Source organism: Streptomyces sp. NBC_00203 (genome assembly GCF_045206325.1).
Lineage (GTDB): Bacteria > Actinomycetota > Actinomycetes > Streptomycetales > Streptomycetaceae > Streptomyces > Streptomyces lutosisoli.
The window spans coordinates 971,420-1,027,095 of the sequence record NZ_CP108126.1; the positions used below are offsets into that span (position 1 = coordinate 971,420).

Sequence of the window (55,676 nt, forward strand, 5' to 3'; positions counted from 1 at the left end):
CTGAAACCACGGGCCCCATCACGAAGTCGCCGCCCGGGTCGCCCACGGTGATCCGGGACGCGGTCTCCCGGGCGATGACCATGGCCTCTGCCATACGGGCGCTGGGCACCAGCATGCGCGACGGCGCGCTGCACGTCTGTCCGGAGTTGCCCATCATGGTGGCCACGCCCTTGCCGACGTTCTCGGCGAAGGCCGCGTCGTCGAGGACGATGTTCGGGCTCTTGCCGCCCAGCTCCTGTGTCACGCGCTTGACGGTGGGCGCGGCGTTCCTCGCGATCTCGATGCCCGCGCGCGTCGAACCGGTGAAGGAGACCATGTCGACCCCGGGATGACGGGAGAGCGGCACCCCCACGCCCAGGCCGTCGCCCTGAACGAGGTTGAACACACCGGCGGGAACACCCGCGGCATCCAGGATCTCGGCGAAGATCTGCCCGGTGAAGGGCGACTGCTCCGACGGCTTGAGCACCACGGTGCACCCCGTCGCCAGCGCGGGGAAGACCTTCACGGCGATCTGGTTCATGGGCCAGTTCCACGGGGTGATCAGTCCGCAGACGCCGATCGGCTCCTTGACGACGAGCGTGGCCCCACGCCGTTCCTCGAAGACGAAGTCCTTGAGCACCGCGATCGCCGTCATCAGATGCCCGGCCCCGAGCCCCACTTGGAAGCCGTGGGCGAGCGCGGTCGGCGCGCCCATCTCCTCGGTCAGCGCCGCGGCGAGGTCGCCGGCCCGCTTCTGGTACACGTCGAGGATGTTCTGGAGCACCTCGACCCGCTCCGTGCCTGTGGTCGTCGACCAGTCGGGAAAGGCCCGCCGCGCCGCCGCGACCGCCCGGTCCACATCGGCGGCCGAGCCGGCCGCCACCTTGCCGCAGACCTCCTCGGTGGCGGGATTCACGACCTCCGAGGTCCGCGGCTCCGCCGGATGCGTCCACTGGCCGCCGATGTAGAACTTCAGGTATTCCCGCATGATCACTGCGTCCCTTCCGCGTACCAGGTCCGGAACTCGTCGTAGCTCGGCATTTCTTCGGAGTTCGCCTTCGGGTCGACCGCCACGTGGATGACTCCTGGTTTCCCGCTGGCGTACGCACGCTTGATGGCGGGGGCGATGTCCTCGTCCCGTTCGACGTACTCGCCGTGGCAGCCGAACCCTTCGGCGACCTTGTCCAGCCGCGTGTTCCGGCTCCAGTGCACGCCGGTCTCCAGCGACCCCTGCCCGAAGGTGCGCTTGTAGACGCCCACTTCGAGGCCCCAGGCGTAGTCGACGCCCACGACACAGACGAGAGGCAGGTTCAGGCGCGCGGCCGTCTCCAGTTCCGCGATGTGGAACTGGAAGGACGAGTCCCCGGTGATCAGCATCAGGGGACGTTTTCCGCCTTCCGCCACCGAGGCGCCCACGGCGTAGGGAAGTCCCGTGCCCAGGTGGCCGAAGTTCTGGTTCCACATCACGTCGTGGGGCTTCGCCTGGGAATAGGTCCAGCCGAAAATGGTGGTGGCGCCGCCGTCGCGGACCATGATGCCGTCCTTCGGGAAGATCTTGGTCGCTTCGACGATCAGGCGTGCGGGATGTACGGGAGACATGCCGGAGGGGGCCGTTTCCGCGAGCTCCGCCAATTGGGCCGCGTCCTGTGCGATCCAGCCCGCGAGTTCCGGTGACGCGGTGCGTGGTGAATCCTTGAGGGCGTCGACGAGTTGCGGAACGATCGCGCGCAGGTCACCCACCAGCGGCACGTCGACCGGACGGTTCACGCCGATCGCCTCGGGATCCTGCTCGACGAGAATCCATGTGCGGTGGGCTTCGTTCGCGACCCAGTGACGCCCGCGTCCGTAGTGGACGGGTTCACCGAGTTCCGTACCGATGGCAAGACACAGGTCGGACCGCACCACCGCGTCGATCGCGGCCGCCGAGAAGCCATAGGGGAAGGTGCGGTCTTCGAGTCCCTGGATGTACGAGGTGCCGCCCGACGTCTGAATGACCGGGCAGGCCATCGCGTCGGCGAGCGCCTTGACCGACTCCCCGGCACGGGAGGTATGGACGCCATGACCCACGAGGAGAATCGGTTGCTTCGCCGCGCGGACGGCCTTCACGGCCTCGGCGATCCGGTCCGCACCGGCCGTCTGGCCGACCAGGCGATACGCCGCGGGCGGCAACGGCGGTGGGACGTCCAGCTCTTGCTGGATCACATGGGAGGGGTACTCGATGTACACCGGGCCCGGTGTCCCGGTCAGTGCCTTGCGCAATCCCTCGCGGATGACTTCGTCGGTCTGGTCGGCGTACTCGATGCTGGCGCAGTACTTGACCGAGGGCTCGAACAACTCGGCCTGCTTGACGAACTGGATACGGCCGCGGCGCACCCGCTGTTCCGTGATCCGCGCCCGTTGTCCGCCGAGGAAGACGACCGGGGAGTTCTCGACCTTGGCACACATCATGGCGCCGGCGAGGTTGGCGACACCCGGGCCCAGCGTGCCGATGCACACCGCGGCCTTTCCGGTCATACGCGAGACCGCTTCCGCCATGAATCCGGCGGACTCCTCGTGGTGCGGCGCGACCACGTTCCAGCCGCGTTCCTCGGCGAGATGGAACATGTGGACGAAGTTCGGGTCCGGTATGCCGAAGATGGTGTTGATGCCCTCGGCTTCGAAGAGCTGCAGGATGCGCTCATACACCTTTACCGTCATGAGTTCTTGCTGCCTTTCGTGGCCATCGCGAAGCTCTCGCGGATGTGGTCGACGTGGGCCGTGGGGACGACCGGCAGGATCCAGGGGTCGGCCGTGTCGCGGATGGCGGCGATCTCTTCGCCGACCTGCTCGATCGACCAGGACGGCCGGTACACGCCCGGGGTCTCGGCGACGAAGGCCCTCGCCACCCGGCCCGCGATCGACACCAGCATCTCCCCGGTGACCGAACAGGACTCGTGGGCGAGCCAGCCGACGACCGGAGCCGTCAACTCCGGCCCCATGGGCGGAAAGGCCGAGGTGTCGATCCCCTCGGCCATACGCGTCAGGGCCCCGGGAACGATGACGTTGCACCGCACGCCCTCGGCGGCCCCTTCGAGCGCGACCACGTTGGACAGCCCGATCATGCCCGCCTTGGCCATGCCGTAGTTGGCGACGCGGTGGTTGCCGTACAGACCGCCGATCGACGAGGTCAGCACGACGCGGCCGTAACCCGCCTCGCGCATCAGGGGGAACGCGGGTCGCACGACGTGGAAGGCGCCCCGCAGATGGACGTCCAGGACGGCGTCGAAGTCCTCGTACGTCATCTCCGTGAGCGACGCCGGGCGCACGATCCCGGCGTTGTGGATGAGAACGTCGATCCGGCCGAAGTGATCGAGCGCCGACTCGATGACCGCCCGGCCGCCCTCGGCCGTCGCCACGGACTCGGTGCAGGCGACGGCTTGACCACCCGATGCCCGGATCTCCTGGACCACGTCGTCCGCCGGACCGGTGTCGACGCCGTCGCCGCTCAGGCTGCCGCCCGGGTCGTTGACGACGACCTTGGCCCCCTTCGAGCCGAGCAGCAGGGCGTAGGCGCGCCCCAGCCCCCGGCCGGCGCCGGTGATCACGGCTACGCGATCGTCGAATCTGAGGTCGGACATGGGGTGTTCCTCTCGCGACGCGGGCGGGATGCGGGGCCGGTGCTCGTCATGTGTCCAGCACGAGACCCTGCATCCCGCCCGCGTCGCGCCATGCCTGGAGCAGGTCCTCGAAGGCGTAGAAGCCGGGCCAGTAGGGCTCGCCCAGGTGCGACCGGATCAGCTGCTCGCCCTCGTTGTTGTAGTAGCCGGGCGTGCATTCCCGCTGGAAGTTGGTGTTGTCGACCGCGGTCTCCTTGACGGTCACGCACCACTGGTCCTGGGCTTCCGCGGTGGGTTCCACGGTCGAGGCGCCGCGCGCCAGGGTCTCTTTGATGACGTACGCGATGTGGTGGGCCTGCTGCTCGAACATCGCCGTCGTGCTCGCGGTCACGCCGCCCTGGAGGAACCCCGTGAAGAACTGGTTGGGGAAGCCGTGGCTCATGACGCCGTGCAGGGTGCGGTAGCCCTTGCCCCAGTGGTCGTAGAGCGAGAGGCCGTCGCGGCCGGTGAACGGCTGGATGCCGAGGCGGCGGTCGAGGTCGGTGGTGATCTCGAAGCCGCTGGCGAAGATGATGCAGTCGACTTCGTGCTCGACCCCGTGGGCGATGATGCCCTTCTGGGTGATGCGTTCGACGCCCTTGGTGTCCGACACGTCGACGAGGGTGACGTTCGGGCGGTTGAAGGCCGGCAGGTACTCGTCGTTGAAGCAGGGCCGCTTGCACAGGAAGCGGTAGTAGGGCTTGAGTGCTTCCGCCGTCCTCTTGTCCTCGACCGTGGCGTCGACGCGGTCGCGCAGCCGCTGCATCGCCCGATAGTCCTGGACCTCCCTGAGCTCCAGGAACTTCTCCGGATTCGCCAGCGCCGCCCAGCCGCCCGTGGCGTCCAGATGTGCGGCGAGGTTGCGGCTGACCTCGGTCCAGCCGTCGCAGACCAGGTCCGGCTGGCCCGGCGCGAAGGCCTCGAACGCGGCGGTGTGGAAGTTGCGTTGCCGCTCCTTCTGCCAGCCCGGTTCCAGCGTCTTCACCCATGCGGGATCGGTCGGCACGTTGCCGCGCTCGTCTATGTACGAAGGCGTGCGCTGGAAGACGTACAGGTGCTGGGCGGACCGGGCGAGGTGCGGGACCACCTGGATGCCGCTCGCTCCCGTGCCGATGACAGCGACCCGCTTGTCGGCGAGCTTGTCGAGCCCGCCGCTCATGTCGCCGCCGGTGTACGCGTAGTCCCAGCGCGCCGTGTGGAAGGTGTGCCCCTCGAAGTCCGTGATGCCGGGGATTCCGGGGAGTTTCGGCCGGTTGAACGGCCCCTGGCACATGACGACGAAGCGGGCGCGGATGTCGTCGCCCCGATTGGTGCCGATCCGCCAGCGCAGAATCGAGGCGTCCCATTCCAGCGAGCGGATCAGGGTGCTGAAGACCGCCTTGTCGTAGAGGCCGAAGTGCTTCCCGATGCGCTGACAGTGCTCGAAGACCTCGTCCCCGAAGGAGTACTTCTGCTTCGGGATGTAGCCGGTCTCTTCGAGCATCGGCAGGTAGCAGTAGCAGTCCGTGTCGCACTGGATGCCGGGATAGCGGTTCCAGTACCAGGCGCCGCCGAAGTCCCCGCCCAGTTCGATGACCCGGAAGCTGGAGACGCCTGCCTGCTGGATCCGGGCCGCGGCGATGAGGCCCGACAGACCGCCACCGAGGATCGCCACATCGATGTCGTCCGAGATCGGGGGCCGAGGCACGACCGGCGTGTACGGATCGGCCTCGTAGAACTCCTCGAACTCGCCCTCGGCCTCCAGGTACTGCTTCTGCCCCTCGCGGCGGATGCGCTTGTCGCGCTCGAACAGGTACTTCGCTCTGAGGGCCGCGTGGTCCGTCTCGGGCGTCTGTGTCGGTGCGCATTTCTGCATGCGAAGTCCTCGGCTCGGGCTGTCACTCGGGGCGTTCGTCGTCGGGGCCGGGAGATCTGGGGCTCAGGTGAGGTCGCGCGGTTCGCCGGTGCCCATGTAAGTGGCCAGGTTGTGGTGCAGGTTCACGATGCTGCGCTCGCGATACGGGTTGGGCTTCGGGCCCGAGAAGCCCCGCGCCTTCATGCCCTTCTGCACGGCTGCCATGTTGGAGAAGTCCTGCGGCAGGACGGTGCGCCAGGCCGGGTCGTCCGCCGGCGTGTACTCCCACGTCGTCTTCGGCTCCTCGCCGGGCGGGTAGAGCTCGTAGACGGCGGCCTCGAAGACACACTTGTCGGGGTCGTAGCCGTACGGCCGGGCGCTGTAGCAGAGCATGTTGTTCAGCGCGTGCCCGATCTGGAAGTTGGGGAAGATCTGCCAGGCGGTGCCGCTCCTGCCGATGTCCACGGGGTCGACGGTCGGCCAGTTCACACCGCGCGCCGCGTCGTCACGCCGGGCCGAGTCCAGCCAGTGCTTGAGCACCTGGTCGGCGGGGGTTCCCTCCGGCAGCTCGTCGACCAGCCGTTGCGCGGCGTCGACCAGCGTCCGGGTGGTGTTGGTGTTCGCGTGCTCCCAGGTGAAGTTCTGCAACTCGGCCGTCGACACACGGGGGTCGTCGCCGCTGCCGAGCCGCAGCTTCGCCTGGTTCTCGTCCAGGCCCTTGGGTGCGTCGTAGCCGATGTTGCTGTGCCTGCCCTGCGCCTTGGCCCAGCCGAGGAAACTGCCGAAGCTCATGAACTCCGGGTGGGTGCCCGGCACATGGTAGGTCTCCATGAACGCTTCGAGGGCGACCTTCCAGTTGCAGTCGAAGACGAGCCAGCGACGCCACCGGAAGCGCATGTTCTCCAGCTGGAAGGGGTCGAGCAGGGTGGCCGCGGGTTCGAGGTACTCCCGCAGAGGCCGGCAGTCCGGGTCCAGGTTGATCCAGATCCAGCCGCCCCAGGTGTCGACCTTGACCTCGGTGAGGCTGGTGTTCTCCTCGGTCAGCCCGCACGGCCAGTCCTCGCGTTCGGCCACGTGGGCGCACGTGCCCTCCAGGTTGTACCGCCACCCGTGGAAGCCGCAGACGAAGAGGCGACGGCGGCCGCGGGCGTCGTGTGCGCCCGGCGGAACGTCCACCAGGGGGCGGCCGCGGTGCGAGCAGACGTTGTAGTACGCGCGGACCGTGTCCGGTGCCGTGCGGACGACGATGAGCGAGTCGTCGAGGATCTCGTAGGTGAGGAAGTCACCGGTCTTGGGGAGTTCCTCGACACGGCCGACCTGTTGCCACACCTTGGCCCACAGCTTGTCCCGTTCCGCCCGGGCGTACTCCTCGGAGAGGTAGGCCTCCACTCCGATGGTGAGCGGTTGTGACAGCGGTTCCGCCGGGGGTTCCATCGTCGCGGAGTCGGTTTCCTGAATGTTGTCGACGGTTTCGCTCATGGCATTCTCCAGCCCGCGTCAGCTCGTGATGGCGGCGCGGAACGACTCGTCCTTGAGGAATAGAGAGGTGTTGTCGGCGGCCAAGTGCGTCCACTTGAGGTTGAGGCCGCCATCCACCAGGAGGGTCTGTCCGGTGATGTAGCTCGACAGGTCGGAGAGCAGGAAGAGGATCGCCCCGGCCTGTTCCTCCGGGCGGCCGCGGCGCCCCATGGCGATGGCGCGACGGTCGCGTTCGGCGTCCTCGTCGACGTAGGTGCCCGAGGCCGGGGTCGCGGTCACACCGGGGGCGATGGCGTTCACCCGGATGTCGTCCCCGGCCAGTTCGACGGCCATCGTGCGGGTCGCCGCCACCAAGGCCGCCTTGGCGGTGCCGTAACCGATGTGCAGCGGCGCCGAGTTCATGCCGCTGATCGAGGAGATCGAGACGATCGAACCCGGGCGGCCCCGCGCCTTCAACTCCGCGGCGACCGCCTGGCTCATGAAGAACATCGTCTCTAGGTTCTGGGTGAACAGCGCGCGCCAGTCGGCCCTGGTCACCCGGGTCGACGGCATCCAGGTCGAGGGTGCGGCGCCCCCGGCCACGTTGACGAGACCGTACAAGTCGCCGTCGGCCCGGCCGGCTTCCTTCATCACGACCGCGATGCCGTCATCGGTGGAGGCGTCGGCCGCGACCGGCACGACCGGGAGGCCCTCCGCCGCCAGAGGTGCGACATGTTTCCCGAGGTTCTCCGCGGAGCGGCTCACCGCGATCACGGTCGCTCCGGCGCGGGCGACCAGCCTCGTCACCGCGGTGCCGATGCCACCGCCGGCCGCGCCGCTGACGATGACGACACGTCCGTCCAGGCCGAGGAGGCCGGGACCAAGGAGGTCCGCACCGGCGGGGTGCGCACCGGGGACGTCGTGCTGACCGGGGAGGTCGTGCTTCATGAACCGGCACCTCCTGCCTCACGGAGTGCCAGGACGCTGCCGTCGGCGTCGGCGGAGACATAGAGCGTGCCGTCGGGTCCGGCGGCGATGCCCGCGAAGGGGCCCTGGGGGCCGGAGAAGGGTGGCAGTCCTCGGAGCGGCTTGGGGGTCACACCGGGCGGGGCGCCCACCGGCAGGTCGCGGGCGATGGTGTGCCGCGCCTTGCTGTCGAGATCGACACTGATCAGAGCCTTGGTGCCGGTGTCGACGACGAACAGCCGTCCCCCGCGTACGAGGATGCCCTGGGGCTTCTCCAGACCGTCCACCACCGTGTCGACGCCGGCACCGGTGACCGCGACGATCCGTCCGGCGCCCGATTCGGAGACGAGGCAGGTGCCGTCGGGCGCGAACGCCACACCGAGCGGCTCGTTCAGACCGGAGGCCAGCTCCTCGACCTGGCCGGAGCGGATCGCGAGCACACGGCCCGTGCCGAACTCCGCGGTCACCACGGCGCCGCCCGGGGCGACCACCACGCCGTACAGCTGGTCGAGTTCCTGGGCGAGGACCTCGCTCTCGTTGCTCGCGGGCCGGTAGCGCGCGACCTGACCGCCCGAGGTGGTGACGATGAACTCGCCCTCACCCACGGCGGTCACACCGCGGATGAAGCCCGGATAGCCGGGAGTGAAGAGCATGCCGAGCGTCTGGAGGCCGCCCCCGGGGCGGAGGGCGTAGAAGAACGTCCCGTCGGCGACGTAGAGGGTGCCGTCACCGCCCACCGTCAGATCCAGCGGCCAGTTCAGGCCACCCGGCAACGTCGTGCGCGTCTCTCCGCCGCTCAGGATCTCCGTGATCTCCCCGGTGAAGTTCGAGACGAACAGCCGGTCACCCACGAAGGTGCAGTTGTCGAGGCCGGGGTTGAGGGCGGCCAGAACGCTGCGCTCGCCGCTGCGGGGATCGATGCGCAGCACCTCGCCGGTCGCCACCTGGGTGGAGACGATGTAGCCCTCGGGGTCGAACTTCACGGAGTCGGGGACACCGAGATCGCCCACGACCCGCTCCGGCTCGCCGCCGTCGGGGTGGATGCGCCAGATGTCGTTGGTTCCCATCACAGGGTAGTACAGGAGGCCGTCGGGTCCGACCTCCATGGCGTTGGGCATCGCCATGTTCTCCAGCAGCACGCGGGGTGCGCCGCCGTTCGGATCGAGCTCCAGCAGGCGCCCGCCGACGCGGCACTCGTTGACGAACAACCGGCCCTGGTGCACGGTGATGCCGTTCACGCTGGGGAGGTCGTCGCGCAGGATCCGCGTACGGCCGTCGGCTCCGCGCACGCTCACCCGGCCGTCCATGACCTCGGTGGCGTAGAGGTCTCCCGAGGGGCCGAAGGCCACATCGTCGGGCGCGATGATCTCGCCGCCCTTGGCGCTGATCGTCTCCAGCCGGCCCGTCTCGACATCGATCGCGCTGATCTGACTTCCGGTCACCTGGGCCACATAGACACGGCCGTCCGGACCGGTGCGCAGACCATTCGCGCCGAACAGCCGGCTCGGTGGAGTGAGCCGTTCCAGGCTCCACCCCTCGGCGAGGCTCATTGATATGGCGCTGGTATAGCGCGCCCCTGGCAGCAACATCGTGACGGACTCCCGGAAACCTCGTCATTGAGGCGGAAATTGGCCTTCCGATTGTGAGAACCATCCTCTCAATCAATGTAAGGATAGCTTCGGCCGAAAGCAATGGACTGTCCCATCCGATTGCGCTCCCCCGCCGGCGCGCGCCGTCGCGGTCCGCTCTCCCACGTCGACGGGGCATCGCGGATCGCGACGAAGGCCATGTCAGCCGTCCGTGTCCTCGGCGCCGCGGAACAGCCCGATGAGCCCCCGCCGGTCCACCCGCCGGGCCAGCTGGTCCCGGGTGGCGGACAGGCCGAGGGGCAGTCGGCGCAGCGGCTGGCTGTACCGCGACAGCCAGGACAGGAACGCCTCGTCGCAGAACCCGGTGGCGCCCTGCAGTTGATGCGCGACGCGGAACACGGTCTGTGCGGCCTCCAGGGCCGCCAGCCGCAGCGCGAGCGCGTCGGTGAGCGCGTCGGCGGGGTCGGCCGTCAGGCTCCACAGCGCGTACCTGGCGAGCATGTCGAGGCCGGCGCGTTCGACCTCGGCGTCGGTGAGCTGGAACTGGACCCCCTGGAACGCCGAGAGGGGCCGGCCGAACTGTGTGCGGACGAGCACGTGCGCGCGGGTGAGGTCGATCGCCCGGTCGAGCATGCCGAGCAGCGTCCAGCACGGCAGGACCAGCCCCAGCGCGGCGTCAGCCACTGCGTCGCCGTCGATCCGCGTCAGGTCGAGGTCGGCGACGAAGGCCGTGTGGCGGGGCGGCGAGCTGTGCGGCACCGCGACGGCACGGCTGCGCTCACCGCTCAATGTCACGGCCACCCAGCGCAGGTCGAGGTCGGCCACCGCGCCGGCCGGGGCGGTGTCGGAGACGACCAGCAGCCCGTCGGCGTCGAGGTCGACGGGCCTGGAGAGGCGTTCGGCGACGGGGTAGGCCACCCCCCGATAGCCCGCGGCGCGACAAAGAGCGGCCGCCGCCTCCAGCTCGTCGGCGCTGCCACGCGGGTCCAGCTCCCAGGCACCGAGCTCGGCGAGGACCGGCGCCACGAGCTTCTCGCGGCGGCCGGGCTCCTCTTCGGCCAGTTGTACGAGCCTGTCGCCCCCGGCCGCTTCCAGGGCCCCCAGCACGTGCCGGCCGTACTCGGTCGCCTCCCGGCTCAGTTCGATGTTCACGACGCCGCCAGCAGGGTCCGGGCCAGCAGGATGCGCTGCATCTCGATGCTTCCCGACGCCACGGTGGACGCCTGCGCGTACCGCCAGTGGTCCTGCACCGCACGCTGGAACCGGCGTCCGTCCTCGTCGGCGAGCCGGCCGTGTCCGACGATCTCCGTGAGCACCTCGGCGCTGTCCTGGTCGAGCCGGGTGACCGCGATCCGGTAGGCGGCGGTGTCTGCGGGGCTCACGGTGCCCCGGCTCTGCAGGGACAGCACGCGGTAGGCCAGCAGCCGGGCCCGTCGGCAGTGCACCAGCGCCGTGGCCCAGCGGCCGCGCAGCTCCGTCGGCAGGGTGTCCCACTGGTCCCCGAGTGCCGACGGGGCGGTCTTGAGCAGGCGCTCGCAGCGGGCGTATCTGGCGATGCCCACCCGCTCGAACGCCAGGACCTCCCGGACCACCTTCCAGCCGTCGTCGACAGTGCCCAGGACATCGGCCGGACCGACCCGGACCTCGTCCAGGAAGACCTCGTTGAGATGGTGCGGGCCCATCATCGACCGGATGGGCCTGACCTCGATGCCCGCCCGCTCCATGGGGACCAGGAAGATCGTGAGTCCGTGCTGTTTCTCGGCCCCGCGCGAGGTGCGGGCGAGCAGGAAGCACCACTGCGCCATCGTGGCGTACGAGGTCCAGATCTTCTGGCCCGAGATGCGCCAGCCCTCCCCGTCCGGGCGGGCCGCCGTACGCAGCGAAGCCAGGTCGGACCCGGCGTCCGGTTCGCTGAAGCCCTGGCACCAGATCACCTCGCCGCGGGCGATCGGCGGCAGATGCCGGCGCCGCTGCTCCGGTGTGCCGTGCCGCATGACGGTCGGCCCCACCCAGTTGACGCCCATGTACTGCGCCCCGCGGGGCTCGTGGTGCGCCCACATCTCCTCGCGGACGACCGTCTGCTCCCACAGGGAGGCGTCCCTGCCACCGAACTCCGCCGGCCAGGCCAGGCACAGCAGTCCGCGGTCGGCCAGTAGTCGGCAGAACCGCTGGGCGACCTCCAGATCGGCCGGGTCCTCGGTGAACGCGCCCAGGAAGTCGGCCGGAACGTGCTCGCGGACCATGGCGCGCAGCTGTGCGCGGAGCGCCCTGGCGCTGTCCCCCATCCGGAAGTCCATGGCTCCCACAGTATTTCAATCCTTACAATGATTGCTAGCCTTGCGAACGAACCGAGCGAGAGTCACCCCTGGAGGTTGACGCCACCACGCCACCGTGCAAGCATCATGCTCGCATTTGGAGAATGGCATTCTCATTCATGAGATGAGCGCATACGTCAGTACCCGAGCGCGCCAAGGTAAGGACCAGTTCTGCGATGTTTTCGGCACTCCTGATCGAAAAGGGCATGACGGGTCAGACGGTTTCGCTCACGCGGCTGGATGAGGCCGATCTCCCCGCCGGCGATGTCAGCATCGACGTCGAATATTCCACGCTGAATTACAAGGACGGCCTCGCCATTACGGGCAGGTCGCCCGTGGTACGCGCATTCCCGATGGTGCCCGGTGCCGATCTCGCCGGTGTCGTCACCGCGAGCACGCACGCGGATTGGCAGAAGGGCGACCGCGTCGTACTCAACGGCTGGGGCGTGGGCGAAACCCATTGGGGCGGTCTGGCACAGCGCGCACGCGTGAGCGGGGACTGGCTCGTCCCGCTGCCCGCCGCCTTCACCGCCCGGCAGGCGATGGCGATCGGCACGGCGGGGTACACGGCGGCCCTGTGCGTGGGCGCGCTGCTGGACCATGGCGTGCGTCCGGAGCAGGGCGAGGTCCTCGTGACGGGGGCGACGGGCGGCGTCGGCGGGACAGCGATCGCCCTCCTGGCGAAGGCCGGGTTCACCGTGGCCGCCGCGACCGGCAAGACCTCGGAGGCCGAGTACCTCCATCAACTGGGCGCCGCGACGGTGTTGGACCGCGCCCAACTCGCCGACGCCGGCAGGCCGTTGCAGAAGGAGCGCTGGGCGGGTGTCGTCGACTCCGTCGGCAGCCACACCCTGGCGAACGCCTGCGCGCAGACGCGCTATGGGGGCGCGGTCGCCGCGTGCGGCCTCGCCCAGGGCATGGACTTCCCGGCGTCGGTCGCCCCGTTCATTCTGCGCGGCGTGTCCCTGCTCGGCATCGACAGCGTGAGGGCACCGCGCACGTCACGGCGGACCGCCTGGGACCGACTGTCACGCGATCTGAGCGCGGGCACGCTGGAGTCGATCGCCCACGAGATCGGCCTGGAGGACGCGATCGCCGCGGCGGACCGCCTCATGGAAGGCAAGGTGCGCGGCCGCATCGTCGTCGACGTCCATCAATGACCGGAGCCGACGCCGCCCCAGGACCAGCGGAAGCCGACGTCCACCGACAACCGGGAGAATCGGGAGCAGGAGTGAGCGAGAAGCACACCGCCGCGGAGATCGCCGAGATCGACCTCTCCGACGTCGAGCACCGCGTGGGCAGGCCGGTCGGCGGAGGCCAGTTGTGGGATCCGTGCACCACCTCCGACATCCGCCGCTGGGTGATGGCGATGGACTATCCCAACCCGCTGCACTGGGACCAGGAGTTCGCCCGTGATTCCAGGTTCGGCGGCCTCGTCGCGCCGCAGTCCATGGCGGTGGCCCTGGACTACGGACATGGGGCGCAGCCCGCGTGCGTGGGCTACATTCCCGGCAGTCATCTGATCTTCGGCGGCGAGGAATGGTGGTTCTACGGCTGCCCCGTCCGGGCCGGGGACAAGCTGTTCCAGGAGCGGCGCTTCCACGACTACAAGGTGGCGGAGACGAAGTTCGCGGGACCCACGATGTTCTCGCGCGGAGACACCACCCACACCAACCAGCACGGCACGCTGGTGGCGCGCGAGCGTTCCACCGCGATCCGCTATCTCGCCGCCGAAGCGGAGAAGCGCGGCATGTATCAGGACCGGGGCGCGACCGTGAAGCGCTGGACGGACACCGAGCTGAACGAGGTGGAGAAACTGCGCCGCGAGTGGCTCATGTCGAACCGGCTGGGTCTCTCACCCCACTTCGAGGACGTGAGCGTCGGCGACAGGCTGCCGCGGCGCGTGATCGGCCCGCACAGCATCGCCAGTTTCACCACCGAGTACCGCGCCTTCCTGTTCAACATCTGGGGCACCTTCCACTGGGTCGCACCGCCCGGCGTCAAGGACCCCTGGATCAACCAGGATCCCGGGTGGGTGGACGGTTTCGGCTTCGACGAGGAAGACGCCAAGATCGACCCGCGCAAGCGCGACGGGCTCTATGTCGGTCCCTCGCGCGGCCACATCGACAGCGACAAGGCGAGCGAGATCGGCATGGGCCGCGCCTACGGCTACGGCGCCACGCTGGGTGCCTGGTGCACCGACTATCTCTCGTACTGGGCCGGCCACGACGGCATGGTGCGCCACTCCAAGGCGAACTTCCGCGGCCCGGCCTTCGAAGGGGACGTCACGTATTTCGACGCCGAAGTCATCGGCAAGGAAACGGAATCGACCTGGGGTGTGCCCCTCGTCCAGGTGAAGCTGCGGCTCACGGACCAGAACGGCGGCTCGCTGGTGGACTGCACGGCGGAGGTCGAACTGCCGCACTAGGGCCGGACAGGCTCTGGCGGCGGCTCGGCAAGGAGGGGCGTTCCAGCACGACCGAGAAGCGACAGCGATGGGGCGGTGAGCGATGGGCGCCGAGACGAACGCCGAATCCGTACGAACCCTTTCGACCGTGTCAGGCCCGCCACTGAGCGCCGAACCAGGGCTCGGGCCGCTCACGTTGCCCGGCTTCCTGCGTGAGGTGACGGCGCGGTACGGCGAGCGCGAGGCCCTCGTGACGCGCACGGCGGAGGGCGCCACACGGTGGACGTACACCGAACTCTGGGAGCGTGCCGTTGAGGTGGCACGGGCCCTGCGGGCATGCGGCGTGGGCAAGGACAGCCGCGTGGGCATCCTGATGACGAACCGCGCCGAGTGGATCACCGCGGTGTTCGGCACCTCGCTCGCCGGCGGTGTGGCGGTCACGCTCAGCACGTTCTCGACACCGCCCGAACTCGAGGACTTGCTGCAACTCTCCTGTGTTTCGGTGCTGTTGTTCGAGCGGAAGGTGCTGACGAAGGACATCGCCGCCGTTCTCACCGAGCTGGAGCCGGAGATCGGCAAGGCCGCACCCGGCACGCTGCGCTCGGCGAGGTTCCCGTTCCTGCGCCGTCTCGCCCTGGTCGGGGAGGCCCTGCCGGGCGAAGCGATCGACACCTGGGACGCCTTCCTGGCGCGCGGCCAGGGCGAGCCGAGCGAGCTGGTCGAGGCGACGGCCGCGTCGGTGCGGCCGAGCGATGCCGCCGTGCTCTTCTTCTCGTCCGGTTCCACGAGCAGGCCGAAGGGAATCCTGAGCGCGCATCGCGGCGTCACCGTCCAGTTGTGGCGCTTCCTGCGCATGTACGGTTTCGCCCCGGAGGACGACATCCGGTGCTGGACGGCCAACGGCTTCTTCTGGTCCGGCAATTTCGCCATGGGCCTCGGTACGACGCTCGCCGGCGGCGGGACCCTCGTACTGCAATCGACCTTCATCGCCGCGGAGGCGCTCGACCTGATGCAGGCGGAACGGGTGAACTTCCCCCTCGCCTGGCCGCACCAGTGGGCGCAGCTCGAAGGCGCCCCGAACTGGAACCAGGTGGATCTGAGCAGCGTACGGTTCGCGGACTTCAGAACGCCGATCGCACGCCACCCCACGGTGTCGACCCAGTGGCGCGAGCCGGGCCACGCCTACGGCAACACGGAGACCTTCACGATCACGACGTGCTTCCCGGCCGACACCCCGCCCGACGTGACCGCGAACAGCAGTGGAGAGGCACTGCCGGGTGTCACGCTCAAGATCGTCGATCCGCTCTCGGATGTCGTCGTTCCGCGCGGCGAGCACGGCGAGATATGCGTCAAGGGCCCCACTCTCATGCTGGGTTACCTCGGGACACCGCTCGACGAGACGCTGGACGCGGAGGGCTTCTTCCACACCGGTGACGGCGGTCGGCTCGACGACGCCGGCCGGCTCTTCTGGGAGGGCAGGCTCACCGACATCATCAAGACGGGCGGCGCGAACGTCTCACCGCTGGAGGTGGACGAGGCCCTCTCCGGCTATCCCGGCATCAAGGTGGCACGCACCGTGGGCGTACCGCACGAGACGCTCGGCGAAGTCGTCACCGCCTGCGTCGTACCCCATGACGGGGCGAGACTCGAACCCGAGGAGATCCGCGCGTTCCTGCGCGAGCGACTGGCGAGCTACAAGGTGCCACGCCATGTGCTGTTCTTCCACGAGGAGGACATCACGCTCACGGGCAGCGCGAAGATCAAGTCCGGCGATCTTCGCCAGCTGGCCGCCAAGAGGTTGCGGGGACAGCCGAATCCCTAGAAACCTCTCCGTTGAATGATGTGGGCCTCCCGTGCCAGCTCCTCCTGGAAGTCAGGATGCGCGATGGCGATCAGACGTCGGGCGCGTTCGGCGAGGGACTGACCTCTGAGTTCGGCCGATCCGAATTCGGTGACGATCACGTCCACATCACTGCGTGCCGTCGTGACCGGCCCGGACAGGTGGGCGGCAATCCTGCTGATCGTGCCCCTCTTGGCGGTGGCGGGCAGGGCGGTGATGGCGTGACCGCCCGGCGAGCGGGCGCCGGCACGAACGAAGTCCACCTGGCCTCCGGTACCGCCGAGGTAGGCCGAGCCGCTCTGTTCGGCGTTCACCTGGCCGGTCAGGTCGACCTCCATCGCGGAGTTGATGGTGACCAGATTGTCCAGCTGCGCGAGTACCGCCGCGTCGTGGGTGTAGGCCGTGGTGCACATGCGGATCCGCGGGTTGCGGTGGGCGAATGCGTAGAGACGCCTGGTGCCGATCAGGGCACCGTTGACGGAAACCCCGCTGTCGATGCGTTTGCGCGCGTTGGTGACGACGCCCGCTTCGACCAGGTCGACCAGGCCGTCACCCAGCATGCCGGAGTGCACGCCAAGGTCCTTACGGTCACGCAGGAGCCGAAGGACGGCGTCCGGGACGGCGCCGACCCCGGTCTGGATGACCGAGCCGTCCTCGATGTAGGAGGCGGCGTGGGCCGCGATGGCCGCGTCCGTCTCACCGATTCTCGCTCGCGGCACCTCCACCGGCGTACGTGAGACATGCACGGCACAGTCGATCCGATCCGCGGGCAACAACTCACCGTGCGTAAAAGGCACTTGGTCGTTCACTTCCGCCACGACGACGCGCGCCTTCGCCACAGCGGCCTGTACGTAGTCGCTGACGAGGCCGAGGCTGTGGTTTCCGTTCGCATCGGCCGTGCTGACCTGGATGAAGGCGACGTCGCACCCGAGGGTCCCGGCTTCGATCATCGGGCCGATCTGGCTGACATGACAGGGGATCACGCCGAGCTTGTGTTCCTTGGTCAGTGAGCGCAGCGCGCCGATCGCCCCCATGCTGGACAGGGAGAATCCGTGCGTTGCGGCCGGGGTGAACAGGCCGGAGAAGCTGGTCGCGATGAAGGCCGAGAGCCCGCCGATCCCGGGGCCCTGGTCGATCAATGCCTCGATCAGCGTGGTCGGTTCGCCACAGGCCTGGCCCATGACGATGCGGTCACCGGGGTGCAGGAACTGGCTGAGGTCCAGGCCGCCGGCCTCGCGAATGACCTTCATACGCCGTTCCTTGACGCCAACAGCGTCTGGGCGCGGGCCAGGTGAGGGCGGTCGAGCATGGCGCCCTTGTGCCCGATGGCGCCGACTCCGGGATGGGCCGCGAACAGATCGACGATTTCCTGGGCCTCGGCCAGTTCCTCCGCTGTGGGGGTGAAGGCCGCGTTGATGACATCGACTTGGTCCGGATGAATGGCCAGCATGCCTCGATAGCCGTCACGGCGTACCTTCTCGGCTCGCTCGCGCAGTCCTTGCAGATCGCGGAAGTCGCCCTGGATGGTTTCCACCGGCGCTACACCGGCGGCGGCCGCACCGAGCAGGCAAAGACTTCTGGCCAGCTCGTAGGTGAAGCCATAGCTTCCGTCAGGGTTGCGATTCTCCGTGGCGCCGACGGCATCGGCGAGATCCTCCGCGCCCCAGGTCATGGCAACCACCCTCGGCGCACCTTTGTAGGTGCCGGTGGTGAACATGGCTTCGGCCGTCTCGGCGACAAGAACGATGACCTTTGTCGAACCCTGTTCCAGATCGGCGGCGACTTCCAACGCCGAGAGGTAGTGGTCCAGGGTCTCCGCATCCGCACGGCCGCGCGCCTTGGGAAGCATGATGCCCCCGGGCTGTGCGGGGATCACGGCTGCCAGATCGGCGAGCGTATGGGGGCCGTCCAGAGGGTTGACGCGCACCCACAACCGAGTTCTGTCTTCTCTCGGCCGAGCCGCCAGAAAGTCCGAGATCATCGTCCGGGCCTTGCGCTTTCCGTCTTCGGCGACCGCGTCCTCCAGATCGAGGACCACAATGTCTGCCGAGCCGTCAGCCGCTTTCCCCATCTTTCTTTCACTGTCGCCCGGCGCGAACAGCCAGGAGCGTGCGATGAAGGTTTCTCCGGTGCCGACCACGGGTTCTCCCGTTCCTCGATTCAACGTCTTTCCGATCCGGCTCAAGCATCACTCCATGCCGAGCTCGCCCATCACCTCATGTGTGTGGGCGCCGAGCCTGGGGGCGGGTCCCGCGATACGACCGGGGGTCTGCGAGAACCAGGTCGGCGTGCCGGGGAAACGCACGGGACCGTTGGGGGTGTCCACCGTCTCGAAGAATCCCACTTCCTTCAGATGTGGGTTGTCGAGCAGTTCGTCGAGTGTGCGGACCGGAGCGGCGGGAATGTCGAGAGACCGGAGCAGGCCGAGCCAGTCCTCGGTCGTACGCTCCAGGAATGTCTCTCCCAGCAGGGCATAAACGGTGTCGATGCGGCGCGCTCGCTGTTCGAGGGTGGCGAAGTGCTCTCCGGCCCACGCCGGTTTCACGGCGGTGATGAACGCGGCCCACTGCTTGTCGTTGTACACCAGCGCCGAGATATGGCCGTCTTTCGTGCGGTAGGGCTTCCGGTGGGGTGTGACCGCGCGGGGGTACACCGCGGGTCCCAAGGGTGGAGTGAACATCGCCCCGTTGGCGTGTTCGACCAGCATGAAAGCGGCCATGGTTTCGAACATGGCGACCTCGACCTCCTGGCCTTCACCGGTCCGCTCGCGGTGGAACAGCGCCATCATGGTGGCGTACAAGGCGGTCATTCCGGCTATCTTGTCCGCCATGATGGTGCCGACGTAACCGGCTTCCCCGGTCAACTGCCGCTGCACGAACGGCAGGCCGCATTCCGCCTGAATGGTGTCGTCGTAAGCGGTGAGATTCGCGTCCGGGCCGCGGCGGCCGTATCCGTAGCAGTTGGTGTAGATGATCGATGGATTGATGGCGGCCACTTCTTCGTAACTCAGTCCGAGCTTGGCGATCGCCTTGGACCGCATCGAGTGAATGAACACGTCACCATGCCTGATGAGTTCACGCAGCGGGCTTTTCCCTTCGGCCGATCGCAGATCCAGCACCACACTGCGCTTGCCGCGGTTCACATTGACGAAGACGCCTCCCATGCCCGGTTCCGGGCCGACCGAGATGTAACGAGTGTTGTCGCCGGCGGGGGGCTCGATCTTGATCACATCTGCACCCATGTCCGCCATGATCTGGGTGCAGTAGGGGCCCATGACCATCGCGGTGAGATCGACAACGCGTAACCCGGCGAGTGGGCCCGTGTGCGCACGTTCACCTGGCATCGCTGCCTCCCGCGTTCATCGAGACTATAGGGTGAATCTTTATAAGGATAGTGATAATAAGATGCCATGAGTAGTCACCGTGTCCCCGGCACCATCGCCCAGGTACTCGATGCCGCACTCGCGTCGCGCCCGCACGCCACGGCGGTCGAGGCCGTCTCCGGCGTCTGGTCGTACGCCGAGCTCGACGACCGCGCCCGACGGGCGGCCGGAGCGCTGTGGCGGCTCGGGGTGCGCCCCGGCGACCGCGTGGCGGCCTGCCTGCCCAACGACCTGGACATCGTCGCGGCCTTTCACGGCGCACAGCGGATCGGAGCCGTCTGGGCGGGAATCGGTGAAGCGCTCACAGCGGGCGAGCAGGAGGAGCTGCACAACCTCTGCGGCCCGACAGTCGTACTGGCCGGACCGCGCTGTCTGCTGAACTCGCCGGACCGGGTCGGTCCCGGCCGATGGGCCGAGCTGGTCGATCGCGACGAGGCGGCCCCTCACGTCGAACCGGACATCGACGCGCCGGCCGGAATCGCGTTCACCAGCGGGACCTCGGGACACCCCAAGGCCGTCGTGCACAGCCAGCGCAACCTGCTGCTGCCGGGCGCGGTCCTGGTCGCCACCCGGGGCTGGGGACCCGAGCTGCGCAAGGGCGACAGCTTCCCGCTGACGATCCTCAACCTCATGGTGCTGTCCACCCTGCTCACCGCACAGGCCGGCGGCTGCTCCGTCGTGATGAACCGGCGCGACGTGGAAGGGGTCGCCGAGTGGATCTCCTCCCGGCGCGTCACGGTGTGGAACGGCGCGCCCGCACAGCTCTACGACCTCGCCCGGCGCCCGGACCTGGACCTCGGATCACTCACGGAAGTATGGAGCGGAGGCGGCGACACCCCGGACGCGCTGCGCCGGGCATTCGCCGAGGCCCACGGCCTGGTTCCCCGGGTCACCTACGGCCTCACCGAGGCGCCGACCGTCGTGTCGATCGATCCGGACGGCGAGTGGCGTCCGGGCACGAGCGGACAGGTGCTGCCGCACTACGACGTCGCGGCGTACGACGACGAGGGCCGCCGCCTCCCCGCGGGCGAACTCGGCGAGCTGCGGCTGAGCGGGGCCGCCGCCGGTCCGTGGGCGGACAGATGGAGGCCGATGCTCGGATTCTGGGAGCGCGGCGGCATCCGCCCGGCGGAACCCGGTCCGGTCCCCACCGGTGACATCGGGACGGTCGACGGCGACGGGTGGCTGACGGTGCTGGACCGCAAGAAGCTCGTCATCGTCCGCGGCGGGGCGAACGTCTACCCGCTCGAAGTGGAACGGGTCATCGCGGCGCACCCCGATGTCGCCGGGGTCGCCGTGTGCGCGGTGCCCGACGACCGTCTCGGTCAGCGAGTGGCCGCCGTGGTCGAGAGCGCCGGTCCCCCGCTCGACCTCGAAGCGCTCGCCGCACTCTGCCGCCGCGCGTTGGCGGCGTACAAGGTTCCGGAGTTCTGGTCACAGGTCGACGCCTTGCCGGTGAACGCCATGGGCAAGGTGCAACGGGCCCTGCTGCCCGGGCTGGTTGACCCGCGCCGGCGTCCCGGAACGGCCTGAAAGGCGATGATGTATCACTGCTAACCTTGCAATCATGGAACGCACAGGGTCCGAGCACACCAAGATCGGGCAGATGCGCATGGCGGAGCAGGTGGCCGCCGCACTGCGCGACCGGATCCTCGCGGGCGGCATCGGCGACGGCTCCACGCTTCCCAAACAGGACGAGCTCGTGGCCGAGTTCGGTGTCAGCTACCCCTCGGTGCGGGAGGCATTGCGAATCCTGGAGACCGAGGGCTTCATCACGGTACGGCGCGGCAATCGCGGCGGCGCCACCGTGCACGCTCCGGACATCGGCACCGCCGGCTACGCCCTGGGACTGACGCTCCAGGCCATGCAGGTCCGGGTTCCCGACCTCGGCGCCGCCCTCGCCACGCTGGAGCCGCTGTGCGCGGCGCACTGCGCGGAGCGGTCGGACCGCGGGCGGGTCGTGGTGCCGCGGCTGAGGGAACTGCTCGCCGCGAGCGACGGCTGCATCGACGACGGTGCGGCGTTCACCCGGGCCTCGCGCGAGTTCCACGACGCCGTCGTCGGGTTCGACCCCAACGCGACGCTGCGCGTCGTAGTGAAGAGCCTGACGTCGCTCTGGTCGGTCCAGGAAGAGGCCTGGGCGGACGCCCAGATGTCGCGCGGCGCCTACCCTTCGCGCACCGAGCGCACGGCCGCCCAACGCGCCCACGAGCGCCTGGTGACGAGCATCGAGCAGGGCGACGTCGACGAGGCCGCGCGGATCGCGGAGGAGCATCTGACGGCGACTCAGCGCGTGGTGTGCCGCACCCTCAAGAACCGGGTGATCGACGCCGCTTCGGCCCAGAGCCGGGCGCGATTCCGCCGCGGCTGAGACCTGGGCCGTCCGCTTGCCGGTTGGCTCTTGCCGCGGCGGTGTGCCCCATAGGTTCCGGCCGAGGCCAGTAAGGTGTAAATCCTTGTAAGGATAGCCCGGCAGGCCTACGATGCCTGCCGGGCCGGTCCGCAGCCACCCTGCGGCCGTCGGCACGAGAGCCGACGGCGACGCGCCCCGCGGTGGAAGGGGGACCCACGTGTCGCCGGAGCGTGACGCCGCTGCGCGGATGTTCGGCCTGGACGGCCGCGTGGCGATCGTCACCGGTGCCTCGTCCGGTCTCGGGGCCGCGGTGGCCCGGGCCCTGGCCTCGCTCGGCGCCCGGGTCGCCGTAGTGGCCCGGCGTCGCGACAAGCTGGCCGAACTCGCCGAACGGATCGACGGCATCGCCGTCGCCTGCGACCTCTCCGACCTCGCCCGGGTCGGCTCCGTCGTGCCGACGGTGGTCGAGGGCCTGGGGCCGCCGGAGATCCTCGTCAACGCCGCCGGGAGCATGTTCACGACCGAGCGCGCGGAGTCCGAGCCGCTCGACGCCGTCCGCCGGACCACGGACCTCAACCTGCTGGCCCCGTTCCTGCTCGCCCAGGCCGCCTTCCCCCACATGCGCGCCGCCGGTCGGGGCGTGATCATCAACGTCTCGTCCATCAGCGGCCGGGTCGGCATCCCCGGGATCCCGCAGGCGTCGTACGCGGCGAGCAAAGCCGGCCTGTCCGGTCTGTCCGCCGAGCTCGCGGTGCAGTGGGCGAAGCACTCGATCCGGGTGAACACGGTGGCCCCCGGCTTCTTCCGCAGCGAGATCACCGGCCCGCTCTACGAGAGCGAGCGCGCCGCCGAGTACCTGCGCCGCAATACCCCGCTGCCGAAGGAGGGAACCGCCGACGACATCGTCGGCGCCATCCTGTGGCTCGCCGGGGACGCGGGAAGCTATGTCACCGGGCAGACGGTCGTCGTCGACGGCGGCTGGACCGCGCGCTGACCACCCCTCGATCCCGGCGAAGGCGAACGGTTACGCTGAGATCATGCCGTCCACACGTCGCACAGCACGCCAGACCGACTTGCTCCAGCGGCTGGTCGCCCTGCTGGCGGCGGAGGGTTTCGCATCGTTCACGCTCGACGAGCTGACCGAGCGGCTGCGCTGCTCGAAGACGACGTTGTATCAACTGGCCGGCAGCAAGCAGGAGTTGGTCCGGGAGGCAGTGAAGCACTACTTCCGGGAGGCGACCCAGACCATCGAGAAGCAGGTGGCGGACACCTCCGCGCCCGCGGACCGCGTGGTCGTCTACCTGAACGCGGTCGCCCAGCAGCTGAGACCGCTGTCCCGGCAATTCCTCGACGACATGGCCGACTTCGAACCGGCTCGCGAGGTGTACGAGGCCAATACCCGTCTTGCCGCGGGCCGGCTCAGGCAGTTGATCGCGGACGGGGTCGCCGCCGGCGCGTTCCGTGATGTCCATGCCGCGTTCGTGGGCGAGGTGGTCGCCGCCACCATGCAGGAGATCCAGCGCGGTGAGATCGCCGCGCGCACCGGGCTGTCCGACGCGGAGGCCTACGCCGAGCTGGCGTCGCTCATTGTGCACGCGGTTTCGCCCTGACCTAGGTGCCCTCGATGACCTCAGCGGTATCAGCGGTGTCAGCCGTGTCAGCGGTGGAGTCGACTCCCCAGTCCCGTAGCACCGACTCGGTGTCCCCACCGGGCATGTCCGGTGTCGATGGCTGCCTGCTGGGCGTCCGCGAGAATCGCGGGGCCGGTGCGGCCTGGAGGATGCCGTCGACCTCGACCAGGGTGCGCCGGGCCACCACATGCGGGTGCGTTCCCGCCTCGGCGAACGTGAGCACGGGCGTCACGCACGCGTCCGTTCCGGCGAAGTGCGTGGCCCACTCGTCGCGCGTACGGGAGGCGAACCGCTTCGCGAAGGCCGAGCGCAGTGCCGGCCAGCCGCCGCGGTCGCCCTGGGCGGGCAGCCGGGCGGGGTCGATCCCGAGTCCGTCGAGCAGGGCCGCGAAGAAGTGCGGTTCGAGCGCGGCGACGGCGACGTATTTGCCGTCGCCGCACGCGTAGGTGTCGTAGAAGGGGGCAGCCCCGTCGAGAAGGTTGGAGCTCCGCTCGTCCGACCACTCACCCATGCCGCGCAGGGCGAGTGTCATCTGACTCAGCAGGGCGGTCCCGTCGATCATCGCGGCATCGACGACCTGTCCCGCCCCGGAGCGTGAGCGCTCCCAGAGCGCGGCCAGGACGCCGACGGCCAAGAGCATGGACCCTCCGCCGAAATCTCCCACGAGGTTGAGCGGAGGGGGTGGCGAACCGCCTTCCCGGCCCATGGCATGGAGCACGCCGGTGAGACCGATGTAGTTCAGATCATGTCCGGGTTGCTGAGCGAGCGGACCGTCCTGCCCCCAGCCGGTGATCCGCGCGTAGACGAGCCCCGGATTCCGGCGTCCGCAGTCATCGGGGCCGACTCCGAGCCGCTCGGCGACGCCCGGCCGCAGGCCCTCCACGAACACATCGGCCCGGGCCGACAACGCCAGGACGAGCGCACGCCCCTCGGGCTCCTTGAGATCCGCGAAGACCGACCGGCGGCCGCGCCGCACGATGTCGGTCGCGCCGACGGGGCCGAGCTGGAGCGCCCGGCCGGAAGGCCTCTCGACCCGCACCACATCGGCACCGAGATCGGCCAGCACCATGGCCGCGTGGGGCGCCGGCCCGAGTCCCGCGAGTTCGAGAACACGCAAACCGGCGAGGGGACCAGCTGATCTGTCGATGGACAGCATGGCATTACGGTACCAATAACGATACTGTTGTATCGCTTCGAGTATCAAAAACTTCCAGCGCTACGCCCGAGGACATCTCATGCCCGCTACCCGAACGCTTCCCGCCCCGGAAGCAGTCGACCTGATCGGCCTGACCCGCGAGCTCGCCGAGAAGGAGCTCGCGCCGCGCGTCGCCGAGGCCGAGGCCGAGGAGCGGTTCCCCCGCGAGGTCTTCCGCACGCTCGGCCGGGCCGGCCTGCTGAGCCTGCCCTACCCCGAGGAGTACGGCGGCGGTGGCCAGCCCTACGAGGTCTACCTCCAGGTTGTCGAAGAGATCGCGGCCGTGTGGGCCAGCGTCGCGGTGGGTGTCTCGGTCCACGCGCTGTCCTGCTTCGGCCTCGCCGCCTTCGGCACCCAGGAGCAGAAGGACGAGTGGCTCCCCGGCATGCTCAGCGGCGATCTGCTCGGCGCCTACTGCCTGTCCGAGGCGCACGCCGGTTCCGACCCCGCGGCGATGCGCACGCGGGCCGTCAGGGACGGCGACCACTATGTGCTCAACGGCGCCAAGGCATGGACCACGCACGGTGGGCACGCGGACTTCTACACGGTCATGGCGCGCACCGCCGACGAGGGCTCACGCGCCATCTCCTGCTTCCTCGTCCCGGCCGACACTCCTGGTGTGGTGGCCGATCCCCCGGAACACAAGATGGGTCTGACCGGGTCGGCCACCGCCACCGTGCGTCTGGAGGACGTACGTGTCCCCGCGCACCGCCGGATCGGCGAGGAGGGCGAAGGGCTCAAGATCGCCTTCGCCGGGCTGGACTGCGGCCGGCTGGGCATCGCGGCAGTGGCCACGGGCCTTGCCCAGGGGGCGCTGGACCACGCACTGCGCTACTCGCGGGAGCGGGAGACCTTCGGGCGCCCCATCATCGAGCACCAGGGGCTGGCCTTCGTCCTCGCGGACATGGCCGCCGCGGTGCAGGCCTCCCGCGCCACCACGCTCGCCGCCGCCCGGCTCAAGGATCAGGGGCTCCCGTTCCAGTGCGAGGCGTCCATCGCCAAGCTGGTCGCCACCGACAACGCCATGAAGGTCACCACCGACGCCGTCCAGGTACTGGGCGGCTCCGGCTACACCCGCGACTTCCCGGTCGAGCGCTACATGCGGGAGGCCAAGGTCATGCAGATCTTCGAAGGCACCAACCAGATTCAGCGCCTGATCATCGGCCGCGCGCTGAAGGAGGCCGACCGGGGCAGCCTCAGGGTTCGGGACGAGACCAGGTAGTACGGAGCGGCGTACACCTCGGGCATCGACGGCACGCGCACATCGCGGAAGGTCCGCACCACGTGACCATCGCCTGCTGAGCGCCGATACTACGGGGAGAGGCTCCTCGGTCCGCCGGTCCGCACGCCAGTCCGGCGCCCGGCTGCCCATCCCACCAGGAGGTACCCATGAAGATGCTCATCAACGTGGCGGAGACGGTGGTAGCGGACGCGCTGCGGGGCATGGCGGCGGCGCATCCCGAGCTGACGGTGGACGTCGACAACCGGGTGATCGTACGGCGGGACGCTCCGGTGGCCGGAAGGGTGGGCCTCGTCTCCGGCGGCGGGTCGGGGCACGAGCCGCTGCACGGCGGTTTCGTGGGCCCCGGCATGCTGTCGGCGGCCTGTCCCGGCGAGGTTTTCACGTCTCCGGTGCCGGACCAGATGCTGCGCGCGGCCGCCGCCGTGAACAGTGGCGCGGGCGTGCTGTTCATCGTGAAGAACTACACGGGTGACGTGCTCAACTTCGACATGGCGGCCGAGCTCGCCGAGGACGAGGGCATCCAGATCGCGAAAGTCCTCGTCAATGACGACGTCGCCGTCACCGACAGCCTCTACACCGCCGGGCGGCGCGGCACCGGGGCGACGCTGTTTGTGGAGAAGATCGCGGGTGCCGCCGCCGAGGAGGGCGCACCTCTGGAGCGGGTCCAGGCGCTGGCCACGCAGGTCAACGAGAGCTCCCGCAGTTTCGGGGTCGCGCTCAGCGCCTGTACGACTCCGGCCAAGGGCAGCCCGACCTTCGACCTGCCGCCCGGCGAGCTGGAGCTGGGCGTCGGCATCCACGGCGAGCCGGGCCGGGAGCGGCGCGCGATGATGACCTCCAGCGAGATCGCCGACTTCTCGGTGCACGCGATCCTGGAGGACCTCAACCCGCGCAACCCGGTACTGCTCCTGGTCAACGGCATGGGTGCGACCCCACTCCTGGAGCTGTACGGCTTCAACGCGGAGGTGCAGCGGGTGCTGGACGAGCGTGGCGTCCCGGTGGCGCGCACGCTGGTCGGCAACTACGTCACCTCGCTGGACATGGCGGGCGCCTCGGTGACGCTGTGCCAGGTGGACGAGGAGCTGCTGCGACTGTGGGACGCGCCGGTGAAGACGCCGGGGCTGCGCTGGGGCGTGTGAACTCGGTCAACAGGCAGTCGGCTGCCACGAGGTCGCGTGTGAACCCGGTCAACAGGCAGCCGGTTGCCGAGGGCCTGAAACCGATCGACGCTCGTACCGCGCAGTCAACGCTCGTACCACGCAAGGAGATTCCGTGCTCGACGCCGATTTCTTCCGCCGTTGGATGACAGTGACCGCAGCGGCCGTGGACCGCGACGCGCAGCTGCTCACCGAACTGGACTCGCCTATCGGCGACGCCGATCACGGCACCAATATGCAGCGCGGGTTCACCGCCGTGGTCGCCGCGCTGGAGAAGGAGGCGCCGGACACGCCCGGTGGCGTTCTCACGCTCGCCGGTCGTCAGCTGATCTCGACGGTCGGCGGCGCGTCCGGACCCTTGTACGGCACCCTGCTGCGCCGGACCGGCAAGGCGCTCGGAGATGCCCCCGAGGTCACCGAGGAACAGTTCACGGACTCGCTGCGCACGGGCGTCGACGCGGTGATGGCGCTGGGCGGAGCCGCGCCCGGCGACAAGACCATGATCGACGCGCTGGTGCCCGCCGTCGACGCGCTCGCCGACTCCTTCGTAGCGGCGAAGGCCGCCGCCGAGGAGGGTGCCGTCGCGACGACGCCGTTGCAAGCCCGCAAGGGCCGGGCCAGCTATCTGGGCGAGCGCAGCATCGGGCACCAGGACCCAGGCGCCACGTCCTCGTCGCTGCTGATCGGGGCACTCGTGGAGGCGGCCGGTGAGTGACTCCACAGACACCTCGACCACCTCGACGAGTGACGGGACGGACAAGCTCGTAGGGATCGTGCTGGTCTCCCACAGTGCCGCCGTCGCCGCCTCCGTAGCCGAGCTGGCGACGGGCCTGGCGGGCGGTGGCACGACCGCTCCCGTCGCCCCTGCGGGCGGCACCGCCGACGGCGGCCTCGGCACGAGCGCCGAGCTGATCTCCGCCGCGGCCGCCTCCGTGGACCGCGGCGCCGGCGTCGCGGTCCTCACCGACCTGGGCAGCGCCGTGCTCACGGTGAAGGCGCTGCTCGCCGAGGGCGACGAACTGCCCGACAACACCCGCCTCGTCGACGCACCCTTCGTCGAGGGCGCGGTCGCCGCGGTCGTCACGGCGTCGGCGGGCGCGGACCTCGCCGCGGTGGAGGCGGCGGCCGCGGAGGCGTACGCGTACCGGAAGGTCTGAGTACCGGGACCCGGCTTCGCCGGAGGGTGTGAGCGCCGGATCGAGTGATCCCTGGCCGCGCCGGAAGGTGTGAGCGCCGGGGTCAGTGGTCCCGGGCTTCGTCAGGCAAGTCCCTCGGCCGCGACGGCGAGGGCCGAGCGAACGGTCGCCACCAGCTCGGCCCGCGCCGTCGCGGGGTCGGACTGTTCCTCGTCGCCGCGCCACGCGTAGTGCTCGACCGCCGTCCGCAGGGCCGCGTTGAGCATGGCGGCCTGGATCTCCGACCGCAGGTCGACTGCGGCCAGCCCCGCTCGGTCGGCGAGGGCGCGGGCGAAGACCGGCTCGGCCTCGTCGTGGGCCTGGAGCCAGACCGCACGCAGGCCCGGCTCGGTGCGGGTCAGCCTCAACAGCGCACGGACGTTGGGCAGATGCGGTCTCGCCATCGGGCCGGCGCCGGCCGTGGTCGCCGCTTCCAGGGCGTCCTCCAGCGGCTGGTCGGGGCGCCAGGCGCGCAACGCGGCGGCGATGGCGTCGATGCCGGCCGCGAACAGGGGGCTGACGCAGCTCTCCTTGCTCGGGAAGTAGCGCCAGACGGTTCGCGCGGAGACGCCGACAGCCTGCCCGATCTGCTCCCCGGTCGTCGCGGCCACGCCGTGGGCGACGAACAGCTCCACCGCGGCGCGCGCGATCTCCAGCCGGATCTCCGCCTTGCGCTGCTCGGTCAGCGGCGGCCGTCCCGTACGGCCACGACCCTGGCCGGGGGGTTCGCTGATCGCGCCGTCCGGCACTGGTGACTCCTTGGTTCCGCCGGCGGCTGCTGCCCGGGCCTGCTGTGAGTCTAACGATCTCCAAAGCGGCGTCGAGGGACTTCGAAAGAGGGGCAAAGACTTTCTGTCATTCACAGACATTAAGTCGTACTGTGGCAGCGCAGCAGCTTCGTTGCACCACGTACGCACCACTGGGAGCACGTCATGACCACCACTGGACTGGACGGCCGAAGCGTCATCGTCACCGGCGCGGGCTCGGGCATCGGGCGCGCCACCGCGCTCGCCTTCGCGGCGGAGGGCGCTCGCGTCGTCGTGGCCGACCTCAACGCCGAGGGCGCCGAGACGGTCGTGAAGGAGATCACGACGGCCGGCGGCACCGCGGTGGCCGTCACCGGCGACCTGAGCGAGCAGGCCGTCGTCGACCAGGTGACCGCGACCGCGGTCGAGCGGTTCGGCGGGGTGGACGTACTGGTGAACAACGCCGGGATCATGGACCGCATGTCGGCGGTGGCGGAGGTCAGCGACGCGGAGTGGGAGCGGGTCATCCGGGTCAATCTCACCGCTCCGTTCCTGCTCACCCGGGCGGTGCTGCCGCACATGCTGGAGGCCGGCAAGGGCGCCATAGTGAACACCGCCTCCGAGGCGAGCCTGCGCGGCAGCGCGGCGGGGGCCGCGTACACCGCCTCGAAGCACGGCATCGCGGGGCTCACCAAGTCCCTCGCCGTGATGTACCGGGACAAGGGCATTCGCGCCAACGCCATCGCTCCCGGCGGCACGAAGACCGGCATCGTCGTGGACATCGAGGCCGGCTCCCAGGGTCCCGCGGTCCTGGGCTCGTACATGCGCAACGTCGGCCAGCCGGCCGAGGCCGAGGAGCAGGCGGCGGCCATCGTGTTCCTCGCCTCGGACGCGGCGAGCAACATCAACGGCGTGATCCTGCCCGTCGACAACGGCTGGGCCGCCGTCTGAGGTCCCGCCCGTCCAGTCCCGACGGCCCGGCACCCTCGGTTCATCGGACCGAGGGTGCTCAGCCACCGCGGACGAACCGCCGGGCCAGTCGCTCGCCCGCCGTCACGGCGGCCGCGTGGTTCTCGATGGGTGACACCCGGGAGTTCTTGAAGACGATGTAGGTGACCCCGGTATCCGTCCCGCCGCCCCGCGGATCGGGACGGATGCCGAGGGCCTTGGCGGTGGCGTACGAGGCCTCGCCGATGATGCCGTGCGGGCCGATGTCGCCGACGACGGCGTACTGGACGCGGTGCCGGTAGATCACGGCGGCCACCGATCCGCCGCGGACACCGTGGTCCCGGTGGTTCCAGATGCGGCTCGGGGCCGGGACGACGATGTACGGGAGGGTCTCGGCGCTCAGCTCACGGCCGTCGGACTGCTGGTAGGCGGTGGCGCTGGAGAAGAGCGGGTCGATGCGGCTGTTGCAGCGAAGGCCCGGCCTGCCGTCGCAGTCGATGTCCATGTCGGCCTTCCAGAACACGGCGCCCCGCGTGCCGCACACGGGGATATGGGCACGGGTGCCGTCGTCGCTGCGGTAGCGCCCTTTTGAGACGGGGGCGCAGCCACGCACCTTCGCCAGCAGGTCGGCGGCGCGGACGTTTCCCTCACGCACCGCCGCCACGGGCCGGCTCGGCGGGGCGAGGGTGGGCAGCGCCGCCGGAGCGGGAGCGAGCAGGGCGGCGCCGGCCGCGGCCAGCGTCAGCGACTGGACACGCACGATGAGAGACCCTCTCCTGGGGGACATTGATGGTCATTTGCCCATATTTGACAGGCATCTGACGGCACATCCACTGAAAGGGGTCCGGGCGGCGCACGACCGCCTCGGGCGGCGCCGTGCGGCCGAGGGCCCGAGCCGCAGTCGGCTCCGGCCACTCGACCGCCCTCGCCGGCGCGGGAACAGCGACGACAGCGGTCCGCGCCGTGGGCGTGAACTCCCCTGGAACAAGGGCGAGTTCACGCCGCGTCAGGGATCAGCATACGTACGTTCCCGGCAGTCCGGCCAACGGCCGCCCACCCTCTTGATGTGGTCGCGTCAGCCGTGTCTTATAGGTACAGACCAATCCCGTCGAGGGAAGGCAGACCCGTGCGACGCGTCCCCCCTGCGCTGATGCGTGCGTTGATGTGCGGCTCGCTGCTCGTGCTGGCGTCCTGTGGGTGGGGCGCTCAGGACGACGGCCAGGGCGAACGGCTGCCCTCGGCACCGATGGGCGTCACCGCCGCGGCGGGCAGCGCCACCAGCGTGCACGTCATGTGGAACCGGGCTTCCGAGGATCCGGAGGTCACCCGCTACGAGGTCTATCGCGGCACCACAAAGGTCAAGGAAGTACCCGGCGGGGAGCACATGGTGGACATCACCAGACTCAAACCGTCCACCACGTACGTCTTCATGGTCCGGGCCCGGAACGCCGCCGGGGACTCCGGACCGCCCAGCAAACAGGTGCGCGCCACCACTCCGGCAGCGGTCGCCGCCGATCACACGGCTCCCACCCGCCCCGGCCGGCCGCGCGGCAAGGCGGTCGGGAGCCGGGCGGTCCAGCTGTCCTGGGAGAAGTCGACGGACGACAGGGGCGTGGCCTCGTACGACATCTATCAGGGCGCCTCGAAGATCCACAGCGTCGGCGGCGCGCAGACGGCGGCCGTGGTCACCGGGCTGCGGCCCGGCACCCGTTACTCCTTCACCGTGAAGGCGCGGGACGCGGCGGACAACGTCTCGCCCGGGAGTGACGCCGTCCCGCTCACCACCGCGCCCGGTTCGGACGACGGCCGGGGGACGGCGCCGACCGGCTTCCGTGCGACGACCCACCGCGCGGACGGGGCGTACTACATCGATCTGTCGTGGATGGCGCCGGAAGTGGACGGAGTGATCACGGAGTACCAGATCCATCTCGACGGGCGTCCGGTGACCTCGCTGGTGTGGGGCGGCACTCCGCCCGAAGGCAAGTCGACATACAGCTTCTATGTGGGCCGGGACGCCGGGGTCTCCCACCGGGTGCGGATCAGTGCGAAGCTGCCGGACGGCACATGGGGCGGATTCTCCGCGGAGCGCACGGTGACGACGGGCAAGAAGTGAAGCGCACACTGCGGACGGGCGAGAGTGAGGCGTCTAGGGTCTGTTGCGAAAGTGGATCAAGGTCGTGGATGATCAAGCGCCGTGGGGCGTGGAGATCTGACGAATGGCCAGTGGGCTCGGCTGGAGCCGTTGCTGCCGCTGGGCAAGAAGCCGGGGCGGCCGCCGACGTGGACGCGTCGGCAGTTGATTGACGGCATACGCTGGCGGACCAGGACCGGTGCGCCGTGGCGGGACGTTCCGGACCGGTACGGGCCGTGGGACCGGGCCTACGACCTGTTCCGTCGTTGGCAGCGCAACGGCACCTGGAAGCGGATCTTCGAGCAGCTCCAGGCCGAAGCCGACGCGAAGGGCCTCATCACATGGGACGTCAGCGTGGACTCCACCATCGCCCGGGCGCACCAGCACGCCGCCGGGGCGCGTAAAAAGGGGCAGCGCAGAAGGAGTCTCCCGGCGGGGTCGACACCGAGCCCGACGACCACGGCCTCGGGCGTTCGCGCGGCGGATTGACCACCAAGTTGCACCTGGCGGTCGAGCAGGGTCAAAAGCCCCTCTCACTCATCGTCACCGCCGGGCATCGGCATGACAGCCCGCAGTTCCAGCCGGTACTGGAGGCCATACGGGTGCCCCGGATGGGTCGGGGCCGGCCGCGCACCCGGCCGGACAAGGTGCGGGCCGATAAGGCTTACGGCTCCCGAGCGAACCGCGCTTACCTGCGCAGACGTGGCATCGGCTGCACGATCCCGGAGAAAGCTGACCAGGTCCGCAATCGCAAGAAGCTCGGCTCCCGAGGCGGCCGACCGCCGAAGTTCGACAAGGTCGACTATCGCGAGCGACACGCGGTGGAGTGCGGGATCAATCGGCTGAAGAGGCACCGTGCGGTGGCGACGAGATACGACAAGCTGGCCGTCCGCTACGAAGCGACCGTACAGGTCGCTGCCATCAACGAGTGGCTGTGACAAGCCGGAGCGGGGGCAGAAAGTTCCTGGGAAAACCTTTCGAGGACACCACCACTGACCTGCCACCCTGGTGAGATGCTGCTCAAACTGACCGGTTCCAGCTGTTCGGGCAAGACCACGCTCGCTTACCCCGTGAGCGAGCGGCTGGGGCGGCTCGCCGTGCACGACTTCGACGAGCTCGGCGTACCGGAAGGCGCCGATCGCCAGTGGCGAAACCGCATGACCGAGATGTGGGTGCGGCGTGCGCTGGAGTACCAGGCCCGTGGAGTCGACCTCCTGCTGACCGGGCAGTCCCCGCTGGGAGAGGTCCTGGCCAGCCCCTCCGCCCCGTTGCTAGATGGCATCGCGGTCTGTCTGGTCGACGTGTCCGACGAGCTCCGGCGCGGCAGGCTCACCAAGCGCGACTCGGACCGGTGGGACGCTCCGGCGGTTGACGCCTTCCTCGGCTGGGCCGCCTGGCATCGCAAGCACGCTGAGGATCCCCGATACCGACCCGACGCCATCATCGACGACAGCTGGCCCCGTATGGCCTGGCACCGCTGGACCGGGTGGACCGCCGACGATCAGCGATGGTGCACCCACCTGCTCGACACTACGGACCAGCCTGTCGCGGAATCCGTAGATCAGGTTGAGCAATGGGTGACCGAACAGCGCGACACGCTCCGATCCGGCCGTCTCCCCCTGTCGCGGGGCTGGTCAGACCAGACAGCCGCCCGAGCCGACCACGACTCATGATCCACTTTCGCAACAGACCCTAGTGCGGACGGGCAAGCAGCGATAGGTGCGTCATAGGGTTACTCGTATGGCCCATAGAGAAGCCAATGCCGCGACTCCGCTCGATCTCTCCCTGCTGCGCACCTTCCTCACCGTGCACCGGACGGGGTCGTTCACGGCGGCAGGACGGCTGCTGGGCCTCTCGCAGCCGACGGTGACGACGCAGATGCGGTCGCTGGAGGAGCAGCTGGGCCGGGAGCTGTTCGAGCGGGGGCCGCGGGGTGTGATGCCCACGGCGGTGGCGGACGAGCTGGCCGCGCAGGTCGCGGCGCCGCTGGACACGCTCGCGGCGGTCGCGGATCGCGGCGGCTTCGGTGCCGACCAGCCGCCGGACCCGGTCCATGTGGCGGGTCCGGCCGAGCTGCTGTGCACGAAGGCGCTGCCCGCGCTGGCGCCGCTGACGGAACAGGGCGTACGGCTGCGGATCAGCACCGGGCTGACCGACGAGCTGCTGGACGGGCTGCGCGGCGGCCGCTTCGACCTGGTGATCGCCACGACCCGGCCGCGCGGCCGCACCCTCACCTCCGTGCCGCTGATGGACGAGGAGTTCGTGCTCGTCGCCTCCCCCGAATGGGCCGAGCGCATCGGTGTGGACCGGGTGGCGGCCGAGGGGCCCGCCGCGCTGCACGGGGTGCCCCTGGTGACGTACGCCGAGGATCTGCCCATCGCCCGCCGCTACTGGCGCCATGTCTTCGAGGTACGGCTGAGCGGGCAGGCCGCGATCACGGTGCCCGATCTGCGGGGCGTCCTCGCGGCGGTCGTGTCCGGCGCCGGGATCACGGTGCTCCCCCGCTATCTGTGCCTCGCCGAGCTGGCCTCCGGCGCCCTGGTGCCCCTGCTGTCGCCCGAGGACCCGCCGATCAATACCGGGTATCTCACCCAGCGGCCCGGCGCCTCGGACAACCCGCATGTGGCCCTCGTCCGGGAGCGGCTGCTCCAGGCGGGCCGCACGTGGTGACGCCTCACCCACGGCGGTAACAAGTCATCAGCAGTCGGCCGGACGAAGGAATTCATCACCTGCCCGGTCCCCGTCCGCATGCGGGCCGGGCCGGGGGCACGTTGGCTCTCCCTGAGGCAGCACGGGCCTTTCCAATCCTCGGCGGCGCATGGGATGTACCGCCAACCGTGCCGCTGGAGGGCAGTTCCTATGCGTACTACTCAGTTTCTTCTCCGCTCCGGCCTGACCGTGGCCGCCGCCGCTGCGCTGCCGCTTACCCTGACCGCTCCCTCGGCCGCCGCGTTCGGTTCGGGGATCTCGGTGAGTACCACCGGTTCCGTCGTTTCGGTCACCACCAGCGCGTGTCCGAGCAACGGCAGCAGCTTCGGCAACTCCTCCTTGCTCTCCAGTGGACAGGCGAACTTCTCCCAAGGGCGCCAAATGTCGCTGACGGGGACGAGCAGTAGTCAGTCCTCGTCCTGGTCGGGCGTGAGCCCGGGCACCTACACCGTCATCGTGGTCTGCCAGGACGGGACGACGGCGGGCACCCAGTCCATCATCGTCTCGGCCCCCTCGACGCCCACGATCTCCGCGACGGCCTCACCGTCGCTCGGGGTCATGGGCGGTTTCGGCGGAGCGGTCAAGAACTACGGCACGGTCACCCTGGTGGGCGGCGTCGCGCTGGTCGCCACGGGCACCGTGGCGGCGGCCTGGTTCCTGCGCCGCCGGGCCAAGCCCCACCGGCTCTGACCCAAGGGCACGTCACACCGGCGGCCGTCCACCCGACTCCGGTCGGAGGACGGCCGGCTCGTCCCCGAGTTGCCCGAACTCCTCCAGCGCGTGGGTCAGCCACTGGGTCCAGAAGGTCTCCAGGTCGATTCCGGCGCGCAGCACAAGGTGCCGGAGGCGGTCCTGCGGAGTGTCCTTGCCGGGTGGGAAGTCGCGCTTCTGGATCTCCTCGTACTCGGCCAACTGCCGCTGGTGCAGGGCGAGATGGCGGTGCAGGTCGGCCTCGATGCCTGCCGTGCCGACGACGGCCGAGGCGCGCAGCCGCAGCAGCATCGTGTCGCGCATCGGCTTCGGATCCTGGGCGGCGGCCGTCCAACGGGCCAGTTCGGCGCGACCGGCGGGCAGGACTTCGTAGCTCTTCTTCTGCCCCCGGGCCGGCTGCTCGGAGGGCAGGGCTCGGATGTAGCCCTCGGCCTCCAGTTTTCCCAGCTCGCGATAGATCTGCTGATGCGTCGCCGACCAGAAGTAGCCGATCGACTTGTCGAACCGCCGGGTCAGTTCGAGACCCGACGACGGCCTCTCGAGCAGGGCGGTGAGGATCGCGTGCGGGAGTGACATGGGGTCATCCTAGGGAGGGCCGCCCCACCGCTCGCGGGACCGGGCGCCTGGCCACGGCCCGCCGATACGGCGACGGCCCTCCCGCCTTTCGTCTCTAGAGCGCCGCCGCCAGCTCCGTGCCCTGCTTGATGGCACGCTTGGCGTCCAGTTCGGCGGCCACGTCGGCGCCGCCGATGAGGTGCACGCTGCGGCCCGCGGCGAGCAGCTCCTCGTACAGGTCGCGGCGCGGCTCCTGCCCGGTGCACAGCACGATCGTGTCGACCTCCAGGACCTGGCTGTGCCCGTCGACGGTGACGTGCAGTCCCGCGTCGTCGATCCGGTCGTACTGAACACCCGGAACCATGGTGACGCCCCGGTGCTTGAGCTCGGTGCGGTGGATCCAGCCGGTGGTCTTGCCGAGTCCGGCGCCGACCTTGGTGGCCTTGCGCTGGAGGAGGTGGACCGTGCGCGGCGGGGCGGGCCGCTCGGGCGCGGCGAGGCCGCCGGGTGCCCGGTAGTCCATGTCGACGCCCCAGTTCCGGAAGTACGTCGCCGGGTCCTCGCTCGCCTTGTCACCGCTGTCGGTGAGGTACTCGGCGACGTCGAAGCCGATGCCGCCGGCACCGAGGATCGCGACGCGGTCGCCGACGGGGGCGCCGTCGCGCAGGACGTCGAGGTAGCCGACCACGCTGGGGTGGTCGACGCCGGGGATCTCGGGGGTGCGGGGGCTGACGCCGGTCGCGACGACGACCTCGTCGTGCGCGTCCAGTCCGTCCGCGGTGACGCGGGTGTTCAACCGGACGTCCACGCCGTGCAGTTCGAGCTGCGTACGGAAGTAGCGGATCGTCTCGTCGAACTCCTGCTTACCGGGGACCTTGCGGGCCACGTTGAGCTGGCCGCCGATCTCGGGCGCGGCGTCGTAGAGGGTGACGTCGTGGCCACGCTCGGCGGCGGAGACGGCGCAGGCGAGTCCGGCCGGACCGGCGCCCACGACGGCAACGCGCTTGCGCAGCCGGGTCGGTGCGAGGACGAGTTCCGTCTCGTGGCAGGCGCGCGGGTTGACCAGGCAGGAGGTGATCTTGCCGCTGAAGGTGTGGTCGAGGCAGGCCTGGTTGCAGCCGATGCAGGTGTTGATGGCCTCGGGACGCCCGGCTTCCGCCTTGGCGACGAAGTCGGGGTCGGCGAGCATCGGGCGGGCCAGCGACACCATGTCGGCGTGGCCGTCGGCGAGCAACTGCTCCGCGACTTCAGGGGTGTTGATGCGGTTGGTCGTCACCAGCGGGATCGAGACCGCGCCCATGACCTTCTTGGTCACCCAGGCGTACGCGCCGCGCGGCACGGACGTCGCGATGGTGGGGATACGGGCCTCGTGCCAGCCGATGCCGGTGTTGATGATCGTCGCACCGGCGGCCTCGACGGCCTGGGCGAGCGTGATGACCTCGTCGAAGGAGGAGCCGCCGGGCACCAGGTCGAGCATCGACAGACGGTAGATGATGATGAAGTCCTCGCCGACCGCCTCGCGCACGCGCCGGACGATCTCGACGGGGAAGCGCATGCGGTTCTCGTACGAGCCGCCCCAGCGGTCTTCGCGCTGGTTCGTCTGGACGGCGATGAACTCGTTGATCAGGTAGCCCTCGGAGCCCATGATCTCGACGCCGTCGTAGCCGGCCTGCTTCGCCAGGCGGGCGGCACGCGCGTAGTCGTCGATGGTCTGCTCGACCTCGGCGTCGGTGAGCGCGTGCGGCGGGAAGGGGCTGATCGGCGCCTGGAGGGCGCTCGGGGCGACCAGGTCCTGGTGGTAGGCGTACCGCCCGAAGTGCAGGATCTGCATCGCGATCCGGCCGCCCTCGCGGTGCACCGCGGCGGTGATCTCCGTGTGCTGCTCGGCCTCCGCCTCGGTGGTCAGCTTGGCGCCGCCCTCGTACGGCCGGCCCGCGTCGTTCGGTGCGATGCCGCCGGTGACGATGAGGCCGACACCGCCGCGCGCCCGGGTGGCGTAGAACTCCGCCATCCGCTCGAAGCCGCGCTCGGCCTCCTCCAGGCCCACGTGCATGGAGCCCATGAGCACGCGGTTGGGCAGGGTAGTGAATCCCAGGTCAAGCGGGTTCAGCAGGTGCGGGTAACGGCTCATCTGGCCCTCCGTGCGCGGTGTCGTGTGTCTGTTGTAGACGACGGGCTACGCATTGTGCAACTAGTTGCACAATGACGAGGGTCACTCAGCGGAGGGCCACCCGGGCCACGAGTTCGGCGACCGGTGCGGGCTGGTCGACCATCACCAGGTGGCCCGCGTCGGGGACGACCACCATCGTGACGTCGGGGCTGGCGTCGAGTCCGGCGCGCTCCTCGTCCGTGAGCCCGATCTCGTCGTGGTCGCCGCGTACGACCCAGGCCGGCACGCCCGAGTCGCGGAGCCGCGGCACCAGCGAACCGTGCCGGTCCAGGTAGTCGAAGTAGCGGCGGATCACCTGACGGCAGAACGCCGGGTCGTTCTTCTTGAACTCGGCCACCAGCGCCTCACGGCGGGCCGGGGGCAGACTGCTCGCCATGGCGCGCGCCGCCACCTTCACCAGGGCGGACCAGGTCAGGGCTCCGATGCCGGGCAGCCTGCCGAGGCGATTGGCGACGGCCAGCGCCCTCGGCTCGTCGGGCGCGGAGAAGGTCGGGGACAGCAGCACCACCGGGCCGGAGAAGTGTCCGCCTGCCGCCATTTCCAGGGCGACGTTGGCGCCGAGGCTGTGGCCGACCACGACGTCGCAGCCCCGCTCCGCGGCGAGCGCGCCCGCCAGCGCCGCGTAGTTCTCCATGCTCAGGTCCCGTGGGGGCGGGGTGCCCGCATGGCCCGGGACCGTGGCCGCGATCAGCCGCACCGGCGCGGAGGCGAGCGCCGGCGCGGCCATCAGGTCCTCGTAGAACGCGCCGCTGCACATTGCGCCGGGAAGCAGCAGCACCGTCGCCCGTGCGTCGGCGGGCCCGGACTCCTGGATGTCCCACGCGTGGAACTTCTCGGGGGTGGTCATCGTCGAACCTCCGTCTCGCGCCTGCGTTCAGCCGGAGTCCGGCGCGCGAGACGGGGCGATTCGACGACCCGGGACCGGAAGTGGCGGCATGTCGGTCCGCCACGCGACCCGTGAGAGACGAGGAGAGACCGGTCCTAAGGGCGTACGCCGATCACGACGTTGGCGTACATCTCCTCGGAGACCGCCAGCCGGGCCAGCAGACCACCGCGGGCGAAGGCCTCGACAGCCAGGGGCGCCTGGCGCTCGCTCGTCTCGACAAGGAGGCAGCCGCCGGGGGCCAGCCACTGGGGCGCCTCCGCGGCGACCCTGCGTACGAGGTCGAGCCCGTCATCGCCTCCGTCGAGGGCGACCAGGGGTTCATGGTCGCGGGCCTCCGAGGGCAGCAGGCCGACCTCCTCGGTGGGGACGTACGGCACATTGGCGGCCAGGACGTCGACGCGGCCGCGCAGGGTGTCGGGCAGGGCCGCGAAGAGGTCGCCCTCGTGGACATGACCGGCGAACGGCGCGACGTTGCGGCGGGCACAGCGCACCGCGGCCGGGTCGATGTCGGCGGCGTGCAGTTCGGGCCCGCCGAGGGCCGCGGCCAGGGCGGCGCCCACCGCGCCGGAGCCGCAGCACAGGTCCACGACGACCGACGCGCCACGGGCGAGGGCCACCGCCTGGTCGACGAGGTACTCGGTGCGACGACGGGGCACGAAGACACCCGGCTCCACGGAGATGCGCAGACCGTGGAACCCGGCCCAGCCGAGGACGTGTTCGAGGGGCAGTCCCGCGACGCGCCGGTCCACCATGGCGGTGGCCTCGTCCGGGGTGCGGGCGGTGGAGAGGATCAACTCCGCCTCGTCCTCGGCGAAGACACAGCCTGCGGAACGGAGCGCGGCGACAACGGAATCAGCAAGAGGGGGCATGGAAGCCGAGAGCCTTTCGATGAGCGAAGGGCGCTCTCGCGGTCACCTACAGGCGGTGAGTCGCGTTGCCTTGGGAGGAGAGCACCCGACCTGACACAGCGGTAATGGGTCTCACCTCCTCGACAACTCCTCGGCTGGGGCGGTCCGCAGCCGGGACGGCCACCCTACAGGAACGGTCAGACGGCGACCGACTCCTCCAGCTCCTCCTCGGCCTCCGCCTCTTCGGTCACGGGCTGGGGCTCGGGCTCGGGCTCGGAGACAGGCTCTTCCCGTACGGCGCGACGGGCGCGCGCACGCTCGACGGCACCGGCGACGGCCGTGACCAGCAGGCCGATCACCAGCCAGGCGACCAGCGTCCCCACGTTGCCGGACAGCCCGTCTCGGTCGAAGTAGAGGAGGCTGCGGATGCCCTCGACGAACCCGGCGCCGTTCCAGAAGGCGTGCAGGGTGCCGAAGAAGCCGTTCTGGAGCTCCGGCCGGAACAGGCCTCCGGAGCTGGTGAAGTTGAGCATCACGAAGAGCACCATCATCGCGAGAGTGGTCCATCGCTTGAGGAACGTGTGGAGTCCGACGCCGAGGAAGAGGATGCCCGCGGAGTAGAGCCAACTCATCGCCCACACACTCGCGAGATCGTGGTGCGCGAGGTGGAAGACGGGCCCGGCGAGGGCGGCGCCGATGACGCTCACGACCGCGGAAACGCCCACGGCGAGCAGTGCGCGTATCCGCAGGGCCAGGCCCGCGCCCGCGGCACCGAGCGCGGCGACGGACGCGTACGACCCGATGCTCAACGCGATCAGCAGGAAGAACAGGCCCTGGCCCGTGGGGTCGTCGGAGACCGGCGGGGCCACATCGGTGACCTTCAGGGGCACTCCCTGCCGGTCGGCGACCGGCGCGAAGACCTTCTCGACGGCCACGGCGCCCATGTCGGACGCGGCGGTGGCGACGACCAGCTCCGGCGTCTTCGCGCTCAGCACATAAGCGCCCGTGATGTCACGGGACTTGAGCAGGTCCACCGCTTCGGCGCGGCTCGCGACGGTCCGTACGTCGAGCTTGTCCCCCGCCTTGTCCTTGACCGTCTGGGCGAAGACCTTCGTCTCGGGTCCGGTGCCGACGACGGCGACGGGCAGGTGGTTCGGCTCCGGCGTCACGAACGCGCCCATGTAGGCCAGCCCCATGCCGAGACACATCAGCAACGGGGTGACCAGGTGCGTGAGCACATGGCGCAGGGCCGGGGAGCGCAGGCCGGTGTCCACGGGTCCTCCATTGGTTGGCATATACAACTCTCTATCAAGTTGTACTATACAACCAGAGAGTGGAGGGAGGTCCCGTGAAGGCATCCGAAGAGTTCGATGAGACCGTTGTCACGGCGGGCACGGCCGGCACGACGGCCGCCGATGTCACCGTCGGCACGCCGGCCGCCGACCTGGCCGCCGACCTGGCCGTCGAGACCATTCAACGCGAGATGACCGTCTTCGCCCGGCGGGCCCGTGCCTCGGCGGGGCGCATGCACCCCGAGCTGTCCCTGGTCTCGTACACCCTGCTCGGCCATCTGGAGGAGAGCGGCGGCTGCCGTGCCACCGATCTGGCCTCGCACTACGCGCTGGACAAGTCCACCGTGAGCCGTCAGGTGGCCGCGCTGGAGCGGGCCGGGCTCATCGAACGGCGGCTCGACCCCGAGGACCACCGGGTGCAGGTGCTGCATCTGACGGAGGCGGGCAAGGAGATCCTCGCCCAGGTGACCCGACGCCGCCGCGTGGCGTTCCGGGAGCGGCTCATGGGCTGGTCCGAGGAGGATCTCGCGCGCTTCGCCTCGTACCTGCTGCGCTACAACACCACGGCTTCGCAGGAAGGCCCGGTCACGAAGACGTCCGCGAGCTGATCCGCGAGCTGAGAAGTGCCTCCGCCGCCGGTCCCGCCCGCGATCACCGCGGTCCTCGGCGTCACCGGGCTCCCACGACCCGCTCGTCGCCCAGGTGCTCGGGCACGCGTGCCGCCATGAAGCGGGTGGTGCGGCGCAGCCGGAAGCCGAGGGATTCGTAGAGGCGGATGGCGTTGGTGTTGCCCGCCGCGGTGTGCAGGAAGGGAGTCTCGCCGCGCTCGCGGATGCCGTGCGCGACGGCCAGGATCAGCCGGGTGGCCAGGCCCTCGCCCCGGAAGTCGGAGTCGGTGCAGACCGCGCTGATCTCGGTCCATCCCGGCGGGTGCAACCGCTCCCCCGCCATGGCGATCAGGGCGCCGTTCCGGCGGATCCCGAGATAGGTACCGAGCTCGACGGTGCGCGGCAGGAAGGGGCCGGGCCTGGTCCGCTCGACCAGGTCCAGCATCTCGGGTACGTCGGCGGGGCCGAGCCGCACGGCTTCGGTGTCCGGCGCCGCGGCGATCCCGTCGTCGACGAGCTGGACGCCCTCCAACTCGAAGGTCACCTCCCAGCCGTCCGGCGTCCGCCCGTTGAATCCGGCCAGGGGTGCCTCGCCTCCGGGGCCCACGAGGGCCGCCAGGTCCGCCCAGTCGTCGGCGTCCGGCTCGTCCGGCAACGCGAGCCACGGCGATACGTCCACGGGGTAGCGCAGGACGTTGCCGCGGCGTTCGGCGAAGTGGGCGTGCGGGCCGGTCAGCGAACCGAGCGCGGGGTTGTCCAGCGGGTGCGTGGTCATGCGGACACCTCGATCACGATCTTGCCGCGCGCATGACCGTCCTCGACGGTGCGCAGCGCCTCACCGGCCCGGTCGAGCGGGAAGGTCCGTGTCACGAACGGCCGCAGCTCGCCGTCCACCACGAGTTTCGCCACCTCGTCGAGCACGGCGGCGGTGCGGGCCCGTGCCACAGGTACGCCTCCGAGCCGCGCGACCGTCTCCCGGTCGGCGCCGGTGATCAGCTTCGTACGGTCGGTCAGCAGCGTCGCTGCGGCTTCCAGGACCTCGCCCCCGACCAGGTCGAACACTCCGTCCACCCCGTCCGGCGCCGCCGCGCGCACCCGCTCCTCCAGGCCGGGCCCGGACGGGACGTGCACGGCTCCGAGCGACTCGACGAAGTCCTTCTTGCCGTCGCTCGCGACCCCGACGACGCGCAGCCCGAAGGCGCGCGCGATCTGCGTGGCGGCGACACCGACTCCGCCGCCCGCGCCGGTGATCAGCACGGTCGCGCCGGAAGGCAGGCCGAGCTGGCGGATTCCGTCGTACGCGGTCGCCGCCGCGACGGGCAAGGCCGCGGCGTCCGTGAAGGACAGCCCGGCGGGCTTGTGCGCGGTGACGGCGACGGGAAGCAGGGCGTACTCGGCGTAGCCGCCGGCCACCGGGTTGCCGAAGACCTCGTCCCCGGCGGTGAAGCCGGTCACGTCGGCGCCGACCTCCTCGACGACCCCCGCGACCTCGTTGCCGAACACGGCGGGCAGCTCGCGCTCGTCGCCGCCCGGGCGGCGATAGCCCGTCCGCTGCTTCCAGTCGACGGGGTTCACACCGGCGGCGCGCACCGCGACGAGGAGCTGGCCGGGTCCCGGGCCGGGGCGGTCCAGCTCCGCCAGGGCCTCGGTCTCGGGGCCTCCGTACCGCGTGAAGACGTACGCCTTGGGCATCTGCTCCCTCACTCTCCTTCGCTGTCACCGGGCGCAAGGGCCACCGTCACCGGTTGTAGGGGCCACCGGATCCGCCATCAGCGGCAAGGAAGATCGCGGCGTGGCTATTCCCCGGCCCCTGGAGAGTTCATACGTCCGCAATGATCGGGGCCCCGCCCGGGCGCGGAGCACGGTCCACCACCGCGTACGGTTGAATGCGTAAGTATTGATGTACGCGTATGCGCTGATCACGGACGCATGTGCGGGCACTGGTCACGCTCGATCCGCGGGCCGCCGTCCCCGGCGGCCCTGGAGGCACCACCCCTATGAACGTCACGCGAGGCTTCACCGGGCGCCCGCGCGCCAACAACGCCGGACTGCCGCCCGGCCAGTACGACGCGGGCGACGACTGGCCCGTCCTGTCCGCCGAGGTCACCCCCGACCTCGCGCCCGCCGACTGGAGCTTCCGGGTCGACGGCCTGGTCGCCGAGGAGCGCACCTGGAGCTGGGAGCAGGCGCACGCGCTGCCCGCTTCGGCGTACGAGGGCGACATCCACTGCGTGACGAGCTGGTCGAAGTTCGGGGTGCGCTTCGGGGGCGTGTCCCTGGACGCGTTCCTGGACGCCGTACGCCCGGACGCGAGCGCCACCCACGCGGTCGCCTACTCGCACAGCGGGTACACCACGAACCTGCCGCTCGCCGACCTCACCGGCGGCCGTGCCTGGATCGCGTGGGAGTACGACGGGAAGCCGCTGCCCGCCGAACACGGCGGCCCGGCGCGGCTGATCGTGCCGCACCTGTACTTCTGGAAGAGCGCCAAGTGGATCGCGGGCCTCAGGATCCTCGACCACGACGAGCCGGGCTTCTGGGAGCAGAACGGCTATCACGCACGCGGCAACCCCTGGGAAGAGCAGCGCTACTCCGGTGACTGAGACGACTTCGGTGACGCAGACAGTTCCGGTGACCGCGACAACCGCGGTGGCTGAGACAACTCCGTTGATGGGGACAACTCCGTTGATGAGGACGATGACCGAGACCTTCGTGCCGCCCACGCGGTTCGCCGTGCCAGGGCGGATCGCCGTGAGCAACCGCGCCGCGGCCACCTGGCAGAAGGCCACGCTCACCGAGATCCGCCGGGAGACGCCGCACGCGGCCACCTTCCGGTTCGCGGTCCCGCACTGGACGGGGCATCTGCCGGGGCAGCATCTGATGCTGCGGCTGAGGGCCGAGGACGGGTATCTGGCGCAGCGCCACTACTCCATCGCGTCACCGCCCGGCGACGCCGGTCACATCGAGCTGACCCTTGACCATGTCGAGGGCGGCGAGGTCTCCGGCTGGTTCCACACCGTGGCCAGGCCCGGCGACTCGGTCGAGGTGCGCGGGCCGCTCAGCGGTTTCTTCGCCTGGCCCGGCGACCGGCCCGCGCTGCTCATCGGCGCCGGCTCCGGTGTCGTCCCGCTGATGTCGATGCTGCGCCACCACCGCGGGCGGGATCTGGACGTGCCGCTGCGGCTGCTCGTCTCCGCGCGCACCCCCGAGGAACTCATCTACGCGCGGGAGTACGGCGAGGAGACCACGCCCGTCTTCACGCGCGGCGCCCCGGACGGTGTGCCGGTCGGACGTATGGCGGCCGCACATGTGGCACCGCTCCTGGCCGAACAGCCTCCCGGTGGGTGGGAAGCCTATGTGTGCGGCTCCAACGGGTTCGCGGAGCACGCCTCCCGGCTGCTGGTGGAGGCGGGCCAGCCCGTGGACCGGATCCGCATCGAGCGCTTCGGCTGAGGCCGCTGAACAACGCCGTTGCTGCGCCGAGTTGAAGCGCCGCATCGAAGCGCCGAGGGCGGAGAACGGGCGGTGGCCAAGGCTTGGCGGCCCTCCGATGGCACACGTACGGTGTGATCATCCGCACCCCTGATGTCAAAGGTGGTCCTTCATGGCCCTGTTCGACCTCCCCCTCGACGAACTCCGCGACTACCGCAGCGCGTCCGCCGAGCCCGAGGACTTCGACGCCTTCTGGGCCAAGACACTCCAGGAGGCCCGTGAGCACGAGCTCGACGCCCGCTTCGAGCCGGTCGAGACAGCCCTCAAGACCCTCAAGGTCTACGATGTCACCTTCGCCGGATTCGGCGGGCACCCCATCAAGGGCTGGCTGACGGTGCCGGCCTGGGCCAACTCGCCCCTGCCCACGGTCGTCGAGTTCGTCGGGTACGGCGGCGGTCGCGGCCTTCCGCACACCCATCTGCTCTGGGCCTCGGCGGGCTTCGCGCACTTCGTGATGGACACGCGCGGCCAGGGCAGCGCCTGGGGCGGTGGCGGCGAGACCCCGGACCCGGTGGGCAGCGGGCCCGCGTTCCCCGGCTACATGACCCGCGGTGTCGACGCTCCCGAGAACTACTACTACCGCCGGGTGTTCACGGACGCGGTGCGCGCGGTGGAGGCGGCCCGCTCGCATCCGCTGGTCGACGCGGCTCGCGTCGCGGCCCTCGGCGGGAGCCAGGGGGGCGGCATCACCATCGCGGTGGGCGGACTGGTCCCCGATCTGGCCGCGATCGTGCCGGACGTGCCGTTCCTGTGCGACTTCCCCCGCTCGACGACCATCACGGACCGCTCTCCGTACCGGGAGATCGGCAACTTCCTCAAGACCCACCGCGGGCACACCGCCGACATCCTGCGCACGCTCTCCTACTTCGACGGGGTGCACTTCGCGGCACGCGGCCGGGCGCCCGCCCTCTTCTCGGTGGGCCTGGAGGACCAGACCTGCCCGCCCTCCTCGGTCTTCGCCGCGTTCAACGCGTGGGCCCACGACGACAAGGAGATCGAGGTGTACGACTTCAACGACCACGAGGGCGGCGGCCCCTACCAGGAGGCGGCCCAGCTGCGCTGGCTGCCCTCGCACCTCTGAGGCCGGCGATGGACACGGCTCAGGCGGCGCGGCGCTTCGTCCGGGTGTGGGAACGGTCCTGGGCGGCCCACGACGTCGACGCGATCCTGGAGTTGTACGCCGCCGACTGCGTCCACCGTTCCATGCCGTTCCGCGAGCCACACCGGGGCCCGGAGGAACTCGCCGCGTATATACGGTGGTCCTTCGCGGCCGAGCACACGACCGATGTTCGATTCTCCGAACCGATCGTCGGTCAGGACGGCCTGGCGGTCGCCGAGTTCCGCGTCCTCGCGGAGGAGGACGGACAGCCGTCGACGCTGGCGGGCTGCGTCTTCGTGCGCTTCGACGCGGAGGGTCTGGCTGTGGAGACCCGTGACTACTGGCACAGCACCCCTGCGTACGTAACCTCTCTCCCATGGGAGATGACTTAGTACAGCGAGCGCACTGGGGGAATCTGGAGGGACAGAACTGGGCTGGCTTGGCCTGACTGTCCACCGAAGAGACCGAGGGCGAGATCTCCTCTGACGCTACGTCGGAGGAGGCTGGCCCTCGGTTCGTCACCGGTAGAGACATCAAGAGCACTGAGGAGCAGGAGAGGGACGGCCGCGGGTTCGTCGAGAGCCGAGGCGGTCGCTACGTGCACGTACATGGAGCCGGACACCTCCGCCTGGAAGCGCAAGCGCGTGCGTCTGCCCGCCGATCATCGACATCACGGGCACCTTGGATCTGTTGACCGACAACGGGCGCGCCATGGCCGGTGTCGTCGTTGCCATGGCCAACAAGCAGTCCGCCGACACCGCTCGCCGCGCTCGCCGCAATCACAAGGCGCGACGAGACCGGGGCATACCTGTCGGTGGGACGCGCCCGCTCGGATGGCAGGGGGACAAGCGCATCCTTGATCCGACCGAGGCCAAGCACATTCGGGATGCGGTCAAACGCCTCATTGAGGGGGCCAGTTGGCACGCCGTCGTGGCGGACTGGAACCGCAAGGGGATCACCACGTCGGTCACAGCGTGAGTTGGAAGATGTTATTGACCTTGCCGACCGTCGCGGTGTCGAACTCGCCACGGTGAGCGGGAAGATCGACCTTGCGACGCCGACCGGCCGCATGGTCGCCCGCATGACGATCCGTGAGAGCGAGGCCAAGGCCCATCCGGGAGGGAATGCGGCGCGTACTCGCGAGTAAGAGCTTGGCAAGCATGCCGTGACTGACAGGAGCGGGGGATCGTCAGCCCGGCAGGCAAGCCGTGGGAGCCCGCTTTCATGACGGTCCGTCGTTCTCCGGCGGGCCATTTCGGCTTGTTGGGTGGGTGCTGAGCAGGGTGGTGGCCCGTCTGTTGCGCGCCGCGCGGTGGTGCAGCGCGGCTCACCCCTTGGGCGCTTGTGTCGTGCGGGTGGGCAATGTGCGGTCGACGATGTCCGTGGAGAGGTCTGAAGGTTTTTTGGCCCAGTGCTCTGCCCAGGACAGTCAGGCGGCTCTCCACACGGGCTGCCGGGCCGACTCCTGCCAAGCCCTGCCCAGTCCGATCACTCGATCCGCTTCTGGAGGCTGCCATGGGTCAAGTTCTTGGTGATGTCCTGGGTTTTGCGGCCGCCGTCGCCATCAGCCCGCTCCCGATCATCGCGATGATTCTCGTACTCGCCACACCTCGGGGACGACTCAACGGGTTGCTGTTCGCCGCGGGCTGGGTTCTGGGGCTCTCCGCGCTTGGCGGGGTGGTGCTGGCGATCGTCGGACCAGACGGTTCCTCCGCCGACAGTCAGCCGGCCACCTGGGTGGGCGGCCTCAAGATTGTCCTGGGAGTGCTGCTCGTCCTCTTCGGCGCTAGGCAGTGGCGTCGGCGCCCGGCGGATGCTTCGGAGGCGCAGTTGCCGAAGTGGATGGCCACGATCGACCGACTCACGCCGTTGAAGGTCTTCGGGCTTGCGGTGGCCCTGGTCGCGCTCAATGCCAAGAATGCCCCGCTGACCATCGCCGCAGGCGCCTCGATCGCTTCGGCCGGGCTTCCCGTCGGGCAGCAGATCGCGTCGCTGGCGATCTTCGTACTGATCGGCTCACTCGGACTGCTGGCTCCGCTGGGAGTCTTCCTGGTCGGGGGAGAGCGGGCAAAGACCACGCTCGGCGGCTGGAAAGACTGGGCCGCACAGCACAACGTCGCCGTGATGGCAGTCCTGTTCTTCGTCCTGGGGTTGAAACTGATCGGTGATGGCATCGGCATCCTCACCTCCTGACAGCGGCCACAAGCGGTGGACGGTCCCTTCGGCACGCACCTTCCGCCCAGCTCAGAGGCGCACTTCTCCTATTCGGGCCCACTGGCTTGCCGGGGTGACCGGCGCCCGTAAGCCCCTGTCCCGGGGTGCGGACGATATGCGTGCGGGATAGGCTTTTGGCGCCAAGGTCAGGTTCTCCGGGCGGTTTGCAGACGCCGAGGCCTCATTCGCGATGATCAATTCTTCCTGCGGAGACCTTTCACGCGCGGTGCACCCCTTCGCATTCTCAGGCGTGAACACATGCCGATTCCCTGTCTTCGAAGGCGTGCCTCGCGCTTTGGGCGCCGTAGGAGTGCTGCCTCAGGGCCCGCAGCTTTGCAGTCCCTGAAATGGAGGTCGGGATGAGAGTTGTCGTTGATCTGTCCCGGTGTCAGGGGTATGCGCAGTGCGCGTTCCTGGCTCCGGACGCTTTCCGGATGCACGGCGAGGAAGCGCTGATGTATTCCTCGAACCCGGACGACGCCCAGCGCGAGCAGGTGCTGCGAGCCGCGGCGGCCTGCCCGCTCCAGGCAATTCTGGTCGACCAGTTGGAGGAGCGGGACGCGTCGGTGGGGGTGTCGCCGTCATGAGCAGTGCCGACACCCTGCAGGGGTTCAAGCGTGACGGCCGCGTTGTGATCGTCGGGGCGTCGCTGGCGGGACTGCGAGCCGCGGAGGCTCTGCGCGATGAGGGGTTCACCGGGACGTTGACCATGATCGGTGACGAGCTGGGCGAGCCTTATGACCGCCCCCCGCTGTCCAAGCAGGTGCTGACCGGGTGGGTGCCGGCCGGGGGCACTACGCTGCCGCGACGTCGTGACATCGATGCGGAGTGGCTGCTGGGCGTTCCCGCCGACGGACTGGACCTGGCGACCAACCACGTGCATCTTGCCGACGGCCGCAGGATCCCCTTCGACCGCATGCTGATCTCCACCGGGGTACGAGCCCGGCCCTGGTTTGTCGAGGCCGAGGCGGCCCTGGACGGCGTATTCGTGGTCCGCACGCGCGAGGACGCCGAGGGCCTGCAGCGAGCGATCGCCGCCGGGCCCTCCCGCGTACTGGTCATCGGCGCGGGCTTCACCGGCTCCGAGATCGCCTCCATCTGCCGTGAGCGTGACATCCCGGTGACCGTCGCCGAACTCGCGCCGACCCCGCTGGTCGGGGGACTAGGCGCCATGATCGGTGAGGTCGCGGCGGACATGCAGCGTGCCCACGGTGTCGACCTGCGCTGCGGTGTCAAAGTCACCCAGCTGGAGGGCGACGCGCAGGGGCGGTTCCGCCGCGCCCACTTCTCCGACGGCAACACCGTCGACGCCGACGTGGCGGTGGTGGCGCTCGGAGGCATCCGCAACACCGAGTGGCTGAGCGACTCGGGACTGGCGGTGGGCCCATGGGGAGTCGCCTGCGACGCGGGCTGCCGCGCCTTCGACCTCAACGGCCTGGTCACCGACGACATCTTCGTCGCCGGAGACGTGGCACGCTGCCCGAACCCGATCTACGAATACCGCTTCATCTCACTGGAACACTGGGCCAACGCCGTGGAGCAGGCCGAGATCGCGGCGCACAACATGGTCAGCGCCCAGGCGGACCGCTGGCCGCACCTGTCCATCCCGACGTTCTGGTCCATCCAGTTCGGCGTCAACATCAAGTCCGTCGGTGTACCGACCTACGCCGACGAGGTCGTCGTCACCCAGGGATCCGTGCCAGACCACCGCTTCGTCGCCGCATACGGGTACCAGGGCCGCGTGACCGCAGCGGTCAGCTTCAACAACGCGAAGTGGCTGGACCACTACCGGCAGCTGATCGAGACCGCCGCGCCCTTCCCGCCCCCCTGCCCCACGCCCGACCAGCCCGTCGACGCGAAACCGGTACCCGTCGACTTCCCCGGCCCCACTCTGCTCGCCCAGGGTGCCACGGTGGTCGTCACCGGACATGACCCGGGCGAACGGCGCGTCAGCGCCATGCGGCAGCACAGGTAGGGGAAGCAGGAGGGAAAGTGACATGACCACGACCAAGACGCCCGACATCCTGCCCCGGATCCTCGACTATTCCTCCCGAGCCGACCCCTACCCGCTGTACGCCGAGCTACGCAAGACACCGGTGGCCCTGCAGGAGGACGGCAGCTACGTCATCAGCACCTATCGCGAGCTCACCGGCATACTGCACAATCCGCACCTGAGCTCCGACGTCCGCAACCTGTCACGGCCGATACCCGGGGCCGAGGAACGTGCCACGCCGTCGTTCATCAACATCGATCCGCCCGAGCACGACCGTCTGCGGCGCCTGGCGATGCGCCCCTTCGGCCCCCCGCACACCCCGGGGCTGGTGACCGGCATGGAACCCGACCTGACCGCCATCGTCAGCGGCCTGATCGACGACTTCGCTGGCAAAGAGCGGATCGACATCGTCGACGACTTCGCCTACCCGTTCCCCGTCACCGTGATCTGCCACCTGCTCGGTGTGCCGCGCGAGGACGAACCGCGGTTCCACGTGTGGGTGAACGCCATCATCGACTTGATCGCCTACGACCCCAAGACCGACCCGAAGGAGAAACTGGACAACGGCATCCAGGCCAGCAAAGACCTGCGCCAATACCTCGGCGGGCTGCTGGAACAACGCCACGGCCGGCCCGGCGACGACCTGCTGACGCGGTTGGCCAACGATGACGGGCCCGACGGGCGGATGACCGACGAGGAAATCGTCAGCACCGCCAACTTGCTGCTCATCGCCGGCCACGAGACCACCGTCAACCTCATCACCAACGGCATGCTGACGCTCCTGCGCCACCCGCAAGTGCTCCAGCGACTGCGCAACGAACCGGACCTGATCGTGCCCTTGGTCGAGGAACTGCTGCGCTACGAGCCCCCTGTGCACATGATTCCCTGGCGGGCGGCGTACAGCGACATCACCGTCGCCGACACCGTCATCCCCAAGGGCTCACAGATCATGCTCATGCTCGCCTCGGGCAGCCGCGATCCGGACCGCTTCCACGATCCCGACCGCTTCGACCCCGATCGGCAGGACAACCAGCACCTCGGGTTCGGCAGCGGCATCCACCTGTGCTTCGGCGGCCCGCTTGCCCGGCTGGAAACCCAGATCGCACTGAACGAGCTGGTACGCCGCCTGGACCGGCCCAGACTGGTCACCGACCCGCCGCCGTACCGGCCCAGCCCCGTCCTGCGAGGTCCCATCCATCTGCACATCGAACAGAGCTGAGGCTCGAGCGGGGCCCGAGGGCTCAGACATCCGCCGTGGCCACGCCGATCGGACAAGAGACACCGGTTTCCGTCCGAAGTACCAGTTCGGGTCTTTGATGTCCGATAATTACTGCTGGTGGTACGGCTCGGCCGGGTAAAAGTCGTGCCCTTCTCCGAGCCGGTCCGGCCGTAGCCCGAAGCGGTAAGGCCCTTCTGGCGCAGCAACATTGCCAGGAGGCTGCATTCCCTGAGGTGTTGCGCACACCGTCACGGGTCATCAGGAGCCGGCCGGTTCCCTCATCCTCATCCAGGCGCGCGCCACTGCCCGCCGCCCCCGTGACGGCGGCCAGTGGCGACGACGAGGTGGTGTCCTGCGGCTTCCCTCCAGTCCGACCAGTCGGTACGTTCGACGGGCCCGGACCCTTCCAGGTTCACCCGCGGACGTATGACGGAGGCCCCATGTCCCAGCACGCGCCTGACGTTCAAGGCCACTGCGACGCGCGTTTCTCGGCGGTGCGCGTCGCGTTCGAGGAGAACTTCCGCGACCGCGGTGAACTGGGCGCGGCCGTGACGGTCACGCTCGGCGGGGAGACCGTGGTGGATCTGTGGGGCGGTTGGGCCGACGCGGCGCGCACCCGCCCCTGGGAGCGGGAGACGCTGGTCAACGTGTGGTCGACGTCGAAGGGACCGACGTCGCTGTGCGCGCACATCCTGGCCGATCGGGGGCTGCTCGACTTCGACGCCCCGGTGGCCGCGTACTGGCCGGAGTTCGCGGCGGCGGGCAAGGAGAACGTCCTCGTGCGGCATCTGTTGTCGCACCGGGCGGGGCTGTCCGGGCTCCGTGAGCCGCACTCGTTCGCCGAGCTGTGCGACTGGGAGCTGACCGTCGAACGTCTCGCCGCCCAGGAGCCGTGGTGGGAGCCTGGTACGCGCTCCGGCTATCACGCGCTGACGTTCGGCCACCTGGTCGGCGAGGTGGTGCGGCGGATTTCGGGGCTGCTGCCCGGGGAGTTCCTGGAGCGGGAGGTGACCGGGCCGCTCGGGATCGACTTCACGATCGGGCTGCCGGAGAAGGAGACGGACCGCGCGGCCGAGCTGGTGCATCCGCCGGCCGCGCCGAGCAGTGAACAGGCGGCGATCTTCGCCCAGTTGGCGCCCGCCGCGCTGGCCGCGCTCACCAACCCGCCGGTGGGAGCCAACGAGGCGAACACGCCGCAGTGGCGGGCCGCCGAGATCCCGGCCGCCAACGGCCATGGGACGGCCCGCGCGGTCGCCGCGCTGTACGGGATCTTCGCCCGGCGGGGTGCGTACGGCTCCCGGCAGGTGCTCTCGCCGGAGGCCGCCGAGCGGGTGCGCGAGGGGCAGGGCAGCTGCCGTGACCTGGTGCTGGGGGCCGGGTTCGAGCACGAGACGGAGGTCGGGCTCGGGCTGTGGCTGAGCGGGCCCAACGGGTCGTACGGTCCCAACCCGAGGGCTTTCGGACACGACGGCTTCGGCGGCTCCTGCGGTCTCGCCGACCCCGAGGCGGGCGTCTCGCTGGGCTACGTCATGAACCGCATGGGCCCGCACATCGCCGACGACCCAAGGAAGATGGCGCTCGTCGACGCCCTGTACGGCGCGCTCTGAATACGCCCGCACCGCATGGAGGGTGTGGGCTGAAATCGGCCGAAGTGCCCGGCAGCTCTTTCCTGGTGGTTTAGACCAATGCTAGATGTGGTGGCGCAATGAGCCCGCACGGCTACGTCTTGTCACCACGCAGGAGGCGCGGACATGGCCCGCACCACCCATCCATCCGACCACGAGCCCCGTTACTCGCGGATCGCCACCCAGCTGCTCGGCGACCTGCGCGACGGGACGATTCCGCCCGGTGAACGCCTGCCGGGAGAACGGGAGTTGGCCACCCGGTTCGGGGTGAGCCGCGAGACCGTACGGCAGGCGCTGCAGATGCTGCGGCGCAGCGGTCTGGTCTCCACCGACCGGCGCGGCAGCCACGCCACCCTGCCCGGCACCACCGCCGAGCACGTCCCGTCCCTCGACTTCCCCGTCGGGGCGCACACCACCGAACCGTGCGCCGTCCAGCGCACCACCGTGAACTGGGAGGCTCCCTCGCCGGAACACGCGCAGGCCCTGGGACTCGCGCCGCGCCGCCCGACACTGGTCCACCGCTATGAGTCGGCCGCGGCGGACGGCACCGGACTGCGCACTGCCGTGACGTCCTTCTCCACGGTCGCGGTGACCGAGGTCGAGGAGCTGGCCCGCTACCGCGACCGCGCGGACGGCACCGCGTCGGCGCAGCTGCGGCGGGCCTACGACTGGATGCGCAAGGCGGGGCTGACCCTGCACCACCGGGACTCGATCACCCGGCTGCCGCAGTCCGTACGGGTCACCCGGCGCGTGCACGACCAGTACGACCGGCCCCTGGAGATCACCGACCTCATGGTGGACGCCCAACAGGACGCCCTGGTCTACGAGTTCACACTGCCGGCGGCCGGATGAACGCGCCGGGGCGACGGAAGTACATGCGTACGGTGGATCCGGTGGGCCCGAGGTCCTCGGCGACGAGATCGCTCAACTGCCGTACCACCCACATCCCGTGGCCGCCCACGGCCCGCGCGTCGGGCGGCAGATGGCCGGGGAAGGGCCCGGGCATCGCCCAGTTGCGCGCACCGTCGTCGGTAACCTCGCAGATCACGTAGTCGGGGTCGCTGCGCAGCCGCAGCACGCCGCCACCGCCCCCGAACCGCACCGCGTTGACCAGTACCTCGTGCACCGCCGCCACCATGTCGTACGTCCGCTGCTCGGGCATCCCCGAACGGCGGGCGTACGCGGCGAGGGCACCACGCACGGCCGCCGACCGGCCGCGTGCGAAGCGGATGTCGTCGCGGTCGTCACCGTCGTCGCAGTCCTCGGGCAACGGTGCCGCCGGGCGGGTGGCGTCGCATTCGGCGTAGAAGTCGGCCGGGTCGGCGTAGCGTCCGCTGGGAGCCGACATGCGGGCGCCGAGGGCGAGTTCGGGGTGGGTGCGGGTCGCGGTGAGCAAGATGTCGGCGGGGAGCGTGCGGGTGTCGTAGGGGCACAGGATCCAGTGGGCAGAGTGCGCGAAGGCGACATTGAGCAGCGACTCGTAGCGCATCCACTCGCGTGCCTCGAAGTCCGTGCGGCCCGCCCAGAGGGGTTCGTCGATGACGCGGACGCGGCGGTCCGTGCCGTGGTCCGCGCAGTACGCGTGGTACTGCCCCAGGGTGCGGGACGGATAGCCGTACCAGTCGTCGGCGTCGACGAACTCGACGTCGCCGGAGCGGCTGCCGAGGGCCTGTCCGAGGAGGGCGATGTTGTGGTCCTTGACGACGGCGAGGACGGCGTCGCCCGCGGCCAGGCCGTCGCGGACGAACTCCAGGGTTCCTTCGAGGAATTCGTCGTCCGAGCCGTAGCAGAGCGCCTGGTGGACGAACCCGGTCCGGGTCATGGCGGGGGCTCTCCTTGTGCTTCTCGGTCTCCTTGTTCGATCCGCAGGCCGGGCACCCGGTCCCAGCCGGTCACCCGCATCACCCGCTGTACGTGCGGGGCGACGCCGTGCAGGACGAGGGTGCCGCCCGCCGCGTACAGGCCGAGGGCCGAGAAGACCAGCAGACGCAGCGCGCCGACGTCCACGAAACGCAGGTCGCGCAGGTCGAGCCGGGTGCGGACACCGTTCGCGGTGCGGCCGCGGGCGCGGGCCGTCTCGGCGTGCAGGGCGCGGGCGACGGCGGTGACGTTCGTGTCGTCGATCTCCCCGGCGAGTGCCAGGCCGGGGGGTGCGAAAGTGCGGGTGATGGAGAGCAGTTCGTCGTGCCAGACGAGGTCGGCGGCGACCCTGCCGTGGTGCAGTACGTCGAGCGGGATCAACTCCTCCTCGTCGAAGACGCGCCGGTCGTA

54 protein-coding genes (2 of these 54 running past the window's edge) are annotated in these 55,676 nt (G+C 69.8%); 29 read left to right on the plus strand and 25 right to left on the minus strand.

All coding sequences use genetic code 11. The annotated features are described in order from the left end of the window. From OG975_RS04680 to OG975_RS04720, 9 genes are all read right to left on the minus strand, one after another. Window positions 1–967, minus strand: partial view of an aldehyde dehydrogenase family protein gene (locus tag OG975_RS04680; protein WP_406327628.1) — the 5' portion only. 476 nt of this gene lie to the left of the window's left edge; only the first 967 of its 1,443 coding nucleotides appear in the window; the start codon lies at window positions 965–967; its stop codon lies off the left edge, out of view. Window positions 968–969: 2 nt separating this feature from the next. Further along, complete coding sequence (locus OG975_RS04685) at window positions 970–2,676, minus strand: thiamine pyrophosphate-binding protein (RefSeq protein ID WP_406327630.1); 1,707 nt, start codon at window positions 2,674–2,676, stop codon at window positions 970–972. Then, a complete protein-coding gene (locus OG975_RS04690; RefSeq protein WP_406327632.1) occupies window positions 2,673–3,596 on the minus strand; it encodes an SDR family NAD(P)-dependent oxidoreductase in 924 nt (307 codons plus the stop codon). Before OG975_RS04690 ends, OG975_RS04685 begins: the two co-directional genes overlap by 4 nt. Before the next feature lie 46 nt (window positions 3,597–3,642). Next, window positions 3,643–5,469 (minus strand): flavin-containing monooxygenase, encoded by a 1,827-nt coding sequence (locus OG975_RS04695; protein ID WP_406327633.1) that lies wholly within the window; start codon window positions 5,467–5,469, stop codon window positions 3,643–3,645. 63 nt (window positions 5,470–5,532) lie between these two features. Beyond that, window positions 5,533–6,927 (minus strand): SRPBCC family protein, encoded by a 1,395-nt coding sequence (locus tag OG975_RS04700; RefSeq protein WP_406327635.1) that lies wholly within the window; start codon window positions 6,925–6,927, stop codon window positions 5,533–5,535. A gap of 18 nt (window positions 6,928–6,945) precedes the next feature. Next, the gene (locus OG975_RS04705) at window positions 6,946–7,854 is read right to left on the minus strand and encodes an SDR family NAD(P)-dependent oxidoreductase (RefSeq protein WP_406327637.1); all 909 of its coding nucleotides are present in this window, start codon (window positions 7,852–7,854) and stop codon (window positions 6,946–6,948) included. Beyond that, complete coding sequence (locus OG975_RS04710) at window positions 7,851–9,422, minus strand: SMP-30/gluconolactonase/LRE family protein (RefSeq protein WP_406327639.1); 1,572 nt, start codon at window positions 9,420–9,422, stop codon at window positions 7,851–7,853. The genes OG975_RS04705 and OG975_RS04710 overlap by 4 nt, the downstream gene beginning before the upstream one ends. 240 nt (window positions 9,423–9,662) lie before the next feature. After that, window positions 9,663–10,613, minus strand: coding sequence for an acyl-CoA dehydrogenase family protein (locus OG975_RS04715; protein WP_406327641.1), 951 nt, complete (start codon window positions 10,611–10,613; stop codon window positions 9,663–9,665). Further along, window positions 10,610–11,758, minus strand: coding sequence for an acyl-CoA dehydrogenase family protein (locus OG975_RS04720; protein WP_406327642.1), 1,149 nt, complete (start codon window positions 11,756–11,758; stop codon window positions 10,610–10,612). The genes OG975_RS04715 and OG975_RS04720 overlap by 4 nt, the downstream gene beginning before the upstream one ends. A gap of 194 nt (window positions 11,759–11,952) precedes the next feature. Between OG975_RS04720 and OG975_RS04725 the strand changes: the two genes are divergently transcribed. From OG975_RS04725 to OG975_RS04735, 3 genes are all read left to right on the plus strand, one after another. Then, a complete protein-coding gene (locus OG975_RS04725; protein ID WP_406327643.1) occupies window positions 11,953–12,936 on the plus strand; it encodes an MDR family oxidoreductase in 984 nt (327 codons plus the stop codon). 71 nt (window positions 12,937–13,007) lie between these two features. Continuing rightward, entirely contained in the window at window positions 13,008–14,204 is a 1,197-nt protein-coding gene (locus OG975_RS04730) for a MaoC family dehydratase N-terminal domain-containing protein (protein ID WP_406327644.1), read from the plus strand. A 127-nt stretch (window positions 14,205–14,331) separates the two neighbouring features. Continuing rightward, window positions 14,332–16,005: a class I adenylate-forming enzyme family protein gene (locus tag OG975_RS04735; RefSeq protein WP_406327645.1), complete on the plus strand. Its 1,674-nt coding sequence runs from the start codon at window positions 14,332–14,334 to the stop codon at window positions 16,003–16,005. Here OG975_RS04735 and OG975_RS04740 read toward each other — a convergent pair. Genes OG975_RS04740 through OG975_RS04750 form a run of 3 tightly spaced genes read right to left on the minus strand, consistent with a single transcriptional unit; the run spans window position 16,002 to window position 19,366 of the window. Continuing rightward, window positions 16,002–17,273 (minus strand): acetyl-CoA hydrolase/transferase family protein, encoded by a 1,272-nt coding sequence (locus tag OG975_RS04740; protein ID WP_406327646.1) that lies wholly within the window; start codon window positions 17,271–17,273, stop codon window positions 16,002–16,004. The two genes, OG975_RS04735 and OG975_RS04740, sit on opposite strands and share 4 nt — an antisense overlap. After that, window positions 17,270–18,208, minus strand: a complete 939-nt coding sequence (locus tag OG975_RS04745) for an HpcH/HpaI aldolase/citrate lyase family protein (protein ID WP_406327648.1) — start codon at window positions 18,206–18,208, stop codon at window positions 17,270–17,272. Before OG975_RS04745 ends, OG975_RS04740 begins: the two co-directional genes overlap by 4 nt. Before the next feature lie 3 nt (window positions 18,209–18,211). After that, window positions 18,212–19,366: a CaiB/BaiF CoA transferase family protein gene (locus OG975_RS04750; RefSeq protein WP_406327649.1), complete on the minus strand. Its 1,155-nt coding sequence runs from the start codon at window positions 19,364–19,366 to the stop codon at window positions 18,212–18,214. A 66-nt stretch (window positions 19,367–19,432) separates the two neighbouring features. Between OG975_RS04750 and OG975_RS04755 the strand changes: the two genes are divergently transcribed. The 4 genes from OG975_RS04755 (at window position 19,433) to OG975_RS04770 (ending at window position 23,368) form a co-directional block, all read left to right on the plus strand. Beyond that, complete coding sequence (locus OG975_RS04755) at window positions 19,433–20,938, plus strand: class I adenylate-forming enzyme family protein (protein ID WP_406327650.1); 1,506 nt, start codon at window positions 19,433–19,435, stop codon at window positions 20,936–20,938. A 34-nt stretch (window positions 20,939–20,972) separates the two neighbouring features. Continuing rightward, entirely contained in the window at window positions 20,973–21,776 is an 804-nt protein-coding gene (locus OG975_RS04760) for a FadR/GntR family transcriptional regulator (RefSeq protein ID WP_406327651.1), read from the plus strand. 199 nt (window positions 21,777–21,975) lie between these two features. Then, window positions 21,976–22,752 (plus strand): SDR family NAD(P)-dependent oxidoreductase, encoded by a 777-nt coding sequence (locus OG975_RS04765; protein WP_406327652.1) that lies wholly within the window; start codon window positions 21,976–21,978, stop codon window positions 22,750–22,752. A gap of 43 nt (window positions 22,753–22,795) precedes the next feature. Further along, window positions 22,796–23,368, plus strand: coding sequence for a TetR/AcrR family transcriptional regulator (locus OG975_RS04770; RefSeq protein WP_406327654.1), 573 nt, complete (start codon window positions 22,796–22,798; stop codon window positions 23,366–23,368). A 1-nt stretch (window position 23,369) separates the two neighbouring features. Here OG975_RS04770 and OG975_RS04775 read toward each other — a convergent pair whose 3' ends face one another. Further along, on the minus strand, window positions 23,370–24,545 hold the full coding sequence (locus OG975_RS04775) for a CaiB/BaiF CoA transferase family protein (protein WP_406327656.1): 1,176 nt from the start codon (window positions 24,543–24,545) through the stop codon (window positions 23,370–23,372). A 79-nt stretch (window positions 24,546–24,624) separates the two neighbouring features. Here OG975_RS04775 and OG975_RS04780 point away from each other — a divergent pair, with 79 nt between their 5' ends. From OG975_RS04780 to OG975_RS04795, 4 genes are all read left to right on the plus strand, one after another. Then, window positions 24,625–25,806: an acyl-CoA dehydrogenase family protein gene (locus OG975_RS04780; protein WP_406327657.1), complete on the plus strand. Its 1,182-nt coding sequence runs from the start codon at window positions 24,625–24,627 to the stop codon at window positions 25,804–25,806. 167 nt (window positions 25,807–25,973) lie between these two features. Then, complete coding sequence (gene dhaK / locus OG975_RS04785) at window positions 25,974–26,966, plus strand: dihydroxyacetone kinase subunit DhaK (RefSeq protein ID WP_406327658.1); 993 nt, start codon at window positions 25,974–25,976, stop codon at window positions 26,964–26,966. Between the two features lie 133 nt (window positions 26,967–27,099). Continuing rightward, window positions 27,100–27,699: a dihydroxyacetone kinase subunit DhaL gene (dhaL, locus tag OG975_RS04790; protein WP_406327660.1), complete on the plus strand. Its 600-nt coding sequence runs from the start codon at window positions 27,100–27,102 to the stop codon at window positions 27,697–27,699. Then, complete coding sequence (locus tag OG975_RS04795; protein WP_406327661.1) at window positions 27,692–28,141, plus strand: PTS-dependent dihydroxyacetone kinase phosphotransferase subunit DhaM; 450 nt, start codon at window positions 27,692–27,694, stop codon at window positions 28,139–28,141. Before dhaL ends, OG975_RS04795 begins: the two co-directional genes overlap by 8 nt. Window positions 28,142–28,242: 101 nt before the next feature. On the opposite strand, the gene OG975_RS04800 is transcribed toward OG975_RS04795, so the two are convergent. Beyond that, complete coding sequence (locus tag OG975_RS04800; RefSeq protein ID WP_406327662.1) at window positions 28,243–28,908, minus strand: TetR/AcrR family transcriptional regulator; 666 nt, start codon at window positions 28,906–28,908, stop codon at window positions 28,243–28,245. 183 nt (window positions 28,909–29,091) lie between these two features. Between OG975_RS04800 and OG975_RS04805 the strand changes: the two genes are divergently transcribed. Then, on the plus strand, window positions 29,092–29,856 hold the full coding sequence (locus tag OG975_RS04805; RefSeq protein ID WP_406327663.1) for an SDR family NAD(P)-dependent oxidoreductase: 765 nt from the start codon (window positions 29,092–29,094) through the stop codon (window positions 29,854–29,856). A 58-nt stretch (window positions 29,857–29,914) separates the two neighbouring features. Here OG975_RS04805 and OG975_RS04810 read toward each other — a convergent pair whose 3' ends face one another. Then, complete coding sequence (locus OG975_RS04810; RefSeq protein ID WP_406327665.1) at window positions 29,915–30,613, minus strand: glycoside hydrolase family 75 protein; 699 nt, start codon at window positions 30,611–30,613, stop codon at window positions 29,915–29,917. A 390-nt stretch (window positions 30,614–31,003) separates the two neighbouring features. Between OG975_RS04810 and OG975_RS04815 the strand changes: the two genes are divergently transcribed. The 5 genes from OG975_RS04815 to OG975_RS04835 all read left to right on the plus strand — a co-directional run bounded on the left by OG975_RS04815 (window position 31,004) and on the right by OG975_RS04835 (window position 35,383). Further along, a complete protein-coding gene (locus OG975_RS04815) occupies window positions 31,004–31,966 on the plus strand; it encodes a fibronectin type III domain-containing protein (RefSeq protein WP_406327667.1) in 963 nt (320 codons plus the stop codon). 81 nt (window positions 31,967–32,047) lie between these two features. Next, window positions 32,048–32,922, plus strand: a protein-coding gene (locus OG975_RS04820; protein ID WP_406326904.1) for an IS5 family transposase whose coding sequence is annotated in 2 segments (ribosomal slippage) — window positions 32,048–32,392 and window positions 32,395–32,922 — 873 coding nt in all. Because the reading frame shifts where the segments join, the coding sequence is not laid out codon by codon here. A gap of 75 nt (window positions 32,923–32,997) precedes the next feature. Further along, window positions 32,998–33,657, plus strand: coding sequence for a hypothetical protein (locus OG975_RS04825; RefSeq protein ID WP_406326905.1), 660 nt, complete (start codon window positions 32,998–33,000; stop codon window positions 33,655–33,657). Window positions 33,658–33,724: 67 nt separating this feature from the next. Continuing rightward, entirely contained in the window at window positions 33,725–34,654 is a 930-nt protein-coding gene (locus tag OG975_RS04830) for a LysR family transcriptional regulator (RefSeq protein WP_406327668.1), read from the plus strand. A 189-nt stretch (window positions 34,655–34,843) separates the two neighbouring features. Beyond that, entirely contained in the window at window positions 34,844–35,383 is a 540-nt protein-coding gene (locus tag OG975_RS04835; RefSeq protein WP_406327670.1) for a hypothetical protein, read from the plus strand. 12 nt (window positions 35,384–35,395) lie between these two features. On the opposite strand, the gene OG975_RS04840 is transcribed toward OG975_RS04835, so the two are convergent. The 5 genes from OG975_RS04840 to OG975_RS04860 all read right to left on the minus strand — a co-directional run bounded on the left by OG975_RS04840 (window position 35,396) and on the right by OG975_RS04860 (window position 41,125). Continuing rightward, window positions 35,396–35,980, minus strand: a complete 585-nt coding sequence (locus OG975_RS04840) for a PadR family transcriptional regulator (protein WP_406327671.1) — start codon at window positions 35,978–35,980, stop codon at window positions 35,396–35,398. Window positions 35,981–36,074: 94 nt separating this feature from the next. Continuing rightward, on the minus strand, window positions 36,075–38,090 hold the full coding sequence (locus OG975_RS04845) for an FAD-dependent oxidoreductase (protein WP_406327673.1): 2,016 nt from the start codon (window positions 38,088–38,090) through the stop codon (window positions 36,075–36,077). A gap of 85 nt (window positions 38,091–38,175) precedes the next feature. Next, a complete protein-coding gene (locus OG975_RS04850) occupies window positions 38,176–38,976 on the minus strand; it encodes an alpha/beta fold hydrolase (protein WP_406327674.1) in 801 nt (266 codons plus the stop codon). A 134-nt stretch (window positions 38,977–39,110) separates the two neighbouring features. Beyond that, window positions 39,111–39,884, minus strand: coding sequence for a putative protein N(5)-glutamine methyltransferase (locus tag OG975_RS04855; RefSeq protein WP_406327675.1), 774 nt, complete (start codon window positions 39,882–39,884; stop codon window positions 39,111–39,113). Window positions 39,885–40,060: 176 nt separating this feature from the next. Beyond that, window positions 40,061–41,125 (minus strand): hypothetical protein, encoded by a 1,065-nt coding sequence (locus OG975_RS04860; protein ID WP_406336144.1) that lies wholly within the window; start codon window positions 41,123–41,125, stop codon window positions 40,061–40,063. Between the two features lie 221 nt (window positions 41,126–41,346). On the opposite strand from OG975_RS04860, the gene OG975_RS04865 reads away from it, so the two are divergent. After that, the gene (locus tag OG975_RS04865; RefSeq protein ID WP_406336145.1) at window positions 41,347–41,763 is read left to right on the plus strand and encodes a MarR family winged helix-turn-helix transcriptional regulator; all 417 of its coding nucleotides are present in this window, start codon (window positions 41,347–41,349) and stop codon (window positions 41,761–41,763) included. Window positions 41,764–41,824: 61 nt separating this feature from the next. Here OG975_RS04865 and OG975_RS04870 read toward each other — a convergent pair whose 3' ends face one another. Beyond that, window positions 41,825–42,538 carry a GNAT family N-acetyltransferase gene (locus OG975_RS04870; RefSeq protein ID WP_406327677.1) on the minus strand — a complete coding sequence of 238 codons (714 nt, stop codon included), beginning with the start codon at window positions 42,536–42,538 and terminating at the stop codon, window positions 41,825–41,827. Then, a complete protein-coding gene (locus OG975_RS04875) occupies window positions 42,535–43,455 on the minus strand; it encodes an NADP-dependent oxidoreductase (RefSeq protein WP_406327678.1) in 921 nt (306 codons plus the stop codon). The genes OG975_RS04870 and OG975_RS04875 overlap by 4 nt, the downstream gene beginning before the upstream one ends. Window positions 43,456–43,760: 305 nt before the next feature. Here OG975_RS04875 and OG975_RS04880 point away from each other — a divergent pair, with 305 nt between their 5' ends. The 5 genes from OG975_RS04880 to OG975_RS04900 all read left to right on the plus strand — a co-directional run bounded on the left by OG975_RS04880 (window position 43,761) and on the right by OG975_RS04900 (window position 47,332). Beyond that, window positions 43,761–44,366: a sulfite oxidase-like oxidoreductase gene (locus OG975_RS04880; RefSeq protein ID WP_406327679.1), complete on the plus strand. Its 606-nt coding sequence runs from the start codon at window positions 43,761–43,763 to the stop codon at window positions 44,364–44,366. 94 nt (window positions 44,367–44,460) lie between these two features. Further along, window positions 44,461–45,216: a ferredoxin reductase gene (locus tag OG975_RS04885; RefSeq protein WP_406336146.1), complete on the plus strand. Its 756-nt coding sequence runs from the start codon at window positions 44,461–44,463 to the stop codon at window positions 45,214–45,216. A gap of 151 nt (window positions 45,217–45,367) precedes the next feature. After that, complete coding sequence (locus tag OG975_RS04890) at window positions 45,368–46,336, plus strand: acetylxylan esterase (RefSeq protein ID WP_406327680.1); 969 nt, start codon at window positions 45,368–45,370, stop codon at window positions 46,334–46,336. An 8-nt stretch (window positions 46,337–46,344) separates the two neighbouring features. Then, the gene (locus OG975_RS04895) at window positions 46,345–46,746 is read left to right on the plus strand and encodes a nuclear transport factor 2 family protein (protein WP_406327682.1); all 402 of its coding nucleotides are present in this window, start codon (window positions 46,345–46,347) and stop codon (window positions 46,744–46,746) included. Window positions 46,747–47,044: 298 nt separating this feature from the next. Further along, entirely contained in the window at window positions 47,045–47,332 is a 288-nt protein-coding gene (locus tag OG975_RS04900) for a hypothetical protein (RefSeq protein ID WP_406327683.1), read from the plus strand. Here OG975_RS04900 and OG975_RS04905 read toward each other — a convergent pair. Continuing rightward, window positions 47,322–47,516, minus strand: a complete 195-nt coding sequence (locus tag OG975_RS04905; protein ID WP_406327685.1) for a hypothetical protein — start codon at window positions 47,514–47,516, stop codon at window positions 47,322–47,324. The two genes, OG975_RS04900 and OG975_RS04905, sit on opposite strands and share 11 nt — an antisense overlap. Before the next feature lie 353 nt (window positions 47,517–47,869). Between OG975_RS04905 and OG975_RS04910 the strand changes: the two genes are divergently transcribed. The 6 genes from OG975_RS04910 (at window position 47,870) to OG975_RS04935 (ending at window position 54,257) form a co-directional block, all read left to right on the plus strand. Continuing rightward, window positions 47,870–48,547 (plus strand): GAP family protein, encoded by a 678-nt coding sequence (locus OG975_RS04910; RefSeq protein ID WP_406327687.1) that lies wholly within the window; start codon window positions 47,870–47,872, stop codon window positions 48,545–48,547. A gap of 380 nt (window positions 48,548–48,927) precedes the next feature. Then, entirely contained in the window at window positions 48,928–49,155 is a 228-nt protein-coding gene (locus tag OG975_RS04915) for a ferredoxin (RefSeq protein ID WP_369255584.1), read from the plus strand. Beyond that, the gene (locus OG975_RS04920) at window positions 49,152–50,543 is read left to right on the plus strand and encodes an NAD(P)/FAD-dependent oxidoreductase (protein WP_406327688.1); all 1,392 of its coding nucleotides are present in this window, start codon (window positions 49,152–49,154) and stop codon (window positions 50,541–50,543) included. Before OG975_RS04915 ends, OG975_RS04920 begins: the two co-directional genes overlap by 4 nt. A 22-nt stretch (window positions 50,544–50,565) precedes the next feature. Next, a complete protein-coding gene (locus OG975_RS04925; protein WP_406327690.1) occupies window positions 50,566–51,780 on the plus strand; it encodes a cytochrome P450 in 1,215 nt (404 codons plus the stop codon). Window positions 51,781–52,220: 440 nt separating this feature from the next. After that, window positions 52,221–53,387, plus strand: a complete 1,167-nt coding sequence (locus OG975_RS04930) for a serine hydrolase domain-containing protein (RefSeq protein WP_406327692.1) — start codon at window positions 52,221–52,223, stop codon at window positions 53,385–53,387. 144 nt (window positions 53,388–53,531) lie between these two features. Beyond that, window positions 53,532–54,257 carry a GntR family transcriptional regulator gene (locus OG975_RS04935; RefSeq protein ID WP_406327694.1) on the plus strand — a complete coding sequence of 242 codons (726 nt, stop codon included), beginning with the start codon at window positions 53,532–53,534 and terminating at the stop codon, window positions 54,255–54,257. On the opposite strand, the gene OG975_RS04940 is transcribed toward OG975_RS04935, so the two are convergent. Then, window positions 54,235–55,227, minus strand: a complete 993-nt coding sequence (locus tag OG975_RS04940; RefSeq protein ID WP_406327695.1) for an anti-sigma factor RsbA family regulatory protein — start codon at window positions 55,225–55,227, stop codon at window positions 54,235–54,237. The genes OG975_RS04935 and OG975_RS04940 overlap by 23 nt on opposite strands. Continuing rightward, window positions 55,224–55,676, minus strand: the end of a protein-coding gene (locus OG975_RS04945) for an MEDS domain-containing protein (protein ID WP_406327697.1). Its footprint extends 459 nt past the window's final position; the window shows 453 of its 912 coding nt (coding positions 460–912); its start codon lies off the right edge, out of view — the gene reads right to left on this strand; its stop codon occupies window positions 55,224–55,226. The genes OG975_RS04940 and OG975_RS04945 overlap by 4 nt, the downstream gene beginning before the upstream one ends.

Excerpts from the sequence above, each read along its gene's own strand:
- OG975_RS04685 (WP_406327630.1), bottom strand. The coding sequence starts at position 2,676 with ATGACGGTAAAGGTGTATGAGCGCATCCTGCAGCTCTTCGAAGCCGAG.
- OG975_RS04690 (WP_406327632.1), bottom strand. The coding sequence starts at position 3,596 with ATGTCCGACCTCAGATTCGACGATCGCGTAGCCGTGATCACCGGCGCC.
- OG975_RS04695 (WP_406327633.1), bottom strand. The coding sequence starts at position 5,469 with ATGCAGAAATGCGCACCGACACAGACGCCCGAGACGGACCACGCGGCC.
- OG975_RS04700 (WP_406327635.1), bottom strand. The coding sequence starts at position 6,927 with ATGAGCGAAACCGTCGACAACATTCAGGAAACCGACTCCGCGACGATG.
- OG975_RS04705 (WP_406327637.1), bottom strand. The coding sequence starts at position 7,854 with ATGAAGCACGACCTCCCCGGTCAGCACGACGTCCCCGGTGCGCACCCC.
- OG975_RS04710 (WP_406327639.1), bottom strand. The coding sequence starts at position 9,422 with ATGAGCCTCGCCGAGGGGTGGAGCCTGGAACGGCTCACTCCACCGAGC.
- OG975_RS04720 (WP_406327642.1), bottom strand. The coding sequence starts at position 11,758 with ATGGACTTCCGGATGGGGGACAGCGCCAGGGCGCTCCGCGCACAGCTG.
- OG975_RS04725 (WP_406327643.1), top strand. The coding sequence starts at position 11,953 with ATGTTTTCGGCACTCCTGATCGAAAAGGGCATGACGGGTCAGACGGTT.
- OG975_RS04740 (WP_406327646.1), bottom strand. The coding sequence starts at position 17,273 with ATGAAGGTCATTCGCGAGGCCGGCGGCCTGGACCTCAGCCAGTTCCTG.
- OG975_RS04750 (WP_406327649.1), bottom strand. The coding sequence starts at position 19,366 with ATGCCAGGTGAACGTGCGCACACGGGCCCACTCGCCGGGTTACGCGTT.
- OG975_RS04755 (WP_406327650.1), top strand. The coding sequence starts at position 19,433 with ATGAGTAGTCACCGTGTCCCCGGCACCATCGCCCAGGTACTCGATGCC.
- OG975_RS04760 (WP_406327651.1), top strand. The coding sequence starts at position 20,973 with ATGGAACGCACAGGGTCCGAGCACACCAAGATCGGGCAGATGCGCATG.
- OG975_RS04770 (WP_406327654.1), top strand. The coding sequence starts at position 22,796 with ATGCCGTCCACACGTCGCACAGCACGCCAGACCGACTTGCTCCAGCGG.
- OG975_RS04775 (WP_406327656.1), bottom strand. The coding sequence starts at position 24,545 with ATGCTGTCCATCGACAGATCAGCTGGTCCCCTCGCCGGTTTGCGTGTT.
- OG975_RS04780 (WP_406327657.1), top strand. The coding sequence starts at position 24,625 with ATGCCCGCTACCCGAACGCTTCCCGCCCCGGAAGCAGTCGACCTGATC.
- dhaK (WP_406327658.1), top strand. The coding sequence starts at position 25,974 with ATGAAGATGCTCATCAACGTGGCGGAGACGGTGGTAGCGGACGCGCTG.
- OG975_RS04805 (WP_406327663.1), top strand. The coding sequence starts at position 29,092 with ATGACCACCACTGGACTGGACGGCCGAAGCGTCATCGTCACCGGCGCG.
- OG975_RS04815 (WP_406327667.1), top strand. The coding sequence starts at position 31,004 with ATGCGTGCGTTGATGTGCGGCTCGCTGCTCGTGCTGGCGTCCTGTGGG.
- OG975_RS04825 (WP_406326905.1), top strand. The coding sequence starts at position 32,998 with ATGCTGCTCAAACTGACCGGTTCCAGCTGTTCGGGCAAGACCACGCTC.
- OG975_RS04830 (WP_406327668.1), top strand. The coding sequence starts at position 33,725 with ATGGCCCATAGAGAAGCCAATGCCGCGACTCCGCTCGATCTCTCCCTG.
- OG975_RS04835 (WP_406327670.1), top strand. The coding sequence starts at position 34,844 with ATGCGTACTACTCAGTTTCTTCTCCGCTCCGGCCTGACCGTGGCCGCC.
- OG975_RS04840 (WP_406327671.1), bottom strand. The coding sequence starts at position 35,980 with ATGTCACTCCCGCACGCGATCCTCACCGCCCTGCTCGAGAGGCCGTCG.
- OG975_RS04845 (WP_406327673.1), bottom strand. The coding sequence starts at position 38,090 with ATGAGCCGTTACCCGCACCTGCTGAACCCGCTTGACCTGGGATTCACT.
- OG975_RS04850 (WP_406327674.1), bottom strand. The coding sequence starts at position 38,976 with ATGACCACCCCCGAGAAGTTCCACGCGTGGGACATCCAGGAGTCCGGG.
- OG975_RS04855 (WP_406327675.1), bottom strand. The coding sequence starts at position 39,884 with ATGCCCCCTCTTGCTGATTCCGTTGTCGCCGCGCTCCGTTCCGCAGGC.
- OG975_RS04865 (WP_406336145.1), top strand. The coding sequence starts at position 41,347 with ATGACCGTCTTCGCCCGGCGGGCCCGTGCCTCGGCGGGGCGCATGCAC.
- OG975_RS04870 (WP_406327677.1), bottom strand. The coding sequence starts at position 42,538 with ATGACCACGCACCCGCTGGACAACCCCGCGCTCGGTTCGCTGACCGGC.
- OG975_RS04875 (WP_406327678.1), bottom strand. The coding sequence starts at position 43,455 with ATGCCCAAGGCGTACGTCTTCACGCGGTACGGAGGCCCCGAGACCGAG.
- OG975_RS04880 (WP_406327679.1), top strand. The coding sequence starts at position 43,761 with ATGAACGTCACGCGAGGCTTCACCGGGCGCCCGCGCGCCAACAACGCC.
- OG975_RS04885 (WP_406336146.1), top strand. The coding sequence starts at position 44,461 with ATGACCGAGACCTTCGTGCCGCCCACGCGGTTCGCCGTGCCAGGGCGG.
- OG975_RS04890 (WP_406327680.1), top strand. The coding sequence starts at position 45,368 with ATGGCCCTGTTCGACCTCCCCCTCGACGAACTCCGCGACTACCGCAGC.
- OG975_RS04895 (WP_406327682.1), top strand. The coding sequence starts at position 46,345 with ATGGACACGGCTCAGGCGGCGCGGCGCTTCGTCCGGGTGTGGGAACGG.
- OG975_RS04905 (WP_406327685.1), bottom strand. The coding sequence starts at position 47,516 with ATGCTTGCCAAGCTCTTACTCGCGAGTACGCGCCGCATTCCCTCCCGG.
- OG975_RS04910 (WP_406327687.1), top strand. The coding sequence starts at position 47,870 with ATGGGTCAAGTTCTTGGTGATGTCCTGGGTTTTGCGGCCGCCGTCGCC.
- OG975_RS04915 (WP_369255584.1), top strand. The coding sequence starts at position 48,928 with ATGAGAGTTGTCGTTGATCTGTCCCGGTGTCAGGGGTATGCGCAGTGC.
- OG975_RS04920 (WP_406327688.1), top strand. The coding sequence starts at position 49,152 with ATGAGCAGTGCCGACACCCTGCAGGGGTTCAAGCGTGACGGCCGCGTT.
- OG975_RS04925 (WP_406327690.1), top strand. The coding sequence starts at position 50,566 with ATGACCACGACCAAGACGCCCGACATCCTGCCCCGGATCCTCGACTAT.
- OG975_RS04930 (WP_406327692.1), top strand. The coding sequence starts at position 52,221 with ATGTCCCAGCACGCGCCTGACGTTCAAGGCCACTGCGACGCGCGTTTC.
- OG975_RS04935 (WP_406327694.1), top strand. The coding sequence starts at position 53,532 with ATGGCCCGCACCACCCATCCATCCGACCACGAGCCCCGTTACTCGCGG.
- OG975_RS04940 (WP_406327695.1), bottom strand. The coding sequence starts at position 55,227 with ATGACCCGGACCGGGTTCGTCCACCAGGCGCTCTGCTACGGCTCGGAC.